Here is a 57,253-nt window from a genome sequence, read left to right as displayed (position 1 = left end):
GACCCGATCCCGAGGACATCGCCATGAAGCCCGGAATCCACCCCGCCTACGGCCCCGTCGTCTTCCGCGACAAGGCCGCCGACTTCGCGTTCCTGACCCGCTCGACCCTGACCAGCGCCCGCACGATCACCTGGGAGGACGGCAACACCTACCCCGTGGTCGACGTGGAGATCTCCTCCGCGAGCCACCCCTTCTACACGGGCACCGCCCGCGTCCTGGACACCGCCGGACGCGTCGAGCGCTTCGAGCGGCGCTACGGGCGCGGTGAGTCCCGGTGAGCCCGCACCGCGCGAAGCTGCCCGTCGTCATCGTCTGCGGCCTGCACGCCGAGGCGCGCCGCGAGGTGGTGGAGGGGCTGCTGCGGGACGTGCCGCACAGTGTGGCCCTGCACCACGATCTGTCGAGCGCCGGCGGCGGCACGGTCCGGCGTTCGCTGCGTGACGCCGGCGGCGAGCTGGCGTCCGATGAGGCACGGCTCGTGAACGACTGCGCCTGCTGCGCGTTGCGCGAGGACCTCGTCCCCGAGCTCGAACGGCTCGCGGGGGACGGGCGCACCCGGCTCGCCGTCCTGGAGCTCTGGGACTCCGTGGAGCCGAGGTCCATGGCCGAGGTGATCGCCGCGCACACCGAGGCCGCCGAGGTGACCAATGTCTTCGCGGCCGTCGACCCCGCACTCGTCCTGCCCTGCCTCTCCAACGGCGACGACCTCGCCGAGGCGGGGCTGGCCGCGGCGGCCACCGACCGGCGGACGGTCGGCGACACCTGGGCCCGGCAGGTGGAGTACGCGCCCGTGCTCGCCGTGACACCGAACCCGGCGGCCGACGAGGAGGACCGCGCGCTGCTCCGGCAGCTCAACCCGACGGCACGTCACTTCACCTCAGGCTCGCTCGACTTGGCACGATGCACGTTCGCCGGGTTCGACGTGGAGGCGGCTGCCGCCGCACAGCATCCCGCGTGCGCGCTGCTCCCGCAGGAAGCGGACGAGGCCGGGGTCACCACGCTCGTCTGGCGACGGCACCGGCCCTTCCACCCGGGGCGCCTGTTCGACGCCCTGGAGGAGGTGAGCTGTGCCGCCGCCCGCAGCCGGGGACGGTTCTGGCTGGCCGACCGGCCCGACACGCTGCTCTCCTGGGACGCGGCGGGCGGGGCGCTCTGCGTGGAGAACACCGGGCCCTGGCTCGCCTCCCTGCCGGACGCCGCCTGGTCGATGGTGCCGCCCTACCGGCGGGCGGCCGCGGCGCTGGACTGGCATCCCGAGCACGGCGACCGCTGCCAGCACCTGGTCTTCGTCTCCCCCGGCCTCGACCGCGAGGGGCTGACCGGACTGCTGGACTCCTGCCTGCTCACGGACGAGGAGTTCGGATCGGGCCGAGAGGGGTGGAAGAGGCTGCCGGCCGCGTTCGACGTCTTCCTCGACCCGGTGCGCTGACCGCCCGCCGGGTCCCGCGCCCGGCACATGACCCTCGTGGCGGCCCGGCCCCTCGCGACACCCGCGACGCGCGTACGAACGGGGTCGTGGCGATGCGGGGCCCTGTCGGCTCGGGGTGCGACACGGTGGCGGCGCGGTGACGATGGAGGTATGGGCAGAGACACTCCCGGAGAGGGCGCCTCCGGTCCGGCGTCGTCGGGCACGGGAACGGCGGGCCGGCGGGGAGGCCCGCCGCATCAGGGCCTCGCTCTCGCCGCCATGCTGTTCGCCGTGTCGATGACGTTCATCGATCAGACCATCGTGGCGATCGCCGCTCCGGACATCATCGACGAACTCGGGCTCACCTCCTCGCAGATGCAGTGGGTCGTCAACGCCTATCTGCTGACGCTGGCCGCCTTCTTCGCGCTGGGCGGGCGATTGTCCGACATCTTCGGGCACCGCCGCGTGATGCTGATCGGCACCCTGGTCTTCGTCATCGCCTCCGCGCTCTGCGGCGCCGTGCCGTCCGGGGACGTCGCCCAGGCGTGGCTGATCGGCTTCCGGGCCGTCCAGGGCGTCGGCGCGGCGCTGATGTTCCCCGCCGCGCTCGCCGTGGTCATCGCCGTGTTCCCGGTGGAGCGGCGCGGGCGGGCGCTGGCCCTGTTCTTCGGGGTGTCCGGCGCGCTGACCGCGATCGGCCCCCTGCTGGGCGGCTGGCTCACCGCGTGGACCTGGCGGGCGATCTTCTGGGTCAACGTGCCGGTCGCCGTCATCGCGATCGTCCTGGCGCTGCTGGCCCGCATTCCGGACCGGGCCCGGCGCGAACCGCTGGATCTGCCCGGGGCCGTGCTGGTCGCCGTCGGCATGGGGCTGACGGTGCTGGGGCTGCAGCAGGCGTCGACCTGGGGCTGGGGCTCCGTCGCCACGTGGGTCTGCATCGCGGGCGGGCTGCTGGTGCTGGCGGTCTTCTGCCGGTTCGAGCTGCGGGCCCGCTTCCCGCTGATCAAGCTGCGGGTCTTCCGCGACCTGGCGTTCCGCGTCGACAACGCCGTGCTGTTCTTCGCGATGATGGCGTTCGTCCCGGTGTTCTTCTTCGCCTCGGTGTACGCGCAGGTCTCGCTCAGCGCTTCGCCCAACCAGGCCGCGCTCTACCTCCTGTACTTCTTCATCGGCTTCGGGCTCGCCTCCCAGTGGGGCGGCCGGATCCTCGACAAGCGCGGGGCCCGTCCCGCGATGAAGCTCGGCACGGCGCTCGGCGCGGTCGGGTTCGCCCTGTGGGCGGGGAAGCTGACGACGCTGTCCATGCACGACCAGTGGCTGTACGCGGCCATGGCCGGCGCGGGCATCGGCCTGCTGCTGGCCCCGGCCTCGACGGACGCGGTGAACCGGGCGATCGACGCCAGCTACGGCGAGGTCACCGGTATCACCCAGACCGTGCGGAACTTCGCGGCCAGTATCGGGCTGGCCGTGTACGGCACCATGCTCACCCATACGACGATCACCAAGGTGGACGGGACCCTGCGGGACAAGGGCGTGCCGGACGGCGAGTCGCACGGCATCGCGGAGTCCGTCGCACAGTCGGTGACCGGGCAGGCGGATTCCCGGGGACCGACGGGTTCGGGGTCCGTGGCCGACACCGTACGGGAGTCGATGCCGGCGATCCGGATGGATTTCGCCGAGGCGAACCAGTGGGTGTTCTACGGGATGGCCATCGCCCTGGGCATCGCCTTCCTGGTCTCGCTGCGCCATCCGGGGACCCGGGTGACCGAGGAGGCGGCTACGCGGCCCCCGGTGAAGCCGGGAGGCTGACGGTCCGGGCCGGACGGGCGGACCGAGCGCGCGTCGGCCGGGAGGCCGGGAGATGTGCGGCAACCGACCGGGACGGATCGCTGCCGGCCGCGGCGGAACGGCTCGGGCGATCGCGGGGCTCCCGGTCGTCGTGGACGGGGGCGTGTGCGGGGCACGCCGGGTGGGGCGGGCGGGTCCGACGCGGGCACGGGGACGGTCTCGTACGCCGTCACCCCGGTGCCGCCGGGGCCGGACCCGGGTGGAGCGGGAGGGTGGGTCAGAAGGCGAAGACCGTGTGGCCGTTCGTGCTGCCCGCCATCTCGCAGGCGTTGCCGTACGTGGTGCTGAACCGGACCGGCTTGCCCTGCCAGACGCCGTCGGCGGTCACGACGATCGGATCCCACTGACGGGTACAGGTGCGGTTCGACGGGCCGGCGGCCAGCTCGGAGAACTGCCCCCGGACCTCGGCCAGTTCCTTGCACGCGGCGACGGGATCCGGGTGCGTCCCCGTGGCGGTGGGGGCGCAGCTGAGCGTCACGGCCCGCTCGACGGTCGCGGTCAGCGGGTCCTCGCCGCGTGCGACGCCGAGCACGAGAGCGGAGGGCGCGTAGAGGCTCTTCGCCCGCGCCGGTGCGGCCTGCGCGGTGGCGGCGGCGAGACCGCCCAGCAGAAGCGCGCCGGCCGCGAGGGTGGCGAAGGTGGCGTGCGGAATGCGTCGCATGAGAGGGGCTCCTTGATCGGGTGCGTGATTGCGGTCAGGAGTCTTACGCATGCGGACAGTAGGCGCACATCGACGGCCGCCTTCCGGCCGCAGACGCGCGTTCGAGCCGACCGAATGGTCATTCGGGCAGCTCAGAAGGGCGGGGCAAGCTGTCCAGCATATGGACGTCTCCCGGCAGTTCAATCCAAAACAACCGCCTGACCTGCATAGATCCCGCGTCGTCACCCTACGTCCCGTCGGCGCTTCGGCCGGAAAGTGCCGCCGTCCGGGCTCCGCGCGGGAGGCGATGCCCGGGAATCCGCGAACGCGGCTGTGCCGCGCGGTCATCGACCGCGCGGCACAGCCGCGTTCCGGTGTTCCGGCGAGCCCCCGCCCCCTGTGCCCGGTGAGGCCCCCGGTTCAAGCGCGGGTCACACCGTCTCCCGCACCCGCTCCTCGCTCTCCTCGGCCCGCTTCAGCATGTCCTGCCAGTAGGCGGCGGACCCGGCAGCGGAGGCGCCCTCCTGCGTCCAGGACTGCTGGTTGGCCCCGGCGGGTCCGGCGATGTTCTTCCAGATCCCGTCCGCGCCCTCCGCGGCGGCCGCCGCGACCGCCGCCCAGTGCTCGGCCTGCGCCGCGGCCGCGGTCTGCTCGTCCGCCCAGGTCCGGTACGCGGCGCCGGCCTGGTCCGCCACCGAGCGCCACGCCGCCTCGGCCTCGGCCCGCGCCTTCGCCGCGTCGGCCGCGCCCTTGAGCGCCTCCTCCGCCGCGAGCGCCTTCCGGAGCAGCAGCGTCAGGGCATGGTGGCGGCGCGTCTCCCCGTCCGCGATCCGCAGCCGGTGGCCCTCCAGGTCGAGGGTGGCGCCGGTGGCCCACCCGTAGCCGAAGAACTCCGCCACGTCGGCGTCGGTGGCGCCCGGCCGCAACGCCCACTGCGCGGCGGTGCGGACCTCGCCGCCGGGGTCGGTCGCGGCGAGCGCCGCGACGAAGTCCCGCTCCCTGGCGGCCACTTCCTGCTGGTGCTCGGTATCGGCGGCCCTGACCTCGCGGTCGCGCTGCTGGGCCCGCTCGTATCCGGTGCTGACGAACGCGGCCCGGTCGGGGTCCGTGCCCTTCAGCGCCGTCCTGGCGGCCGCGTTCACCTGCGGCGAGAACTCCGGTGTGTGGGTGGCCGCCACCCGCTCGCAGAACAGCCGGCTGCGGGTCCGGGTGTCGCGCAGACGCTGCTTGGCGAGGTCGTAGCCCCCGCCGGGGGCCAGCCACGCCTCGATCGCGGCGTCGCCGAGCGTGCTGCGCAGCGCGTTCCACGCCGAGGTGCGCAGCTCGGCGGGGAGCCCGGACTTGGCGATGCGCAGGACTTCGTTGCGCGCCGCCTCGGCCGCCAGGGCGGACAGGGCGGGCGTCTCGTCGGCGGCGACGGCCCGGGCGGTGCCCGGAGCGTCGGCCCAGGCCGGGGCGGACCCGGCGAGCGGAGTGCCGAGGGTCAGCAGGGCCACGGTCAGGGCCGTCGCGGCCCGGCGTCCGGCGCTCATGCGGGCCACGCGATCGGCTTGACGCGCCACAGCTGCGCGTCGGTCTGGTTGCAGGTCCACTGGCGCACCGGCTTGCCCTGGACCACCTCGCTGTTGGGTATGTCCAGGCAGCGGCCCTCGACGTGGGTGGGCCGGAGCTGGTAGAGCTTGCGGACGGGGTCGACGAGCTCCACCTGCCAGCGCGTGTGCTTGCCCCCGGAGCAGGTGCCCAGGCGCACGCCCGCCCCCGCGGCGGTGCCGGCGTCCGCCACTTCGAGGCAGTCGCCGTTGCTCTCCCAGCGCAGTTCGAAGGTGGAGTCGCCGATGCGTACGGACTCGAACACGGCGGGGAAGATCCAGTCGGTGTGGCAGAGGTCCAGGTAGGTCTGGTTGTTGGGGGCCGCCCCCACGCAGAACCCGCCGTTCGCCGTCTGGAGCTGTACGTACGTCTTGTCGGCCGCGTGGGCGGTGGTGGTCGTGCCGACGAGGGCGGTCAGGCCGGCCGCGAGGGCCAGCGCGGCTCGGACGATCCGTGCCATCGTGAAGTTTCCTTTCTGTTCGCCTGTTCCGGGGATACGGATGGCGGTGTCGTCACGAGACGGATGCCGTCGCGGTCCAGCGCTGGGGCGACACGTTCTGGCATTGGCCGATGCCGGGCTGTACGCCGTCGGCGGTGCTGTAGTCGGGAACGGTCAGACAGTAGGCGGGCTGGTCGACAGGACGCAGTTGGTGGAGGCCCGTGGTCATGTCGACGAGCACCATGCGCCATCGCTGAGTGGACAGGTCGGAGGTGCACCACTTCTGCTGGACCTTCCAGTTCAGGTCGGCCCCCGTGGTCAGGCATCTCCCGCTGTGCTTGGCCTGGATCATGAAGTAGCCCTGTCCGGCGGGCTTCAGGGCGAACAACTGGTTGTCGCCGGTCGCGCAGGTCGACTGCACGGCCGCGGCGCCGTTGGCGAGGCTTCCGCCGGCGACGGTGAGGCATTTGCCGCTGTGCTCGGCCGCGAAGCGGAAGTAGGTCGTGTTCGGTTCGGCGTGGGCGGTGGTGGCGCCGCCGAGCAGGGCGGCGAGGCCGGCGGCTGCGGTGAGTGCGGTACGGGCGATCCGTGCCATGGTGATGTCCGATCTCTTTCGTGCGGTGGTCCGGGCAGGCGGGGTTCAGGGGGCGAGGGGCGGCGCGACCTTCCAGACCCCGCTCCTCTCGACCCAGCCCGAGGCGCTCGACGTGATCGCGTACATGTCCCCGAGATTGTGGGCGAGCCACCGCTCCTGCGGTCCGACACCCCAGACGAACCCGATCGCCGAACCGTTCTTGCGCTTGCACCAGGTGGCGCCGGTGCGGAAGGCCGAGGTCCGGTCGTCGGCGGCGATCTTGAGTCGCAGGGAGGACGCGGTGGTCATGAGGTAGTAGCCCGGCTTTCGGACCGACTCGAACGACCAGCAGCCAGGCTGACCGGCGAGGGAGGGCACGACCGTCCAGGTGGCGTCCTCACGGTCGGCCAGCGGGCTCCTGCTGTCGACGGGGGTGATGAACGCCGCCCCCTTGTCCGCGGTGGACTGGCGGATGTTCCAGCCGGTGGCGTCCACGTCGAGCGACTGGATGGACTGCCGCTTGAGGCGGTACTGGGTGTCCTCCTTGAGGAACGCCGCCACCTGGGCGTCCGTCCCGGCGAGCGCCTTCTTCGCGGCGGCGACCAGGTTCGGGTGCATCCCGCCGTTCTCGGCGGCGGCCTGGATCTGGAGGGCGAGGCGGCGGTCCGCCTCGGCGGCCTTCTTGCGCCGGTTCTCGTCGTCGAGCTTGTACGCCGCGTCGGCCCCGGTGTGGATGAACGCCTTCCACGCGTCCGGGCTCGGGTTCAGCACGGCGCGCTGGGCCGCCGCGTACAGTTCGGAGCCGTGCAGGTCCGCCGGGGCCAGGCGGAGCAGTTCGCGGATGAAGTTGTCGCTGCTGAGGACGAGCATGCCCTCGGTGGGCGTGATGCGGAACAGGGCGGCGGCGGTCTTCCGCGCGGCCAGCTCCCGCTGCCGCTCGGCCTCTTCGCGGTCGCGCTCCTCCAACTCCTTGAGCTCGTTGGCGACATCGGTCCGGTGGGCTTCGCGCACTCCGTTGACGATGTACTCGCGCCACTCGGCCGGCTCTCCGGCGAGGGCGCGGATGCCGGCGGCGCGGACCTCGGGGCCCGAGGCCGCGTGTTTGATCACGGCACGGATGAAGTTGTCGTCGTTGAGGGCCAGCAGCTCGGGGGTGCTGGGGATGCCCACCACCTGCAACGCCTGGGTCTTGGCGAGCCGGGCCGCTCGTTCGGCCTCCGCCTTGTCCCGTTCCCGCTGCTGGTCGAGCCGGTACGCGTCATGGATGCCGGTGACGATGAAGGCCACGTGATCGGCCGGGGCGGAGCTGAACATCGCCTGCTCGGCCGCGACCCGTACGGAGTCGAGCAACTCCCCCGCGTCCCTGGCCTTCTGCCACAGGGCGTGGATGAAGTCGTAGTCGCTGAGCAGGAGTACGTCGGCGGTCGGGTCGAGACGGACCACGGCGGCGGCGTTCACCCGCTGGGTGTCGGTGGTGCCGATGCCCGCGGCCCGGGTCGACGCCTCGGCCGTGGGGCCGGCGGCGAGGACCCCCGGGGCGGTGGCGCCGAGCGTCGCGGCGAGCGCGGTGGTGATGACGATGCCGCGCGTGACGGTCCGTCGCACTCTCGCGGGCGGGACAGAGCTCTTCTTCATACTGTTTCCGTGATCCCTACTACCGTCGCCTGAGGGCGACTTGACGAATGCAGGGTGAAATCTGAGCAGGAAGGACCGCCCGCTCCTGGCGGAAGCGAGCGGAAACCGGAGCGCGCGCCGTCATCACCGACGTAATCGCGCCGACAGCTCCGGTGAATCCCCCTGAAAGTGAACTAATTTCCCCCCGAATCCGGCGTTCCAACCGGATGTGAGGGTGACCTTACTCGGAATACGCCGGGCGCGGCAACGCCCATTCCGCGACATGCCGCCGACGAACCCGCGGTCCGTTCCGCGAGGCACCCGGGCCCGGCGCTTCTCACCGGCCGGGCACACGCCCCGGAGGCTCGGCGAACTCACGCCAGCCAACAGAGGTGACGTGTCGTCAGGAGCAGTTCTGTACAGCGACTTTTGAGCCATCGCCGAATCGGTCTCTTTCCGCCCGGGTTGCACAGGCGCCCGTTGCGACGATCTTCCGCAGGGGTTACGGTGACGCAGCCGACCTGCTCGGTCGGCATGCTGGGAGGGGAACCACCGGGGTCATCGCACTCCGGCGTGTTGTGCATGCGCTGGGGAGCGGCGAGCCGCAGGGGGAAAAGCATGACCGACAGCTGCGCCCAGGCCCCGTAGTGCCCATTTCACCTTCGCTGCCGGGTGCCGCGCCATTGTTCGGTCTCGGGTGGTCCCGCCCCGCGAAATCGACTCGATCGCCTGATCCGCAGGCGCGAATTCCCTCTCCTTCACTGATGCCATAAAGCCGTCGGGACACAGTCAGGACTGATACCCCGACATCCACCGGGCCCGAAGCGGGGCTTCGCGCCGGCGCGGCTCCCGGGCCAGGAACGCACGGAGACGGGCATCGCCATGCCCGTGTGACCACAGCCTGCCCGGACGCTCCTCCATTCCTTTCGGGCCGGTCGGAATTCTCATTCTCTGGAGGCTCTCCTTGCTGGGCAGACTTCGACCGCCGGGCCGTCGCAGACGTATGCGCGAAACCGTTCCCAAGGCATTGTCCGGGCTCGTCGCCCTGACGCTGCTGGGCGGACTGGCCGCCCCCGCGTCGGCCGCCGCCCCCACGGCCGCACCGGCCGATCTCGCGGCTCTGCGCCACGTGGTGAGCGCGCTGGCCGACGGCCCCACGCCGGCACCCACGGCACTGGAGGCGCTGAGCGCCGACCGTGACCGTCAACTCGTCGAGGACTTCGCCGAGTTCGATGAGGAGGAAGAGGTCCGCGAGGCCGCCCGGGCGGCACTGGAGAGCAGCGACCCCAACGCCATCCGTGACTTCCTGGAGCGCGGCGAGGCCGAGGCCCGGCAACGGGCGAAGGACAAGCGGGAAGCAGTCGACCGGGACAATCGGACGAAGATCGAGGCGCTGCGCGGCACGGGTGGCCCCTTCTTCAACGCCGAGGTGGAACGGGTCCTGAAGGGCGATGCCCGGGACCGGGCCGACTTCCTCGCGTTCGGCGCGGACATCGCCCGGCAACGGGACAAGGAGACCGAGCAGAACCAGCGGGAGCGCGCCGCCGAGAACCGCAAGCGCGTGGAGATGCTGGTCGCGGTCGGCGGTCCCGAGGTGAAGCGGACCGCGCAGGCCGTGCTGGCCACGAACGACGACAAGGCGATAGCGGAGTATCTGGAGAAGGGCTATCTCGCCGCCGCCGCCAAGGACGCCGACGACCGGGCGGCCCATGAGAAGGCGCAGCAGGAAGCCCTGGAGGCCGCGGAGCGGCTGCGCGACCTGGCGGAGAAGACCGCGCGTGCCGCCGACGCCCGCGGAAAACTGATCACGGCTCACGGGGCGGCGGTCAAGGCCCTCAAGGAAGCCTCGAACGCGATGAGCGCGGCCGCGGCGCAGTCACGCGCGGCGGACCGGCTGCTCGACGCGGACCGCGCCGGCAGGAAGGTGTCCGACTACGGCCCGGTCAAGGCGGAGGTCGCCCGCCAGGTCGGCATCGCGTCGGCCTCGGCGAAGGCGGCGCAGGTCGCGGCCGGCCAGGCCAAGGTCCAGGCGGACGTGCTGGTGGAGACCGGGCTGACGCACGGTGTGCAGTGGTCGGAGGTGGCCACGGACATCGCCGCGGCGGCCGACGCCGCCTCCACCGCGTCCGCCACGGCCCAGCACGCGGTGGACGCCACCGCCGCCGACGCTGCGGGCCTCGGCTCCGCCCGCGAGGCGGAGCTGCACGCCCAGCAGGCCGTCAAGTGGCGGGCCAACGCCGAGCAGCACGCGAAGGCGGCGGCTCAGCTGGCCGCGGCCGCGGCACGGCAGGCGCAGATCGCGGCCACGGCAGCGGCCAAGGCCCGGCAGGCCAGGATCGACGCCGAGGCGGCGGAGAAGGCCGCCTGGGCGCACGCGCAGAAGACGCGGGACGCCCGTGTCGAGGCACAGCGCCAGGCGAAGGTGGCCGCTGAACAACGGGTGGTCGCCCAGCGGGAGCAGGAACTGGCCGCCGTCGCACGGGCGCGCGCCGAGCAGGAGAGCAAGGTCGCCGCCGAGGCGCGGCTGCGCGCCGAGGCGGAGCAGCGGACCGCGTCGGCCAAGCGGGCGGAGGCCCAGGCGGCCGCGGCCACGGCGGCGCAGAAGCGGGCCGAGGCACAGACCCAGGAGGGTGTGGCCGCCAAGGCGGACCAGAAGGCGCGGGGCGACGAGAGGACAGCCCGGACCGCCCGCGACAAGGCCGTCGAGGCCGAGCGGCTGCGCGACGCGGAGGAGGCGCGGGCCAGAGCGGCGGAGGCTCTCGCCGCGGCCGCGCAGGGCACCGAGCACGCGCAGGAGGCCAGCAACGCCGCCACCGAGGCCCGAGCGGCGGCCAACGCGGCGAAGACCGCCGCAGGCCAGGCCCGCGCCGCCGCCGACGCCGCCTCGGGTGCGGCGGTCAGGGCGCGGCAGGCGGCCATCGAGGCGGACGGCGCGGCCGGCAGGGCACGGGCCGCCGCCGCTGAGGCGTCGGCGCACGCCTCGCGCGCCAACGCGGCCGCCAACAAGGCGGAGGCCGCAGCAGCGGCCGCCGGCGCGGCGGCGGGCCGGGCGGAGTCGGAGGCGGCCCTCACCCGGGCCGCCTCGCAGCGGGCCGGCGCCAAGGCGGCCGAGGCCACGGCGCAGGAGGCCCGGGCCGGTATCGCCGCGCACGAGGCGTCACGGCTGGCCGGGCTGGCCGCCGTCCAGGCCAACCACGCGCTCCAGGCCGCCCATCGCACCCGGGAGGAGGCCGACGGGGCCACCCGCGAGGCGGCCATGGCCCGGGTGCAGTCAGCGGTGGCCGTCCAGGCCGCCGCGTCGGCCCGCTCCACGGCGGCGGGCATCGCCGACCCCGCGAACACGGCGATCGCCCTGACCGCGCCGTTCAGTGGCACGGACGTCACGGCGGACTTCGCCGCCGATGTGGCCAGGGCGGCGCTGGAGCTGGGGCAGGCCGAGGTCGTCAAGGCGGAGTCCCGCGCGGCGGAGGCCGTCAGGGCGGCCGAGGCGGCGGAGGCCGCGGCGAAACTGGCCAACGCGCAGGTGGCTCCCGCTTTCAAGGCCGCGGCCGCGGCGGCGCGTTCGTCCTCGGACACGGCCCGTTCGTCCGTCGCGGCGATGCGGTCCGCGGCCGACGCCGCCGAGGACGGGGCGAAGGCCCGAGCGGCGGCGGCGAGCGCCGACAAGGCGGACGTGCAGGCACGAGCGGACGCGAAGGCCGCCAGGGAAGCGGCCGACCAGGCGTTCGCGGACGCGGCGGCCGCCCGTACGGCAGCCACCCGGGCCGAGGCCGAGGCCGTCCGGGCCCGGACGGCCGCCACCGAGGCCGAGAACCACGCCACCGCAGCGGCGAGCGCCGCGTCACTGGCCGAGCGGGAGGCGACCGCCGCGCAGACGGCCGCCGCGCAGGCGGAGAAGGACGCGGCCGACGCCGCACAGCTCGCCACCTCCGCCGAGGAGTACGCCACGTCCGCGGAGGCGGCGGCGAAGAAGGCCGACAGCTACGCGAAGGAAGCGGACGCCGCCGCCGAACGGGCCGAGGCGTACCAGCGTGAACAGGAGCGCAAGGCCCGGGAGGAGGCGGCCTCGAAACCGGCTCCGACCACACCGGAGTCCGACCCCGACCTGGTGAAGCAGGCGCTCGAGGAAGCCGGGATCTCCGCCGAGGAGTACGAGGCGGCGCTGGCGATCGCCGGCAAGGACCTCCTCGACTACCTCCTGGAGAACGGGGCCGAGATCCTCGTCGAACTCGTCGCCGGCGACATCATGGAGTGCATCGACGACCCGGACATCGCGACCTGCATCTGGGCCATCATCTCCAACCTGCCGGTCCTCAAGGCGGCGAAGCTCCTCGGGAAGATCCCCAAGATCACCAAGGCCATCCTGGGCATCAGCGCGTTCCTGGACAAGACCGCGGCGGCCCGCAAGAAGGTCAAGAAGGTCGAGGAGGCCCTGGAGAAGGTCAAGAAGGGCGCCAAGTGCCTCACGGACGACAAGCCGGGCAAGGGCGGCAAGAGCGTCTCGGCCGCGGGGCGGCCGGAAGCGGCGGCGAACCATGCCGGCGGTACGTGGGCCCGGAGCACCGCCGCCGACGACGACCCCTCAGTCGAGTGCGGCCCCTACATCTGGTGGCCCTACCGCCCCGGGGTCGACCACACCGACCAGGGCCCCGTGCCGGCTGACGCCGGAATCCCGGCCGGCGCGTTCCTGCGCCCGGGTGACTACATCTTCGTCGTCCGTCTCGACGGCACACTGCGCGCGATGAGCAACGACGACCTGGACGAGATCGAGGACTACCCCGGGCACACGTCGCTGGCCGAGGACAAGCCCGTGCTGATGGCGGGCGAATTCGAGGTCGGCGCGGCCGGTCTGATCACCATGGTCAGGAACTTCTCCGGCCACTACATGCCGCAGCAGAAGGAAGGGTTCACCTCGCTCAAGGACATCACCAAGGCGTCCTTCCTCGGGCACGGATGGGTGTTCCCGGACAAGGCGTGGAAGCTGTACGTCAAGAAGAACCCCTGATCCGCATCGGCTCCGCAGGGGGCGGCCCGCTCGGGCCGCCCCCTGCGGGACCGCCCCCACGACGACTCCTCCCGATACGGTGGCACCGATGACCTCCCCGACCTGTCCGAGCCCCGATGTCCTCCTGGCGCGGCTGGCGCGCGGACTGGGCCTCGCCCCTCCTCCCGCGCACCCCCCGGGCGAGGAGTATCTGCATGAGCTCTCCCGCCGGTCCGGCCTCCGCGACCACGACCTCCTCCTCATCGCCGGACTGCCCTTGCCGCAAGGGGCGTTGGACCTGGAGGGCACAGCGGGCATCTGGGTCCCGTCGCTGGTTCAACACGCCCTCTCCCTCTCCCCCGCCGACCGGCGGCGCCTGCGGGAGCGCGTCCGTGCGACGGCCGGCCAGCCCCGCCCCGCACGGTCCCTTGAACGGCCGCCCGCGGCCCCGGGGCCCGCGGGCTTCGGCTCGCTGCTGGTGTACATGCTCGCCCTGCGCAACCTCGGCCCGTCGGCCGTCGCCTCGACCATGTACCTGGTGTCGGACGTCTGCAGAGCCGCTTCCACCATCCGCAGAATCCGCGACGGTGTGACGGAACTCGACGCCGAGCTTCTACGGGGCTTCGCGGCGGTGCTGGGCGTTCCGGTCTCCGTACTGGCGGCTCTGACCGGGGTGAGCGCCCCGGCGCCGGACGACGGGCTGTCGCCGGACGTGGCGGAGGCGGCGGAGCTGGTCTGGGAGGTACGGCACTTCACCGAACCGGAGGTACGGGAACTGGCGGATTGGGCCGAGGAGTTGGGCCGAGGCTGAGCCGCCCGAACGGACCCGGTGGTCACAGGTGGGCGAGGAGTCCGTCCAGCGGCCGGGGCGGGCGGGTGGGGTCCAGGGCTTCGGTCAGGGCGCGGGCGTAGTGCTCCTTGCGTCCGCCGATGGTTCCCATGAAACGGCGTAGCTGCGCCTCGACCGGCCGTTCCCGCTGGGCCGGCTGCTTCTGGAAGATGTGGAGGGCGCGCAGATCGCCCTGGGCGTCGATGACCCGCTGGACGCCGTCGGTGCCGAGCGCCCGGATCAACTCGTCCTCCAGGTCGGCGTGGCAGGTGAAGAAGCCGAGGCCCTCCAGGTCGTCCCCGGTGAGCGCGGCGCCGAATCCGGTGCGTTCCAGGCCCTGGAGGAAGAAGCGCTGCTCCGCCGCGTCGCAGAGGCCGGCGGGCCGGACGCCGAGGCCGTCCGGGCCGAGGAGCCGCAGGAAGCGGGTGATGCCGGTGGCTCCGCCGAGCGGCACGACCACGACGCCTTCAGCGGTCAGGTCGCGCCCCCGGCGCACGGCGAGGGCCTCGACCGCGGCCCGGTCGCTGACGCCCTCCACGAGGACCACCGTACGCAGGCCCAGCTCGGCCGCAAGCTCGCGGGCGGCGGAAGCCTTCGCGGGGTGCGGTGCGTCCGTGTCGCCCGCCGCCCAGGAGATGAGCGTCTGCCTCAAGCGCGTCGCTGTGTCCACCCCGTCAGTCTCGCACCGTGCCCGGCCGGTCCGACAAGGGTTTTCGCCATCCCGGCGCCCGGCTCTCCGGGGTACGTCAACGGGGCGCGGGCGGCCTGCGCGCCAAGTACAGTCCGACGGCCAGGGCGAGGGCGAGGACGCATCCGGCGAAGGTCAGTCCGGCGTTCCTGAGTCCGATGCCGAGGGTGAGCGCGCCGACGCCGACGACGGGCAGGGAGATGCCGAGGTAGGCGATGACGAAGAAGGCGGACACGGTCGCGGCCCGGTGCTCGGGCGGCGCCGCCGCGCTGATCGCCGCCACCGCGCCGCGGAACGCGAGCCCCTGGCCGAGGCCGCCGCACAGCGCTCCGGCGACCAGCAGGGGCAGCGAGGCGGCCAGCAGTGACGCCCCGACCAGGACGAGCCCGCCGACGAGGACGAAGCAGCCGCCCGGCAGCGCCCGGCGTTCCCCGACCCGGCCCATGAGCGCCTGCCCCGCCGTCGAGGCGAGGAAGACGGAGAAGACGACGAGTCCGGTCAGGGCCAGGTTGTGGACGTCGAGGGTTTCGGCCACGAAGGCGGGGGCGACCGCCGTGAAGAGTCCCAGGAGGGAGAATCCGGCGAAGGCGGCCAGCGCCGAGGTGACGAACACGCCGCGCATCGCGGCCGGGACGGCGATCCCCCGGGGCCGCGGACGCAGCCCCCGGAGCCGGGCGCCGGCGACGGTCTCGGGGAGGAACCAGGTCAGCGCCGCGGCCAGGGCGATCAGCGTCAGATGCGCGATGAAGGGGAGCCGCAGGGGCCAGGGGGCGTACTCCGCGAGCACGCCCGCCAGAAGCGGACCGCACCCCAGGCCGCCCATGTTCGCCGCGGTCGCCGCCAGCCCGGCCCGGGCCGCGCGGCCCGGTGGGGCCAGTTCCATCACCGTCACGGTCGCCGCGCCGCTCAGCAGCCCCGCCGCGAAGCCGGAGAGGAGCCGGCCGGCGAACAGGGCGGCGAGCCCGCCCTCGAAGAGGAAGCAGAACGCGCTGGCGGCCGAGAAGCCCAGGGCGGCCAGGAGCACGGGCCTGCGTCCCGCCTCGTCGGAGACGTTCCCGGCGAGCAGCAGGGTGGCGATCACGCCGAGGGCGTAGACGGCGAAGACGACCGTCACCATCAGTTCGGAGAAACCGAGTTGGGCACGGTAGAGGCCGTAGAGCGGGGTGGGGAGCGTGGTGCCCGCCATGCCGATGGCGAAGACGGCCGCGGCGGCCGGGTAGCCGAGGCGTCCCCTCCGGCGGGCGGGGCCGGCCGTCCGGCCCGTGCGTCCGGCCGCGGGTCCGCCCGGGTGACGGTGGGTGTGCTCGGCGCCGGGCGTTCCCCCGCCGCTGTCACGGCCCGCCCGGCCCCGGGGCGGCCCGGCGGTCTCGTCCTCTCCGCGCTCTCCCATGGCGCGAGCGTAGCCGTGGGAGGTGCGGGCCGCGCGTCCTGCGGGCGGGCGGAGCCCCTTCACGGCCCGAGGGGCGGGGCCGTACGCGGCCCGCGGACACCGTACGGACCCGCCCCCGCTCACACGGTCAGCGCCCGCCGCCGTACCGGCGCTCGAACCCGGCGAACGCCGCCTCCTGCCGCCACTCGGCGGCGGCCTTCGCGTTGTCCGCGAGGTAGCGGGCGCAGGCCGGAGCGGGCTTCGCGACGCCCGGCCGGGAACCGGCGCAGGCCCGCACCGGGTGGTGGCCGGAGCGGTCGGCGCCGCCGGCCCAGAGGCTGCCGCCGTCGAGGAAGGCGTACGTCAGCGAGGCGCGCGCCAGGTCCTTGAGCTCGGGGTAGCTCAGGCCGTAGGTGGCGCGCGCGTACTGGTACTCGTGGCTGATGTCGATGCGGGAGACGCCGGGGTCGTCGGTGGCCAGGACGACCGGAACGCCGTGACGGCGGTACGCCTCGAACGGGTGGTCGTCGCCCGCGACGCCCAGGATCTGCTTGTTGCTGCTGAACGGCACCTCGACGGCGACACCGCGCCGGGCCATGGTGCGCGCGAGCCGCTGCCAGTCGTCCTCGTGGACGAGGTCGACGCCGTGGCCGATGCGTTCGGCCCCGGCGACGAGGACGGCCTCGCGGATGTGGAACGTCAGGTCCTCGGGCTTGACGAGCCCGGGGGTCAGCTCACCGGCGTGCAGGGTGAGGCGGGCGTCCGGGTACTGGGTGCGCAGGTACTGGAGCATCCGCATCTGGAGGCGGTAGTTGCGCAGGGCGCTCTCCCCGTCCTCCGGCTGGACGAGGTTGACGGCGACGAATCGCGGGTCGCGTTCGGCGAGGCGCATACCGACTGCCATCTGGGTGAACACGCGCTCGTTCGAACTGCCCCGGGAGACCTGGGAGATCCACCGCACGGGGAGGCGGCATCCGGGGGCGGGGCGGTCGGAGTCGCAGCGCGCCGTCTCACGGAACTGGGCGTCGGCCGCGTCCGCTTCGCGTACGGCCTCGGCGACGACCTTGTCGAGCTTTCCTCCGGCGGTCAACTTCCGGTGGAGGGCGGCGGGATCGGCGTCGTAGCCGACCGCGTCCGCGAGCTTCTTCGCGGCGTCGGACGCCGGGGTGACCAGGGTCTCCAGGTAGAACTGGTTCTGCTCCACCACGGTGTCGGCGACGTTCGCGAGCATCTTGCCCCGGTCGCGCGTCGCTTCGCCGAACTTGCCGAAGGTGTCGAAGAAGTGGTCGTGGCCCGACTGCCCGGCGGGGAAGTCCTGCATGGACCAGGCACGGACGACGCGCTGCCGGAACGCCGTGTCCGTACGGGCGTCGGCGGCTGGCCGGGCGCCCGGTCCGCAGGGCGGGCGGACGGCGGTGTCGGTGGCGTCGATGCAGAGGCCGTTCTCGCCCGCGAGCTGGATCAGGTATTCGGTGGTAACCGCACCCGAGAGGTGGTTGTGGAGGTCGCCGCCCTTGGGCAGATCCGCGAAGAACTCCTTGAGCCGGGCCGGATCGCTCCGCAGTCCGTCGAGGCGCTCGTCGGTCCTGCGTTCGGCCGGGGTGGTGAAACGGGCCGGTGCCTGCGCCCCGGCCCGGGGGGAGGGCTCCCGCACGGGCGTCGCGGACGCCGGAGCCGCGGGGAGCAGCGCGACGAGGGCGAGGAGACCGAGCCCGGCCGGGAGCAGGGATGAGGGACGGTGAGCCGTCCGAATCGATGAGATCACCGCCGCATGATCGCGTCGGCGGGCCTGCCCGTTCCCCCGAATCGACGCCGGGACACCAAGATCCACTCGTTCGGGTGGGAGGCCCGTCACCGCCTGGAGAACGGCGCACCGGTCTCCGCCCCGCAGTTCGACGGGCGGTCGGCCCGGCCCGATGCGGTTTGAGGTACGCCACCGAGTGGAAGGCCGGCCAGCGCGACCTCAGCCCCAGCTCCAGGCGGCACCTTGACTCGCTGACGAGACCGCTCCTCGATCACGCGTGCAATCGGTGAGGTACGGTCCCTGCTCGGCGAACGTGGCTGCACCATCACCGCCGGCCTGCGACTGCGTACTCTCGCCGAGGTCATCGACTTCCTCGGCGCGAGTGGGCAGACCGGCACCATCGACGGCACCGAGACCCGAGTGCGCCGCCCGGCCGCCGGGCGCAAGGACCGGGAGAAGTGCATCTCCGGGAAGAACAAGCAGAACGCGCCTCGCCGTCCGCCGGGAACGCCGCACTGAACTCCACGACGCTTTCGTCTCTCTGGCCTGCCGCCTGATCTGCTGCCGACGCCTCAAGAAGACCCGCACGTGATCGTGTCACGAGCTCTCAGTGGTTCAGCCGCGCCTCAGCCAGGCGGACAGACTGAATAGGCGCCACAGTGTGCGCCAGTCGCGATGCTCCAGATTGTCCAGGGCGCCGTCCTGCAGGATGCCCGTCCCCTTGAGTGGCCCGTCGGTGATGGCGGCGGAGAACTGGAGCCAGTTCTCCGCCATCCAGTCGGCGTAGGAGAAATGATCGTCGAAGCCTACCTTCGGTTCGGTGAATGCTCCTGCCAGCGGGGTGTTTCGGAACGAACGCCGCAACAGCGGCTTCGAGCCCCCTGGTCCGAGGCGCTCAGTCACCGGGAGGCTGTAGACGGCAGCCAGCAGGTCGAGGTCGAAGAAGGGAGACCTGACCTCCACCTGTCGTGCCATGCCGTTCTCGTCTGTAGCTCGGAAGTTGTCGTAGGTCATCAGCCGGAACATATCGAGAGCCTGGCCGAAGAGCACGGGGTCGCTCGATTCCGCCCATGCGTAGGGGAAGGGCTTTTCCAGCGGATCGGGAAAGGACGCCGATACGCGATCCGCCAGGTGCGGCGCGGCGTTTTCCTCGACGAACCGGTGCCAGGCGCCCGAGCGGTTCCACCGCTCCCAGGCGGACGACGCGAGCCAGTGCTTCGTCGGCGCGGGCTCCTGGGCTCGTAGCGCCGCATACCGGGCGTATCCTCCGAAGACTTCATCGGCTCCGTGCCCTCCGACCACGACGGCGGAGTGCTCCCGTGCGGCGGCGTGCAGGGCGTCGTTGTGCAGCACCAGAGGTTCAGCGGCTGGGCCGTCGAGTGTCGAATTCAGAATATCCACGGCGCCCTGGACCGTGGGCATCCGGAACGGGACCTCGGTCAGTCGGACGCCCAGAAGGGGCGCAAGACTCCGCGCCCGCCGGAGGTTCACATCGGTGACTGGAGACAGTTCGGAGTAGACCGTGATGACCGCGGCGGCGCCCGCTCCGTCCAGGGCCGCTGACAGGACTGCCGCAGAATCCATGCCGCCGGAGAATCCCACCGCTACGGGGTGGTCCGCCACCAGCGCCCGGCGTTGGGCCTGGGCGAGAACGGCGTCGACCTCCTCCTGCGAGGCCGGCGCACTGCGCAGTGCCGAGACAGGAGCCAGCGACGCCGTGTGCCGGGGCCCGAACGACTGAGTCCCCAGGCGGAGCACTGAGCCCGCCGGGACCGCGAAGATCTCCCGGTAAAGGGTTCGGCCCGTCGGCACTCGCCCCAGCCCCAGGAAGGCCAGCGCCGCTTCTTCGTCCAGGTTCAGCAGGCCTGGCGGCAGAGCTGCGGCGAGGCACCGTACCTCCGATGCGAAGGCGAAGAAGTCGGGGCAGTCGAAGAAGTAGAGGGGGCGCTCTCCCAGCCGGTCACGTGCGAGCGTCAGCTCGCCCGACTGGCTGTCCCACAACGCGACCGCGAACGGACCGCGCAGTTTCTCCAGGGCGCCGATCCCGTGCTCGGCGTACATTTCCAGCGCGACCTGGAGGTCTCCTGGCAACAGAGGGCGTGTTCGTGCGGCGGGAAGCTGCTGTTCCAGTTCCTTGTAGTTCAGGATCTCGCCATTGCCGACCATCACCAGTTCGTTCCGGGAGTCCCGTAGCGGCTGTTGTGCGGCTTCGACAGCGATGACAGCGTGCCGTGCGCAGTGCAGGGCTGCGCGGGTGTCGGCGAAGTCTCCCTGCGAACTTCGCCCGCGGTGGGCGAGACCGGCGCGTAGGCGTTCCATCATGTGGTTTCTGTCGACCCGGGAACGCTGCTTCAGGACGATGCCTCCGATGCCGCACATGGCGTCTTCCTTCCGGTTGGGTGTTGTCTTCCCTCGTTCCGACGGCAGTTCGACCGGCCGGATTGCTCAGTGGGTAAACGTCTCCAGCGCGGTCGTCCTCCCGACCCGTTGTGCGGCAGAGATCAATCCGGGCCACAGACGTGAGAGGGCGGCGAATTCGTGGATGGCGCCGGCCACGTATGCGTTGACAGCACCGGTCTCCTCTTCCAGTCCGGCCAGCCGCACCAGAAGACGCCGGCGGACCTCGCCCGTGGCCGCGTTCGCGGCGTCGCGGTATACGGCCACGAAGTCGTCGGGAATGCTTTCCGCCCCCCGGGCGCCCTCGTGGAGCGCTTCGACGAACAGCTCTCCGTAAGCCCGGGAGTCGAAGTGCCCATCGGACAGCACACGCGCCCGTTCGGCCACGAGCAGGTGGTTGAAGCTGTTCCAGTGGCGGCGCAGTACGGCGTAGCGCACCTCCGCCCGCACGTACCAGGCCAGATGGGAATCGTCGCGCTGCTCCGTGCGCCAGGATTCGTAGGTGTGCCGGGCTGGGAGGCTGTGGTGGAAGACCGGGAGGTCGAGCTGATAGAGCAGTCCCTTCTGGAAGTAGTCGCTGCCGAGGATCCCCACGGCGGGCATCTCTGGAATCCACTCGTACACGCTTCGCATGGCCGCGATCCCCATCTCGACCACACCTGTCAGGTCGCGCTCGGCGTGCTGCCCTCCCAGGAGCGCCGCCCGTTCCCGGACAGGCGGGAGAGGTGGGTGTCGGGCCGGGGCGGAGGGGAGTTGGCTCAGCGCGTCGATACGGGCGGCGTACTCCGTCGAGTCGCGTTCCAGGTCCCTTCGGTCTCGGGTTGGGCGACCCGTGAGGAAGGAGCCTGCGCAGTAGGCCGCAGCGCCGCCCTCGGGGCGGGCGCGACTGAGGAGGTCGGCTTCCAGACGGAGCGGAGAGGCTCCGGTGTCGGGGTCTACCGTCGTGATCTGGTCGCTGTCCCGGCGATGCAGGGAGACCGCACCTTCCAGGGCGGCGACCAGGGCGGCCTTGTTGGGACCTGCCCCGTAGGAACCGGTGGGTTTGACCAGGGCGGTCTGCGCCGTGGCTCGGTCGGCCCCGGTCAGCCCGGAAGCCGCGATCAGTGTGGTGGCCAGACGACGCCAGCCCTGTTGGTCCAGTGTGTGTACGCGCAGGCCCGATTCACGGGCTACCCGCTCGGTCACCTGGCGGTTGGCCCGTGACACCGGCGGCGCGCAGTCGTCGACGACGAGGAGGGTGACGTTGTCTCGCTGGCTCTTCTCCAACGATGCCACTTCGGCGGCCACGGAGTGGAATGCCGCCTCGAAGGGGCGGTTGACCGGCAGATAGACGACCCGGCGGACGGTCGGGGCGAGATGGTCGGGGACGTTTCCCGCAGGGGTGGGCATGGCGGTGAATCGCCTCCTCTCAGTGTGGTCCAGGGGGGGGTTCCGCTGCTGCGGCACATGAGCGGGTGCTGCCACAGCAGCGGAACCGGTCATGGCGGCTACCGATGCTGGCCGGGGTCAGCGCCGAGCCGGCGAGCCGTGTGCTCGAACTCGGCGGCGATGTCGTCCCACGTTCCCGGTGCGGACCGGTCGGGATCGATGGCGGGAGCGAATATCTCCTGGAGCCGCACCTCCGGTGCGGGATGTCGGCGCACGAAGTGGGCCAGGTTGCGGCACCACTCCCGGTACATGTCGGCTGTTACCGGTGTGCGGTGCTCGTGGCGGACCACCGCCGACGGGGCGAAGTGCGTGGTTGCACCGCCCTGCACCAGCCGATAGGCGAGTTCAGCGTCCTCCAGCCCCCAGCCGGTGAACGTCTCGTCGAAGCCCCCGACCGCCTCAAGACTGTCCCGGGGGAAGGAGGCGTTGCAGGTCCAGACGTGGTGCCAGCCGGTCACCATGTCCTCCAGGGAGCTGTCGAGGAGACGGAACAGCTGCTCCCGCTCGTCGCCCCGGACCACCGGTGGGAGGGCCTGCGGGTCGAACCCGTGCTCCAGGCGCACCTCGTCCATTGGCCCGTCGGCGAGTTGGAGACGCCGGCCCGCGACAACGCGGCCGGGGCCGCCTGCGTGCAGCCGGGCGTGTTCGGCAAGGAAGTGCGGCTCCACCACTTGGTCGGCGTCGAGCGTCACCACAAGGCCTCCCGTGGCGAGAGCCAGACCGGCATTCCGTGCCCGGGCCCGACCCGATCTGTCCGTTCGAGGCAGAAAGGTGTACCGCAGGTCGAGTCGGGAGGGGAACTGGGCGATCATTTCGCTTGTGCCGTCGGAGGAACCGTCGTCCACGACGATGACCTCGTACGTGAACGGAGGCCCCGCGTCCGATCCGTGAGCGCCGATCCTCTGGTGGAGGAGCGAGAGAAGACAGCATCGCAGAGTGGTGCGGGCGTTGAACGTTGGAATGATCACGCTGATGCGGACCTGTGCGGCGCCAGGCGGCCTTGTGTCTGCCTGGCTGTGAGGCCGGTCGTCCTCGGTGGCAGTCACTTTCCGGTCGCCCCGTGACGTGTTCCGGGCGACGGAGAACCGCTCGTTCCGCAGGCAGTCGCACGCGGCCCCTCGGCGGCTGCCAGGGCCTCTTCCACCGACTCGGCCACAACCAGCCGCTTGATCACGGAGGAGCTGGCCAGTCCCGTGCTGACCAAGTGCTTCTCCATGAACTCCAGCCAGGCCGACCAGAGACTCTCACCGGCCGGCTGCATCAGGACGACCGGGAACCAGGCAAGTCGGTTGGTGTCCTGGTGGACCAGCACCTCGTACAGCTCGTCGAAGGTGCCGACACCACCGGGGAAGACGAACAGAGCGTCGATGTCGTGGGTCAGGAGTAACTTGCGCAGTGCGAAGGTCGCGACGGTGATGGACCTGGACGGGTCCAGCACGGTGTCGGGTTCCTCACCGGGGATCTCCACCCGCACCGCTCGGGACAAGCCCTCCCCACTGCCGTCCCGCGCGGCCTGCATGATGCCGGGGCCACCGCCGGTGATCGTGGTCCACTTCGCCGCGGCCAGTGCCGTGGCGAGTTCATACGCCAGGGTGTACGCCGGTTCGCCGCGGCGCGTACGGGCCGAGCCGAAGACAGTGGCCACCCGCTCCTGTGCCAGCGTCTGCGATGCCTGGCTCCACTCGCGCGCGGTTTCCACCTCGTGCGCGAGCGACTGAAGCACGGCCACGAGGCCGCTGTCGATGTGCTGCGTCATCGGAATCCCTTTTCTTCAGAGTTCACCGGTCGGTGTGCCGTGGTCCTTCAACTCCGTACGCGAGCCCCGTCCGCAACGCGATGTGCCCTTGATGAGATCGTCTGCGATGGAGGCGGCCACGACGTGCGCCCCGTCGAACGGTGCCCCCACGTCGGGTACTCGAGCTTCGGCCAGTGCCGTCCGGGCCAGGTCCACATAGGCCGTCGTGTAGCCGGTGTCCCCCGCCAGCGACTGGTTGATCTCCCCCACCTGGGCCGCCTTCTGAGCCTCGGGGGCACGGGCGTCCACCGTGGCGTACGGACCGATCAGAAAGTCCCAGATCCCCAGGCGTGAATGTCGCGCCATATGGCGCGATATTAATACTTGGCTCCAGTTTTGAGGCGGTAAGGGAACATAGGGGCACTTGGCGCGGGACACCTCGATGAGGGTGGTCATGCCGGGTGAGCTGAGGACACCGGCGCAGGTGGCCAGTTCACGGTGGAAGTCGCGGCCGGACAACTGGCGGGCCTGGCCGAGCGACCCCAGGGAGAACGTGCCGCCCGCGCGGTTCATGGCAATGCTCAGTTCGTACGGGTCCTGCCGCAGAGCCGTGAGCAGTCCCGCGGCGAGTGCGAGGTAGACCTCTCCGGAAGAGCGCCCGGCCGGGTTGCTCAGGCCGCCGAGCTGGACGAGCAGCCGCCTCACGGAGCGTGGGCCCGGCGAGATGTCGGTCGGCGCTGTTTCGGCGACGATTCCCGAGACGGGAGTCACTCCGGTGATCCCGAGCGCGGTGAGATGGTCAACGCTGCCGAAGACGTCCTGGGCGAAGTACCGATGCACCCTTGTGAGCAGACTGCCGTCCGGAATGTCCGAGGGCTGCCACATGAAGCCGAGGCTGTCGACGTAGTACGTCCGGGCTGCCTCCTCGGAACTTCGGATCAGATCCGGAGCCAGCACGTTCAGCACGGCGTCGATCGCTCCGGTGCCACCGACCGCCTCCGGCGCCAGGGGCCTCACATCGGGCTGCGCGGAGAAGAAGTCGCGGGCGGAGTCCGTTCCGTAGTACTGGACGTCCACACCCCAATGGGTGCGCAGGACTTCGCCGATGCTGTACGCCTTCGAGGCAGGACCGAAGCCGAAGGGGGTGGCCACCACGGCGACCCGTGGCCGTCGTCGTGGATCCGAGGCGGTCGTGGTCGCGTCCTTTGCGTCGGTCATCGCGTGATGTCTTCCGGTGACCGGTTGAGGTAGTCCAGTGCGACCTGGTTGGGCGTGACCTTGAACCGCGAGAAGTGACCCGTGTCCCAGCGCATGCGGCGCACGCCTCGCATCTCGGCGCCAAGCGCCCGCTCCACCAGCCATGCGTGCGGTCCGCCGTGGCCGACGACCAGGACCCGCCGGCCGGCGTGCCGCTCGGCCACCTCGTCGAAGAAGCCGAGCACCCGGGCTCGCGCCGCCTCGTAGGATTCCTCCTCCTCCCGCTCGCACAGATCGCTGTTGCCCCCGAGGACCGCATCCGCCTCAGCGCCAAGCTGTGAGCGGACCTCGTCGAGCTCTACGCCGGCGAGCTGATGGAAGACCCGCTCCCGCAGCCGGTGTTCGGGCTGGGGCGTGACATCGATCGTCGCGGTCACCAGCGAGGCAGTCTGCTCCGCACGACGGAAGTCGGACGTGTAGACGATCTCGGGTGCGAACCGCTCCACAGCGGCGCGCGCCACGCGGGCCTCGTCAATGCCTTGCTCGGACAGACCCATCGCATAGGGATCGGGGTAGATGTCACTGGGGTACTCGGGAGCACCGTGGCGCAGGAAGAGAATGTCGGCCGCTCCCTGGTCAGCTGCCTCGCCCTGGTACGGGGGCTGCAAGTCCAGGAGGTCCAATACGTCGTCCGCCACCTCTTCGGGCTGCTTCCCGTCAAGGGACAGGACGATTCCGCTCGGTCGGAACTGGGCGTGGAGCTCACGCATCCGGTCCTCCTCCATCCGGGCCAGCGGATCGCGGGAGGCGTTTCGGTCGAGCAGATCGGAAAGACTTCCCTCCAGGGTGATGACGATCAGCCGCATACCCTTCCTGTGGAAGCGCAGCTTCTGCGCGGACAGGAAGTCGACGTCCTCGAACACGCCGTCGATCACGGGTACGAAGCCGCTCTCCAGGTATGAGGAGGCGAGATCCAGGCAGCCGAGCTCGGAGGCGACGAGAGTGAAGTCGCTGAAATCCCGGGGCTGTGCCATGTAGCGCACCGAGTCGTTGGAGATCCGGACGGACGGCTTCAAGGCGTTGCGAAGCAGCGCGGCAGTGGTCGTCTTGCCGGAGTTCGGCAGGCCGCGGAGCAGAAGTGCGAAGGATGACATGGGGGGTCTCACCTGTCCTGTGTGAGGTGTTGGCGGCCCGCCGCGATGGCCTCGGCCACTTGGTCGACGGCGGAGTCCGTCACATATTTCGAAGTGGGAATACTCAGAATCCGCGAGGCGAGGCCGACAGCCTTCCCGGGCCACGGGCCGGCAGGGGCGCCGCTCGCGAACTCCCGTCGGTACAAACCGTATTCCACCCAGCTCTTCTTCCAGACCGGCCGGGCCAGCACCCCGCGGCGTGCGAGCTCAACGCGGAACTCCTCCGCCGCCGCGGTATCCCGGGCCAGGACAAGCGTGTGCGATCCGGCGTCATCGGCCGGGTTCTCGCTCTCGATGACGGGGATATCACTGAGCCCGGCCCGCAGCCGTGACCGCCGCTCCCGCTGCCGGGCCAGCGTGTCCTCCAGCCGCACGGCCTGATCCATGACAAGGGCCGCCTGAAGCTCGGTCATCCGCAGGTTGTCACCGATCAGGGCATCCTCGTGGTCCCAGTCCGGCAGACCGTTCTCCTGGCGCACCGCTCCCAGATCCGACAGGCGGTAGACCCGTTCGATCACCTCATCGGGCCCGGCAACGAGTCCGCCTTCACCCGAGGAGATCTGCTTGGCCTGCTGGAAGCTCGTCACAGCGACGTCACCCACGCGGCCGGCGCCCGCCTCTGACGAACCAGCTCCCAGCGCCTGGCACACGTCCTCGATCATCGGTATACCGAGCCGGTCGCAGACGGCACGTATCGGACCGGCCGCAAGGGCGTGGCCCTGGACGTGCACCAGGAGGACCGCATCGAGGTGGCCCACGCTCTTCTCCAGAGCGTCGGCGTCCATGCTCAGGACGGATCCGCCCATGTCGACCGGCACCGGCTCGGCGCCGGTCGCTGATATCGCCATGGCACACGCGATGAAGGCGTAGGCATTGACCGCCACTCGGTGACCGGGGCCGATGCCCAGCGCACGCAGGGCCAGGCGCAGGCCTACGGTGCCATTGGCCACGGCCACTGCCCTCTCCTTGCGGAAGTGCTCGGCGAAGTGCCGTTCGACCAAGGTGTTCGCCGATTCCCGGTCGCTCTCGACGTAGCGGAAGAGCTGTCCGTCGGCGAGCACGCTCTTCAGGTGGCTGAAGGAGTCGGTGTCCTCCTGGGAAAGGTCGAAGAGCTGGTGAGGGTTGATGACGCCCGCTCGGGTCGTCAGGTTCCTTGCAGTCATCGTGGTGATCCCATCTTCACGAGTAGGGGTTCGGTGAGCCGACGGCCTCCGCCTGTCACACGCGTCGTGCTTCCGCGGAACATCGGCAGCGCCGACGGCGGCGTCGCGTGCATGCGCTGAACCGGTCCGTGACACGCCTCCAGCCGCTCCACCTGTTCGGCCGTGACCGAGGTCGCGGGGGCGATCGGATACAGAGGGGTGCGGGTCCATCCGGAGGAGGAGCCGGATGGCGTCGGAGGCAGACGCAACTCCTGGGCCAGCGGCCCACGGAGAAAGGCTTCCACCGCTGCCCGACGCGAGGCCAGCAACCGGTCGGCCCTTGCCAAGGCTTCGGGAAGACGGGCCAGCAGAGGGGCGGGGAACCGAGCGGCACTGGGAGGGCGAAGCAGCTGCCGGTCCGCTCCATCGCCGCGGGAGACCGCTCCGCGGATCAGTGAAGCCGGCCCGAAGAGCGCTCCGCCCGCGCCGAGCGCCACCGGCTTGGTCGAACCGAAAGAGATGACGGCGATGGTCCCAAGCGAACCGGCCGGGGCACCGCCCACCGCCGATCCCCAGGTCTGGGCGACATCCTCGATCACCGGGATGTCCGGCCCCACCGTCTTCATGATGCCGGGCACATCACAGGGCAGTCCGTACTGGTGCACGGCGACGACAGCGCGGGTGCGTGGGCCGCAGGCCAGGGAAACTCCCAGGGGATCGAGCGTCAGGGCTTCCCCCACTCCCGTGAACACCGGGATCGCTCCCCGTCGCACGACGGCGGCGGCCACCGAGTGACATCCCACGTCAGGCACCACCACTTCATCGCCCCGTCCGATGCCCAGCACCTCCAGGGCCGCTTCGAGAGCGGCGGTACCGGAGGCGGTGAACTCGACGGCGGGCTGGGCCATACGACGGGTCAGTTCCGTGACGGCTGCACCGACCGTGACGTGGTCGGCCGCACCAGCGAAGCCCTTGGCGCCTTCGTCGGGCCGTTCCACTTCTGGCGCACCGGACTCACTCGAAGGCATGGCGCAACCCCTTCCCGCCGTCACGGACCGCCCTCATCCGCCTGTCGAAGCCGGTCCGCTCGGCCGCACGCCGCGCGCCGGCCAGCGGGTCGCCGTACCAGAGGTCCACGCGGCTCATCCGGTCGGTGCACAACAGGTCCTTCAGCGAGTCGGGACTTCCGTGCAGATCGACCACCTCTATGCCGCGCCCGCACCACTCCTGGCGCAGCCCCTGCGTGAGCAGATGGACACCGGGTGAGTACCGCCGGTAGGACTCGTCATACGACCATTTCAAGCAGGTCAGGCGGCCTTTGACCCGGGAGTCCAGCCGGAAGGCGACAGAGTGGTCGCCGTCCCGCAGGAAGGTAGCGGTGAGCACCCCTGCCCCGATCAGACCGGCGTACAACCTGTCCTGGCCCTCTCGCGCACGCATGTTCTGCCCGCGGGCGGACTTCCACGAGCGGTCATCGATCCGCAGGACCTCCTCGGCGGCCGCCTCGCCCGACCGGCCGAAAGACAGATTCAGGCCGTCCCGCTCGACGAGCCGCTGTTTCCTGCTCCACTGTGAACCACCGCGCTCGGTCACGCGATCCCACAGGTCGGCGCCGTCGAGCGACCAGTCGATCAGCGAATTGGGTGGCCGCTCCCACACGCTGAACGCGTCCACGACTCCTGCCTCGGCCAGCGAAGCGTCCACCAGAGGGAGGTAGACAGGGAGCCCGGTGGCATCTGCGGCCGCGGCCACCAGAGCAACCAGGGGCAGGGGGACGGTGCAGTCCGCGAGGAGCGGCCGGTCGCCGCCAAGCGCTGTGCACACGTCCGAGCCCAGCTGCAACGGGAACACCCCCCGGTGGCCCATCACCACAAGGACGTCCCGCCCCGACTCGCCGACCGCACGGGCGTACGCGGGCGACTGCTGCACCCGGGATCCGCAGAGATCGTAGAGTGCCTGCCAGTACGCCTCCTGCTCGGGCCTGAGTTCGCCGAGTGGGGTGACCTGGAGCGGGCCGCCAGGGCTTCCGGCCTTTCGCACGTCCCCCCGAAGGAAAGGCGGAAGCGCAGCACCCTCTTCCGGAGACATGGATGCCCGATCCTCGTTCCGATTCACCCGAACCTCCCGGCAGGCTCTTCCCGCCCATCCTGCTGCCAGCGGAACTGCCCGTAACCGACGGCCTGCGCGCCGAAGCCGGCCATGAAGCGATCGATGCCCGGAATGACACTTCCTTCAAAATCAAAAGAGATCACGCCGGGTGACTCCAGTGTCTGTACGACCGCACTGTCGACCAGCAGAGTCGGTGTCCCGCGCGGCCCGGTGCGATCGAACCACTGGTGCATGAGTATCGCGGTGTGACGGTCCCGCAGGACGAACGCCTGTCCGCGCAGGACGCCTTCGGCGTCGACCGCCGCGAGACAGCGGACCGCCCCCTCGACGTGGCGGAGCCGCAGTCCGGCGGCCCTCCGTTCCGCAACAGCCGCCTCGGACTGGCCGACGACGGCGCGAGCGAAGTCGAACTCACACGGATCTGCGGCCTCCACACACAGAACGCGCCCCGCAGCCCGCAGATGGTTGCGCACGGTGGGGCTGTAACCCCCTCGGGGGTCACAGCCCTCACGCATGTCCAGCATGCGAGTGTGCCGACACGCCACGTCTCCACCCACCTCGGCGAGTGCAGCTACTTCGCTGAAGCACGGATCCATGGGCAACTCGACCAGGTGCACATGCTGCAGGACCACCTCGATCAACGAGAGAGCGACACGGTGCCGCTCCAGGGGATGGAGGTTCGGATCGATCCAGGGGGAGGCGTATGGCAACAGCCGGTGTTCTCGCCGTGCCACGTCACCTTTGCCCTCGATGCCCGTGTCCAGCGGGCAGACCCAGACCCCTGCCACGGCGCCCCCGCGTCGCCTGCGACAGACCACAGTGAGCGTCCGCGTGTACAGCTCCGTTGCGACGGAGGAGTTCCACACCGGGACGGGAAGCTCGGCGACGGTCTCCGCATACGACTCGCGTGTAACTGGTTCGCTGTGCATATCGGCCTTCCGGGCATGAACGGCAGGGAGCCGGGGCCCGCGCTGCGGACCGGTACGGGCAGGCAGTGATCGGCTGGCTTCCGCAGGCTGCTACATCACGTCCAGAAGAGCGAAGGTCTCCTGAAGGCTGGTGGGCACCACACCATCCCGTGCCGCCATCTGCTTCGCCATACCGAGCTCCGAAGCCGTCCTGTCCCGGATGACCGCTGGTGCGCCCCGCCCGGTGACGATGGCTTCGTCCAGGTCGGAGTAGTGAGACAGGGCCCAGCTGGATCCGGTGGAGGAGGCGAGCGCGTCCGTGAGCACAGCCGGGTCCACGCCGAGCTGACGGCCCGTTCGGATGGCCTGGAGTGCGGAGTGCCGATTCGCGTAGAGCAGCCAGTTGTTGCAGAGCTTGACCGTCATGCCGGCACCGACGTCTCCGGCGTGGACGACGTTGTCGGCGTAGCGGTCGAAGACCGGCCGGGCTACGGCGAAGGCCTCGTCTCCTGCCCCGACGAACAGGGACAACGAACCCTCGCGCACAGCACCGCCGCGGCGGCTGAGCGCGGCATCCACCAGCATGTGTCCGTGGGTGTCCCCCATCCGGGTGTGCAGGTCCCGCACAACCTCCGGGGTGAGTGTGGTGTGCAGCGCGATCAGGGACTTTTGAGAAGCATTCGGGCCTATCCCGTCGGCGGAGAAGAGAAGTGACTCCACGTCGGAAAGGTGCTTCGCGATGACCAGGTGCACGGAGGCCTTCTCTGCGGCATGCCGGACGCTGCCCCACCGAACGAGGTTCTGCTCCTCCACTTCCACCGATTCGGATGGATCGTACGTGTGGACCCGCGCACCGCCCCGTGCCAGGCAGCGCGCTATCTCCGAGCCCATCTCTCCCAGACCGTAAAGGGCTATTTCCATCGCGAGTCTCCCTTCTTCTGGCATTCCACGCGGATCCGAGGATCGGATCCGTCCACATCTGCGACGCACCGCACAGACCCACCAAACTTTCAGTGAAACCTACGGGATGACTTCTTCCACAGGATTTATCGACTTCGCTCTCGCCACGACCAGAAGGAGCGCCGAACCGAATCCCAGAATCATGATTGTTCCGACATAGACGGCGGTGATCGAGAAGTGCAGGAGCAGAAAAGCAATGACCAAGGAGCCGACCAGTTGGGAAGGTCCGGACACAGCGCCGAAAACGGCGAACGCCTGGGAGGACCCGACACTCCGCCAGCGATCCTGCACCTCACTCTGCAGCACGGTGTCCCCGCCGCTGAGCACACCGACCAGCGTGTAGAGGGCAACGGCCAGGACGGTCTGACTCGCGCTGAGTCCGAACACCGTCTGCACAGCGAAACCGGCGATGAGGACTCCTGGTGTGTGGCTGCGCACCCAGTTGCCGAGTGATCCTCCGGAGACGAGCACTCCGCTGCCGATCGCCGCCAGGGCGAAACATGCGTTGGCCAGGCCCGCCACCCAGGATCGGTCGGCGGAAGCCTGAGTGACAAGTGGGACAAACATACTGAAAGCCAGCACATGGCTGAGCTCCATCGCGAGCAACGAGCCAGTGAACAGACCGAGCCTGCGCGGCGAGAAGACCGTGCGCCACGCACCGCCCTCCTGCCGCATGGCCGTCTCCGGCACCTCCTTCGCCGAAGAACGCCGCCGCTCTCCCGGGCCGGCCACCGGTGCAGCGTCCCGACGTAGCGGCGTCCGGTTGACCACAACAAATACGACGAACTGCAGCACGATGCCGCATGCGTAGGCGATGGCGCACAGCCCCAGAGCGAAGCTGATCCCGACCGTGCTTGCCAGAACACCCCCAAGCGCCCACCCGACGACGACGGACGCCTGCGTAGCCACCGCCAGCATCGAGTTGAGCCACGTGAGTTGGGTGATGTCGCCCGACTGGTCGGCCACCCAGCCACGCATTGCGGGCAGGTAGAAGGCGCCGAAGCCGGAGAACAAGGCGACGCCGCAGTAGATCTGCCAGGCTTGGACGTCGGCCTGCGACAGCAGGAAGAGAGCCAGCGCGACTGCGAAAGCTCCTGTGTCCGAGAGGATCATCACCCAGCGATGGTCCAGGAGACGGTTGACGCTCCGCACCCAGCGCACCAGAAGCAGCGCAGGCAGTGCGCCGGCAGCGATGACCAAAGGAGCACTGGCCGCCGAACCCGTCACCTCGATCACCAGAACGGACAGCAGCAGAAGCATGAGAGCGGAAGTGCTCTGACTCTGGAACGTTGATGTCCCGACCGTGCCAATCTCGCGACGAGCGATGGACGGGAACCCCTTCCAGATCTCCGACCTCGTCCGCACGGTATGGGACGCCACCATCTCGAACACCTCCCCTCAGCACCGTTGTTCAGGATGGCACATGACCAAGCTCTTCCTTTCCCCATCATCCCCGCGCACACGCTCATCGTTCGGGTTGGCCGAAAATCGGTGCCAGCGCGCCACGAATCAATGACGGATTCCGACGTGGCCGGATACGGCACTCACGCGGAACACTTCTCGCCATCTCCGCCACTCTGTGGCATACAGTCGATCCGTCGACCACGGCCACCCCGACCTTCGAAATCAGCGACTTTCCGGGGAGAATGGCAAAACTCAGGGATACCCGAGGAGACGCGGAGAGATGCGCGAACAATACGTGGAAGCCTTGCTGTACGACTGGCACAACCAGCACAAGTTGCGCAACCAGAGGCTTGACCTGGAGTACTGGCTCACCTTGGTACCCCCGCAGCAAAATACCGTCGTGCTGGGGGCGGGAACCGGGCGAGTGGCCAGCCCTCTGGCCACTCGCCCGGGCTCCCGAGTGGTCGCCATAGACCTGAGTCGACGCCGCTTGGCACGTATACCAGCCGCGCCTGGACTGCACCCTGTGTGTGCCGACATGCGCCGACTTCCCCTGTCCCGGACCGCCGATCAGGTCGTGATCCCCTACTCCACGTTCCAGTTACTCCGGACCGCCGAGGACCGGGAACGAGCACTGGCGGAAGCCGTACGCATCATGAGGCCGGGTGCCACACTGCACATCGATGTCAGCAGCAACTTCGACCTGCGGCAGAGCAGCGACTGGCAGCTGGTGCTGTCCGCCTCCTGCGAAGAGGTGAGCAGGCAGCCCGTCGAGGAATGGGAACGAACAAGGTCCCACCCAGACCACATCCTCATCGACAAAACCTTCCGGACAGACGAATGCGTTCTCCTCCGGTTCACGGAGCATTGGACCCACCTGCGGGCACTCAATCTCGAAGCCGCCCTCGTGCGTGCCGGGTTGACTCTGGAACGGGTCGACCACGGCTACGGCGGGGGCGCATCACCCCACCGCCGGATCTACCACGCCCGCCGACCTCTCTGACCAACTGCCGAGACACCCGGGTCCTCGCTCCCGACCCGACAAGACGACCCGGTCGAAGGCATTCTCCGTACGAGCGAACCGGGCTTCCCTGGAAGTACCCCGTATCCCCAACTCGGGAGCCGGGGTGGCAGATCCGCCAAGCCGCGCACTGGACCGTCTACCTGGCCACACCGGCTGACCTACGCCTCGCTGCAAGACACTGAGCGAGATCGATGCGGGAGCCGGCACACGGGCCGACCTGCTCGGCTGCCTCGCACGCGGCCGCGACAGCCCCCGGGAAGCCGACTCCCCCATAAGCACCGCCCGGACCTGGTACTCGACGGGACCCTGCCCGTGAGGAACCGATCGACCACGGAGTCGTAACACGATCTCGCTGAATCGTCCCGGCAGGCCGCTACCGGTGTGACGATTCGGCCGTTCGTGAGGGTGTGGGCACTCGACCGTGGATCGTGGACGATGAGTTGCGGGCTCTGGTCGAGCCGTTGCTGCTGCCGTGGCCGGAGCGATCTCCCGGGCCCCGGGCCTGTGCCGGACCGGCTCTGCCTCCAAGGCATTCTGTTCGCCCTCTACAACGACAGAGCCTGGCGACCCCCGCCCCTGGAGTCGGGGGTCGGTTCCGGCCAGACCTGCTGGCGTCGCCTGGACCGGTGGCAGAGGAAGTCCCAAGCGGACAACAACCGGCAGGCCATCTGTGGCGCCACCAAGTTCACGAAAGACCCGACGATCACCGACGACAGCTGTGATGAGTTTCCCTTCGCCGGCACCTACGAGAGCGGTGCGCTCAACGGGGTCGACCACGGCAAGGACTGTGCCCAGGTGACCGCCGTGAAGAAGGGCAGTGGCACTGGCCTTCCGACCGTCTGGCCCACGGTGGGTGGCCGTGATCGGCACCCCGAGCGGGAACGAGAAGTGCGTCCGAGGCCACATCCCGGGCCCTCTCAACTCGGACCTCGGCGGCGCCTACGGCAACTTCGTCATCTCCGCTCGCCTAACCGACGACGCCCTCCGGCTCCAGATCGCCTTTAGCCGATCGCCCCGGGGGCTGCTGCCCTGGTCAGCCCGCCGTCGCGGGCACCACCACCGTCGGCAGCGGCCCCCGCACTGCTTCCGCATCCACGGCCAGGCCGAAACCCTGCTCCAACGCCTCCAGCGCCAACGCAGCCGACGAAGGACGCTCCTCCTCTTCGTCCCTCTCACCCGGAAAGAAGCCCACCTGCTCAAGCACGGGATTCAGGCGCTGCGGAGCGATACCGGACGCCGGCTCATAGGACCACGCATCGCACCTGGCGACGACCCGCCCGTCGCGGACGTGCGCAAGGCGCGTGGTCGAGTTCACCAGCGTCCATGCGGCGACCACCTCGCACCCCGAGGACAACCTCACCAACACCGACTCACGGGACACCACGCCCTCCTGAGGCGACGCGTCGACCAGATACATCCAGTCCGCGCTCGGCACCGAACCGGCCCGCCGACCCGCCCCACACGGCTCGCAACAGCGAACCAGTCTCCTTGACCGTCCCGGAGATCCGCCAACTGTGCACCCTCCTCATCGGCCCGCCGACCGTGACAGCTGCCGGGCTGCTGCACTGGTCGATCTGGCGCAGACACCACCAGGCAGACAGCCCGACGCAGCCACGACGGACGGCAATCCACCGACGAAGCTGCCGGATCGATCACAACATCGCACGGGAGTGCCAGCCCCCGAACCCCGAGCACAAGACGGGTGCGAACAGGGCAGTCGGCGCAGCGGCCGCCCGTGGAAGCGCGGCCAGTCTGAACTTGGCTTTCCGCAGGTCAGCGCACCCGCCCACGCGGCTTCAGCGGGGTGGCGGGCAGTTCCGGGGCGGACAGGCGGGCGCCGTCATAGCCACGCACCTCGCCGAACCGCGAGCCCTCCTCCCAGTCCTTTCGCGCCTGGGCGATCTCCTCACCGGATCGGGCGATGAAGTTCCAGAACATCACCAGCTCCTCCTCGAACGGCTCGCCGCCCAGCAGCATCAGACCGGCGTCGGAGACGCCGCGCAGGGGGAGTTCGGTGCGGCCGCAGCCGAGGTAGAGCATCGAGCCGGGCAGGACCGGTACGCCGTCGACCTCCGCCTCGCCCGACATGGACAGGACCGCGTACTCGAAGTCGGGGTCCAGGGGCAGCCGGGTCTCGGCGCCCGCGCTCAGCGTGATGTCGGCGCCGACGATCGGGGTGTACGCGGTGCCGGGCGAGACCGCGCCGTCCAGTTCGCCGAGGATGACGGTGGCGGCCAGGCCGGGCGCGGTGACGACGGGCAGGTCCGCGTGGTGCTGGAAGTGCGGTTCGACGTTGCGATGCGCTTCCGGCAGGGCCACCCAGAGCTGCGCCCCGTGCAGCAGACGGGCGTGCTCCCTCGGGCTCTCCTCGGAGTGGCTGATGGCCCGGCCGGACGTCATCAGGCCCAGTTCGCGGGGGCGCACCGTCTGGAGGCTGCCGAGGCTGTCCCGGTGCAGGACCTCGCCCTCGTGGAGCCAGCTGACGGTCTGGAGGCCCATGTGGGGGTGAGGCGGGACCTGCATGCCGGGCTCGTCCGCGATGTCGTCGGGTCCGTAGTGGTCCACGAACGCCCACGCGCCCACCATGCGCCGGCCGAGGTTGGGCAGCAGGCGTCGGACCTCGGTGCTCTCGCCGAGCCGGACGTGCCGGGGGGCGAGCAGTTCGCGGACGGGTTCGGCGACGACGAAACCACGCCCTCCGCAGACGGAGGGGGTGGCCTGGCGATCGAGATTGCTCATGGGGATCAACCTATTCCCGGGGGGACGGGGAGCGTCGGGCTCCACGCCGGAAGTTTAGTGGAACATTCAACCATCATGGAGTGTTGTGGCGATCGAACGTACGGCGGGGCGGTCCGGGAGCGGTCCGTCCCACACGAAGGAGGACCCGTGAGCGAAACCGAGACCTACTACGAGTTCGGCACCGCCGCCGACCGGTGGGACCGGGCGCAGATGTTCTTCGAGGCCAAGGAGTACATGACAGCCGCGCGGATTCTGGGCGGGCTCGTCGAGGAGGTGCCGGAGCAGGTCGCCCCGCGGCTGCTGCTGGCCCGCTCCTACTACCACTCCGCCCGGCTGGGCAAGGCGGAGAAGGAGCTGCGGGTCGTGCTGGAGCTCGACCCGGTGGAGAGCTACGCGCGCCTCATGCTGGGCCGCACGCTGGAGCGCCAGGGCCGGGCCGACGACGCCGCGCCGCACCTGCGGATGGCCGCCGCCCTCAACGGCGAGTTCGGCACCGGAACCGCCGGCGGCTGAACCGCCGGCGGCTGAACCGCCGCCCGGCTCTTCGCGGTAACGGCGGCCGAGGGCCGAGCCCCGGCCGCCGACCCGGGCCTCCTTTACCCGCCGGTACAGGGGCCGGACAATGGGATCTCCGCAGAGCGAAGAGGTGGGGAGATGGACGGATCCAGGGGCGCCGCGTTACGCCGGGCGCGGTCGGCCGCGCTCGTCGGGCTGGCGGTGGCGGTCTCGGCGGCCTGCTCCGGTGCCGGTGACGGCGGGAACGGGGAGGACGCCGACCGAGCCGCCCGCCCGCCGGGGTCCCACAGCTGGAGCGGCCGACCGTGCGCGCTCCTGCGGGGGGCGTCGCCCGCGGACGGGTTCGCCCTCGGTACCGCCACGGACTCCGCCTCCCCCGGCGCACGGGAGGACATCGGCGAGGACGGCGCGCGGGCACGCTACCGGCGCACCGGCTGCCTCGCCGACCTGAGGGGCCCGGACGGCTCCTCCTGGAAGCTCACCACCACGGCCTCGGTGTACGAGGGCGCCCGCGCGGCCCGGCAGGCGTACCGCGCCCGGGAGGATCTCGACCGGGCACACGGCCGCGGGCCCGAGAAGGTCCACGCGGACGCCTACGCGATACCGGCCGACGACCGGGGCCGCCCCGGCCGCACCCTCCTCCTGCGGAACGGCGATCTCGTCCTCACGGTGTCCGCGTACGCCCCGTACGGAAGCACGGCACGCGACGTACGCAGGGGCCTGGAACAGATCGTCGAGGGCGCGGCGCACCGCACCGAGCGCGGGCTGCGCGCCTCCAGCTCTCCCGCACCCTGACGAATCCCGCCGTCAACGCCCGATGGCCCGGGCACGGGAGGTGTGCGCGGGCCATCGGGCGTGCCGGGGTCTTCGTACCGCGGGCGGTGCGGGAGCGGACGTCTCAGTGGACGGAGTTCGCGACACGGGAGGGCGCGGTCCGGGCCGCCGGCGCCAGGACCCGTTCGGTGAGGTAGCCGAAGACGAGGCCGAAGACGGTCCACAGGGTGGTCTGGACGGCGAGCGTCGAGAGCCTGAACTCCCACAGGAGGGAGGCGGGGAAGTCCTTGCCCACCTCGTCGAAGGAGGGCAGGAAGGCGTAGGCGAGACCGATCACGACGACGTAGCCCGCGCCGGCCGCGGTGGTGGCGTTCCAGTTGCCCAGGCGGGGGGCGAGCCGCTTGCCGATGATGACGGCGGCGACGGCCAGCAGCACGCTGAGGGCGACCATCAGGAAGAACAGGGTGGTGCGCTTGCCGATGGTGTCGGGGTTGCCGACGGCCGGCGGGTTCGCCGGGTACTTGAGGAACGGCACGACATAGACGGTGAGCAGCGCCGCGCCGGCGATGAGCGCCGCCGTGGCACGGGGGCCGAAGCGGCCGATGCGGCCCAGCGCGTAGCAGACCACCAGGGCGGCGATCCCGCCCGCGGCGACGCCGAAGACCAGCACGCCGGTGGCGAGTCCGCCGGTCGCCTGCATGGTGCGGGTGACCAGTTCCTCACCGCCCCCGTGGTCGTGGCTGTGGGTCTCCTCCAGCGCGATGGCGGCGTCCACCCGGGACTCGCCGAGGAAGTAGGCGACGGCGAGCGCGAACGCCCCCGCGATCAGGCCCGCGAGCATGCCGCGCACGAGCAAGGCTCTGACAGATATGGAGTTCACGATGGTTTTCCCGGTCTCTCTTGCTTTCCGTGTCCGCTGATGTCCCTGGTTCTTCGGGGGCGTCAGTGGCAGGGGAAGCCGAGGAGGTGGCGGCCGTCGTGGACCCACTCGTGGACGCCTTCGCCCGAGATGAGCGCGGTGGCGCCCTGTTCGGCGCCGACGAAGTACAGCAGGACGAGCATGAGAACGCCGAAGAAGACCGCCCACGGGGCGATGGCCTTCGCCGAGATCGGAGTGATCGCGGACGATCCGGCTGCGGGAACGGCTGGCTGTGCCATGGCAGAACCTCCTGTGGGAACACGCGTCCCTGTCGTGGTGCCGTGGACGAGGGCGGCGGGTCTGACTTCCCCGCGTGGATGCGGGTTCACAGTGGCGCGACCGTGCCGGATTCCCACCGGACTTCCGTCTCGCCCTCGTCAAGGTCGACGTGACCATACCGCCTGTACGCAGGCCCCGCCATGGTCCAATCTGCGGAGCCCCGGAGCCCGAATCCCTTGGGGCGACCGGGCGGTGGGGCCTCTGAGGAGAGAGTGAGAGCAGGGACATGACAGTACGGGTGATGTTGGTCTCACCGGCGATGAACGCGGCGCTGCGGGAGGCCCGTTTCGAGGGGGACGCACCGTTGGACCGCTCGGGCCGTGAGCGGGCGCGGGCGGCGGCCGGGCTGGTGCCGGAGACCGGACTCGCCCTCAGCGGCCCGTCCGAGCGGTGCCGTGAGACCGCCGCGGCGCTCGGCCTCCCGGCCCGGACGGAACCGGCTCTGAGCGGCTGGGACATGGCGCGCTGGGCCGGGCGCGGGCTGGACGAGGTCGCCGCCGCCGAGCCCGCGGCGGTGGCCGCCTGGCTGGGCGATCCGTCGGCGGCCCCGCACGGCGGCGAATCGCTGCACGCGCTGATCGGGCGGATCGGAGGATGGCTGGACGCTCTCGACGGGCCGGATGGGACCGTGCTGGCGGTGGCCGAGGCGGCCGTCGTCCGGGCGGCGGTCGTACACGGGCTAGGGCTGCCGGCACAGGCGTTCTGGCGGCTGGACGTCGGCCCGCTGACGCTGACCGAACTCAGCGGCCGGTCCGGCCGGTGGAACGTGGCCCTCGGACGCCCACCGGCCGGCCCGCCTGCCGGCGATACCTGGTGAGACGTCAGGCACCGCCTTCTTCACGCCAGTTGGGGCGCACCAGTACGGCGGTGGCGATGACGCCGTCCTCGATCCGCCAGTGCCCGCGCAGCGTGGTGGGGAGTGCCGGGTCGGTGAGGAGCAGCCTGGCCGTGAAGGTTCCACAGGCCGCGCCAGGGTTCCCCCCACCCCCAGGGTCGCTCTCCTGGTGCATCGTCAGATCGGCTTCGACGAAGTCCAGTTCGACGCCGGTGACCGGATACCAGGTCTTGAAGACGCTCTCCTTCGCGGAGAACAGGACCCGGTCCCAGTGGAGGGCTCCCGAGCCCTCCTCGGCCTGGGGGCCGATCCGCTCCCGCTCGGCGGGCAGCGTCACCAACTCCCTTACGCCCTCGGGCAGCGGGGCGTGCGGTTCGGCGTCGATGCCCAGCGACAGCACGTCCTGCTCGCGGGCCAGCGCGGCCGCCCGGTAGCCGTGGCAGTGAGTGAGGCTGCCGACGATCCCCTCGGGCCACAGCGGTTTCCCCCGGTGGCCGTGGAGGACGGCCACCGGGGGCAGACCGAGTCCGGCCATGGCGCGCCGGGCGCAGGCGCGGGCCGTGGCGAAATCGTTCCTGCGCTTGGCCACGCTTCTGGCCATCAGCGCTTCCTCCTCCGGGAAGAGCGTCCCGTCCGGGACGGTCTCCTCGCGGGTGGCGGCGCAGGAGACGTCGTCGGGAAACAGCCGCTCGATCATGAGGTGCCTCCGGAAGCGCGGCGGTCGGCCGACGGTTCGGCTCCGGCGGGTGACGACGGGGCGGGCCCGCCCTCGTAGGGGAGGATCTGCCGCAGCAGGCCGCGCGGGTGTCCGCGCTCCCGCCACTCCCTGGGGTAGCCGATGGAGACCTCCTCGAAGCGGACCCCGTCGTACCAGGTCGTCCGGGGGATGTGGAGGTGGCCGTAGACGACGGCGGTGACGTTGAAGCGGCGGTGCCAGTCGGCGGTCAGCTCGGTGCCGCACCACTGCGCGAACTCCGGGTGCCACATCACGGCGGTGGGTTCCCGCACGAGGGGCCAGTGCCCGGCGAGGACGAGGGGGATCGCGGGGTCGTGCTCAGCGAGTCTGCGCTCGGTGGCGGCGACGCGGGCGCGGCACCAGTCGTCCCGGGTCGGGTAGGGGTCCGAGTGCAGGAGGTACTCGTCGTTGCAGACGATGCCCGCCTCGTGCGCGACGGCGAGCGACTGCTCCTTCGTGTGCGTTCCGGGAGCGCGGAACGTGTAGTCGTACAGGAGGAAGAGGGGGGCGATCGCCACCGGTCCGTCCGGGCCCGGCCAGAGCGGGAAGGGGTCCTCCGGGGTGGTGACGCCCAACTCCCGGCACAGCTGGACGAGATGGTCGTAGCGGGCCTGGCCGCGCAGTTGCACCGGGTCCTTCGGCAGGGTCCACAGTTCGTGGTTGCCGGGCGTCCAGATCACGTGGGCGAAGCGCTTCGCGAAGAGTTCGAGCACCCACCGGATGTCCTCGGGCCGCTCGGCGACATCGCCCGCGACGATCAGCCAGTCCGCGTCGGAGGTGGGGCGCAGGGACTCCACGATCCCCCGGTTGTCGGCCATGGCCGCGTGCACGTCGCTCACTGCCAGCAGCCGGCCGGCGCCCTCCCGGCGGCCCGCGTTGCCGGGGGCGGGAACAGGCGCCCGGCCGGTGGCCGGGGCGCGTTCGGGCGCGGGTGTGCCGTGCGGGGCGGGCTCGCTCGGAGGCATCATGAGTGCTTCATCCCGATCTGTCGGCGGTGGTCCGGCTCCGTCCGCACGGTGGGAGCCGCTCGCACGTAGCCTCTCACGCCCTCCTCGCGCGCTCCCCGGGGTTTCCACGCGCGGGCGGGTCGGGCCCCGGGGCCGGCTCCGCGCCGTCAGTCCTCCTCAGCACGGCGGGAGTTGAGTTCGTCGACCGCGCCGGCGGCGTCGCCGATCGTCGTGTAGTCGACGGCGATGAAGTTGACCGGACTGCCGCGTTGCGCCTCGCAGGCCCGGGCCCGCTCCAGGACCCAGTCCCGGGCGTTGACGCGGCCGGCGTCCAGTCGGCTGCCGCCCGCGTTCGTGATGAAGTGGTTGAGCAGGAAGAGCCGCTTGCCGGTGCCGCCCCGGTGGGGCGCGCAGGTCATCTCGGACGGGCTGCGGAAGGCGAACGGGGTCTCCATGCCGTACCGGTAGAAGTTGCGGTACCAGGGGGCGGGGCCGTCGGCCTTCTCCGCGAACACCACCAGTCGGCGTCCGCTGTCGATCATCTCCCCCAGCGTCGGCCACGGCTCGTCCGGGTCCGGGTCCGGGGTGTGCAGCAGGTCGTCGAGTCCGGCGGCGTGGAACGCCTCCTCGGTCTCCTCGGGGCCGATGTCGTCCTGGACGATGAGCGTCACGATCTCGGTGGGGTGGTCGCGCAGCCAGTCCCCGATGCCCTTCAGGGCCGGCACCAGCTCGACGGCCCCGGCCCGGCACACCCCGTGGCAGAGCCACAGCCCTGGGCGCGGCGGGTTGGCCTTGTCCACGGCGCCGGAGATCAACCGGCGCTGCTCGGGGGTGAACTCGGGTGAGTCGAGGCGGGCGGCGATGTCCTGCGGCCTCTCCCAGCGGTAGGTGTCGAGCTGGAGGGCCCGGACGCCCGTGTTGAGCTGGGTGGTGATGTCGGGGTCCTGGAGGGGGCCGATGAACCGGTCGGCGGTGGTGGACATGGCGTTGTGCGACGTGAGGTAGGCGGCCTCGTCGTAGCGCAGGTCGCACAGGCGGCTGCCGCCCAGGCACGGGCGGGGCGCCGACGGGCCGAAGACGGGGGGCACGACCAAAACGCCGGCCAGCGCGGCGCAGGCCACGCCCGCCGCCGTCGTCCGCAGCGCGGTCGGGGTCGGGACGCGCAGGCGGTCCGGCCGTACGAGCAGGGCCCAGCCCGCCGCGGTCAGGAGCGCCCCGCCGGCGAGCGCGGTGAGGGCCGCGCCGAGGCCGGTGGCCGCGGCCTGGTCCAGGGCGTTGCGCTGGAGGTCGTCCACGAGGGCGGTGACGCTCGGGGCCCAGGTGGAGGGGGTGGTGAAGAGCCGGCCGCCGGTGATCAGCCGGGCCAGGAGAACGGCCGCCGCGGTCAGGCCGCCCGCGCAGGCGAGCGCCTGGCCCAGGCGCATCAGCCGGCGGGCCGGGGCGGCGGGGCCGGTGAACCAGAGCGTCGCGAGTCCGGCCAGTGCGAGGGCGAGGGCCGAGATCTGGAGCAGGGTCAGGAACCGGAGGGCGTCGCGGGCGCGTTCCAGGGCGTCGAGGTCGTCGCCCGTCATGCCCAGGGTGTCAGTGAGGTCCCACGTACCGTCCTGGAGGGTGGTGCGCAGGTCGGCGGCGGCGCTCCGCGAGCCGTCGGAGAGCACGGCCGCGGCGGTGGCGGCCAGTCCCGTGGCCACGTCGCCTTCCCTCAGCGCCGCCTCGATCTCCGGGCGCAGCGCCGTCCGCTGCCGCTCCGGGACCGCCCCGAGGAGGACGTCGGCGGCGCGGTCGGCCTGGTCCTCGGTGAGCGGCAGCCTGGGCAGCGCGGGGGCGCGGCCGTTCCTGAGGTCGTCGAGCGCCGCCGCGAGGTCGGCGGTGAAGCGTTCGAAGTCCGGCTGGTCGCGGCCCTGGATTCCGGCCACCAGGTCGCCGAAGTAGACGCGTGCGAGCTCCGCGAGGTTCTTGAGGACCGGGTCAAGGTCCACGGTCAGCCGGAGTTCGTCGCGGTCACCGCGCAGATAGCCGGTCACCGCTTCGATCTGCTGCTCGGTCAGGGCCCGGACCGTGGGCGGCGGCAGGACGACCTTGATGTTCGACGTCACCAGGGCCTCGGGCACGGGCAGGTGAGCGAGCAGGTCGCGGGTGACGGGCGCGATCTCGGGGTCGACGAGCACCTCGCCGTAGAGGCGGTCGTAGGCCGACTCCTCGTCCAGCACCGCCTGGTAGAAGCCGGGCGAGGCGGCCGTGGACCGGACGGTCGAGGTGAGGGCGACCGTCGTGACGCACAGGACGGTGAGAACGAAGGCGAGCACCGGCAGGAGTCGGCCGGACCCGGGCCGGGGTTCGGGACTCGGCAGGGGCCCGAGCGGGTAGGCGGTCGGTTCGGCGCTCACCCACCCAGCCTATGCGGAATATCAGATTCTATGCATGAATGAGGAGACATGAGCAGCTGAGGAGCCCGCCGTGCACCCCGTCCACCTCGCCGTGCTGATGACGAGTCACGACCGGCGTGCGCGGACGCTGTCCGCGCTGCGGGCCCTGGAGGAGCAGCGCGGGCTCCCGGCCGGGACGACGCTGGGCGTGCATCTCGTGGACACCGGCAGCACCGACGGTACGCCGGAGGCGGTCCGGCTGCGGCATCCGGCGGTGGAGGTCATGTCGGTGGGCGCGGACGTCGCCCGCGCCCAGGCGCTGCGCATCGCGAGCCGCAACAGCCGCAGCGGAGGCGGGGGCGGCGGCGCGGCCGGAGCGGCGCCGGGCGGCCCGAGCCACGCGTGGACGCATCAGCTGTGGCTCGACGACCGGGTCGTACTGTTCCCTCGAGCCCTGGCGAACCTGCTGTGCACGGCGCGGGCGGGCGGGCCGCACACGGTCGTCGTGGGCGCGGTGCGCAACGCGTACGGGGGCACGGTGTACTCCGGTCGCCGGGGCCGGGCCCTGACCCTGGTCGAACCCGCCGGGCACCGCGCGGAGCCCTGCGACACGTACGACGGGCGGGTGGTGCTGGTGTCCCGGGCGGTGTACGACCTGGTCGGGGACCCCGACAAGGTCTTCCGCCACCGGATGGGCGACTACGACCACGGCAGACGCGCGCACCGGGCCGGGGTGAGCGCGCTGGTCGCCCCGGGCCATGTCGGCGCGTGCGTGGACGCCCCAAGCGCTCCCGACTCCCAGGAGCCGGGGATCGGCGTCCGGGAGGCGCTGCGCCGGGTGACCTCCGTAGGGGAACTGCCGCCCCGCCAGTGGTGGGCGTACTGCCTGCGGCACACCTGGCCCTGGGCGCCGTACCTGATGGTCTCGCCGTACGCGCGCGTCCTCGCCCGCGCGGGCCTCGGCCGGCTGCGGGGCTGAGGACGGGCCGGAGGGTTTCAGCTCCGGTCGGCCGCCACCGCGGCGGTCTCGGAGGGGCTGCCGGTGGGCGGGGGCGGGACGGTGGGGCGGCCGGAAGCGGTCCTGGCGGTGCCGACGGAGGCGCCCTTCGCGGGGGCTTCGGCGGGCCTGACCGCCGGGGCCGGGGCCGCGGGGGCCGAGGCGCCCGGCCGCCGGACGTGGGTGCGGGAGGCGGTCGTACGGGGCGGCGCCGGGCGGGGCGGCGGGTACCCGGGGACCCGCAGCAGGGCGAGGACGGCCGCGACCGTCCCGGCCAGCGGGACCAGGAGGAAGGCGGGGTGCAGCAGCCCGGCGTGCACCAGCGTCCCGGCGGCCACGGGCACCCCGGCCCACAGTGCCAGGAGGACCGCGGTGCCCGGGACCGTGACCCGGAGCCGCCGCAGCCGGTGCCCGACGTGGTCGTTGCCGCCGCGCAGCGGGGAGCGTCCGGCGCGGCGGCGGGAGACCACGACGAGGGCGGTGTCGGCGAGGGCCACCGTCGCCAGGGCGGGGAGCGCGGCCCACGCGGCGCGGCCGGACGGGGCGGCGGCCTGGATCAGCGCCCCGGAGGCGGCCAGCACGAATCCGGTGAACTGCGCCCCGCACGCGCCGAGCCGGAGGCGGGCGGGGTGCCAGGTGTGGAGCAGGAAGCCGCCGAGGCCCGCCACCAGGGCCGCCGGCAGCAGCGCGAGGGCCGAGCCGCCGTCGACCGCGGCGCACGCGAGGAGCCCGGCGGCGGTGACGACGCCGACGACGGTGAGCAGCCCGTCGGCGTGGTCGAGCAGGGCGAAGGCGTTGGTGACGAGGACGGTCCAGAGCACGGTCAGGACGGCCGCGACGGGCGGCAGTCCGGCGAAGCAGACGACGAGGACGGCGGCGGCCGTCTGGACGGCGAGGCGCAGGACGGCGCGCAGCGGCTTCAGGTCGTGGACGAGGCCGAGGGCGGCCACGGTCCCGGATCCGGCGAGCAGCCCCGCGGCGGAAGAGGGCGCGTCGTCCGCCGCGCCGAGCCACAGGGCGCCGCCGGCCGCCGCGGTGACACCGAGCACGGCGGCCGTGCCACCGGTTCTGCGCAGCAGCCCGGCGCGTGCGGCGCGCCCGGCGGAGGCCGCCGGAGTGTGGGGGCGGAGCGCCGCGCGGCGGGCGATCCTGGCGAGTGCGACCGTGATCAACAGTGCGGCCACACCGGAGGCGATGATCCCCAGCACGTTCACCTGCCCTGCCTTTCCTCGTTCATGACCTGCGGCGCGGAGGCGGGGCGGCCGGTGAACGGCGCGTTCGCCCGTTCCCCTGCCGGTGGTGGGTGGGGGCACAGGACGCCACTCGGGTGGCGGCCCTAACCAACCTACGGGCCGATGTCGGCATTCACCCCAAATAACACGAAAACGGACAGGTATTGTTCTGCCGTCCACCCGCGCGGCCAACGACTCACTCACGATGAAGGTCCGTCAACACACTCCGGTTCGAGCTGTGTTGGAGGCGCGGCAGCCCGGTCAGCCCCAAGGTCCGCGCCCGGCGTCGCGCTCGGCAGCGGCATGCCACCAGCGCGGCGGAGAGGGACCGGTGACCCGGGCGGTCGGCTGGTCCGGGTGCAGGCCGAGGGCGCACAGGGACCCGGCCGCGACCCGGACGGTGTACCAGCCGCGCCGGCGCCCTTCCGTATCGACACCGCAGGCGAGGTCGATACGGACGCGGTCCGCGCCGAAGGGCCTCCAGTCGATCCCCCGGTCCCGCAGTCAGGCGCGGAGGGCTTCCGGGGGCCTCGGGCAGCCCGGCGCGTTCTCGTACGACACGACGGCCACCCAGGGCGCGTCCGGCTCGTCGCCCCGCCCGCTCTCCGTACTCGTTCCGCACATGGCGCCGAGCGTAGCGGTCACCTACCGGCGCGTGCGTCCCGGCCGTCCACGTACGTCGCGAGGACCTGGATGTCCCCGATGCGCGACGGGTCCACGCGGTGCGGGTCGTCGCCCAGCACGACCAGGTCGGCGCGCTTTCCCGCCGCGAGGGCGCCGGCGGCGTCCTCCCAGCGGCAGGCGCGTGCGCCGGCGACCGTGTAGGCCCGCAGCGCCTCGTCGACGGTGACGGCCTCGTCGGGGCCGATGGACCGGCCCGAGAGGGAGAGGCGTTCGACCATGAACTGGATCGCCCGCAGCGGTGAGCCGTCCGTGACCGGGCGGTCCGAGCTGCCGACGAGTTCGACGCCGTGGTCCAGGAAGCCCCGGCCCCGGTACAGCCAGTCCGCCCGCCCCTCCCCCATCACCGTCGCGTAGTCGTCGCCGAAGCAGCGCAGGAAGTTGGGCTGCACCACCGCGCTGACGCCGAGCGCGGCGAACCGGGGCAGTTGGTCGGGGCGGACCAGCCCGGCGTGCTCGACGCGGTGACGGGCGTCCGGGCGGAGGCGCAGCCGCTGCGCCCGCTCCAGGGCGTCCAGGGCGAGATCGGCGGCGCGGTCGCCGATGGCGTGGACGGCGAGCTGCCAGCCGGCGAGATGGCCGTCCACGATGAGGGCGGCGATGCGTTCCGGCTCGTCCTGGAAGCGACCGGTGTCGCCGGCCGTGCCCTCGTACGGGGAGGTGAGCGCGGCCGTGCGCGCCATCATCCCGCCGTCGGTGTAGATCTTGAGCGCGCCGAGCGACAGCCAGTCGTCGCCGAAGCCGGTACGCAGGCCGAGGTCGAGGGCGCGGGGGAACCCGTCGTCGGGGTGGGCGGCGCGGGGGCGCAGGGTGTCGCCCGAGGCCATGAGCTGGACGCGCAGGGGCAGCCGGCCGCGGTCCCGGAGCAGTTGGTAGGCGCCCAGTTCGACGGGGCTGTGGCCGAGGAGTCCGCCGCCGATGCCCGCCTCCGCGCAGGCCGTGACGCCCTCGTCGAGGCAGGCGCGGGCGGCTTTCTCGATCGCGTCGGCCAGCTCCTCCTGGGAGTAGGGCAGCCGCAGCCGGCGGGCGGCGGTCATGGCGCTCTCGGCGAGGAATCCGTCCTCGTGCGGTGTGCCGTCCGGCAGCAGCTCCAGCACGGCGGTGTTGACGACGCAGGCGTGGCCGGAGTCGTGCATCAGGAAGACCTTGCGGCCGTGGCTGACCCGGTCGAGTTCGGCGGCGGTCAGATGGCGGCCCAGGGCCCGCTGGTCGTACCCGGCGACCTCCACCCACGCGCCCGCCGGGGCGGGGCGCCGGGCCGCCGCGTCCACGACCGCGAGAATGTCCTCGATCCGCTCGCACGGGGCGACGCTCGGCGTCCCGGCCTTCAACCCGGCCCACGCCAGGTGGACATGGCTGTCGATGAAGCCGGGCAGCACGGTGGCGCCGCCCAGGTCGACGACGCGGCGGGCGGGCAGGGAGGTCACGGCCTCGTCCACCCCGACGATCCGCCCGCGCCAGATGCCCAGGTCATGGGCGACGGGGTGGCGCGGATCCATCGTGAGGAAGCGCGCGTTGGTCAACCGCGTACAGAGCATGGGCTGTTCCGTCCCTCCGAAGGCCTTGGGCCGGCCCGGGGCGCGGAGCCGGGCGAGCGCCGGGCGCCAACACCTGACCGGTTTCGGGGTTCTGCGGATGGCCCACCCTGAGGAAGGCTCAACTCGCCCGACGATTATGCACCGTTGTCTAATTAGGTAAGCCTTGCTTTACTGGCCCTGCCGGTTGATCGTTCTTCCCAGGAGGCACCGTATGCGGGTCGTCATGTTCGGCTACCAGACCTGGGGGCACCGCACACTGCAAGCCCTTCTGGACTCCGAGCACGACGTGGTGACGGTGGTGACGCACCCGAGGAGCGAGCACGCCTACGAGAAGATCTGGAGCGATTCCGTCGCCGATCTCGCGGAGAAGCACGGGGTTCCCGTGATCATCCGCAACCGGCCGGACGACGCGCTTTACGACCTCCTCGCCGAGGCGGCTCCGGACATCATCGTGGCGAACAACTGGCGCACCTGGATCCCGCCGCGGATCTACGACCTGCCCCGCCACGGCACGCTCAACATCCACGACTCGCTGCTGCCCGCCTACGCCGGCTTCTCGCCGCTGATCTGGGCCCTCGTCAACGGCGAGAAGGAGGTGGGCGTGACGGCCCACCTGATGGACGAGGAGCTGGACGCCGGCGACATCGTCGTCCAGCGCGCGGTGGCCGTGGGACCGACAGACACCGCCACCGACCTCTTCCACCGGACGGTCGACCTGATCGCCCCGGTGACGGTCGAGGCCCTCGGCCTGATCGCCTCCGGGCAGACCGCGTTCACCCCGCAGGACCGGTCGAAGGCCAGCTTCTTCCACAAGCGGGCCGAAGAGGACATCCGTATCGACTGGAACTGGCCGGCCGAGGACCTGGAGCGCCTGGTGCGCGCCCAGTCCGCACCGTACCCGGCCGCGTTCACGTACCACCGGGGGCAGCGCGTCGAGATCGTCTCCGCCGTCGTGTCCCAGGGCCGCTACGGCGGCACTCCGGGCCGCGTCTTCTACCGCGAGGGCGACGGCGTCGTGATCGTCGCCGGAGCCGACGCCCGCCACGGCCGCAACCGCGGTCTGGCGATCACCCGGGTCCGCACCGCCGACGGCCGCGAACTGCCCGCGACCGAGTACTTCACCTCGATGGGCGGCTATCTCACCGGCCGCCCCTGACGATCGGGACCCCACCCATGCGTACCGCACGTGCCCGGCACTACCTCATGTGCCGGCCCACCTACTTCGACGTGGTCTACTCCATCAACCCCTGGATGGACCCGGCGAAGCCCGTCGACACTCCCCTGGCCATCGCCCAGTGGGAGCGGCTGCGCGAGGTCTACCTGAGCCTCGGGCACACCGTCGACACGATCGACCCCGTCCCCGGACTGCCCGACATGGTCTTCGCGGCCAACGGCGCCACGGTCGTCGACGGACGGGCCCTCGTGGCCCGGTTCCGCGACGCCGAGCGGATCGCCGAGGGCCCCGCGTACCACGACTGGCTGCGCGACCACGGCTTCCCCGGGCTGCGCACCGCCGCGTACGTCAACGAAGGGGAGGGCGACTACCTCCTCGCGGGCGACTGGCTGCTCGCGGGGACCGGGTTCCGCAGCGATCCTCGCTCCCACGACGAGGCGCAGGAGTACTTCGGCCGCCCGGTGATCGGGCTGACCCTCGTCGACCCCGACTACTACCACCTGGACACCGCTCTGACCGTCCTCGACGGGCGGACGATCGCCTACTACCCGGCGGCCTTCTCCCCCGGCAGCCGCTCCGTCCTGGAGCGGCTGTTCCCGGACGCCCTCCTCGCCACCCCCGCCGACGCCGAGGCCTTCGGGCTGAACGCGACGTCGGACGGATACAACGTGGTCCTGCCGCAGAACGCGACCGAGCTGGCCGGACAGCTGCGGGAGCGCGGGTTCAACCCGATCGGCGTGGACCTCTCCGAGCTCCTCAAGGCGGGCGGCAGCGTGAAGTGCTGCACCCTGGAGCTGCGCCCGGCGTCCTGAGCCGAGGACGCGCCCCCGTGGATCCGACCCCGGGGGAGCGTCGCGTCCTCGCGGGTGTCCGCAGGGGCGCGTCCTCGCGGATCTGTCCGCAGCGGCGCGTCCTCGCCGGAAACGGGGCTGACGCCGGGCGGGGAACTCGCGATCATGGCCGGATGAAGACACGTTTCCTCGGTACGGCCGAACTGGTCGGGACGCCCTCCGTGGCCGTCGTCGTCGATGTGATGCGGGCGTACACCGTGGCCGCCTGGGCCTTCGCCCGGGGCGCCGAGAGGATCGTCCTCGCCTGGTCGCTCGACGACGCGCTCGCCCTCAAGGCGCGCCACCCGGCGTGGATCGCGCTGAAGGACGGTGCGCCCGCCCCCGGTTTCGACGCCGTCAACTCGCCGGGGCTCCTGCGCGCCGCTGACCTCACCGGCCGGACCGTCGTGCAGAAGACCACGGCGGGGACGGTCGGTGCTCTCGCGGTAGAGGATGCGTCGCTGGTGCTGTGCGCCGGCTTCGTGGTGGCGGAGGCGACGGCCCGGGTCCTGCGGTGGCACGGGGCAGAGGAGGTCACCTACGTGGTCACCGGCGAGGAGGGACGCGCCGAGGAGGATCTCGCGTGCGCCCAGTACATCGCGCACAGGGCCGCCGGCGGGGACACGGACCCGGCGTCGTACCTGCGGCGCGCCGCCACCTCCCGCGCCGCCCACGAGCTGGCCACGGGCGTCCGCCGCGGGGCCCACCCCGAGGACGTGGCGCTCTGCCTGGAGCTGGACCGGTTCCCCTTCGCCATGGTCGCGGCCCCCGAGGACGGGCTGATGGTCCTGCGCCCGCACGACGGCCCCACGCCTCCGGAGGCTCCCGGGCCGGGGGCCGACCACGTTTCGCGCATCCGTGTGTCTGAAACGGATAAGGGTGGGTAGGCGGGAGGGGGTCGTTCCCGCTGGTTCGAAGGCGGGCGTGTGACGGGGGCAGATTGATGGAGCGGTTGCTGGTGCGCGGAACGCTTGAGCAGGGCCGTCGGGAGACCGGCGCCACGGTCGTGGCGCGGGACAGCGCCGGTTACGAGATGACGTCGGGCGAGATCGCCCGGTCCCGTGCGTTCGTGAGGGACTTCCTCGCCGACGCGCACTCCCGGCACGGCCTGGAGGTCTCGGACCGGGCGGCGGACGTCGCGCAGTTGGTGGTGAGCGAGCTGGCCACCAACGTCTGCAAGTACGCGCCGGGCCCGTGCCTGCTGGACCTGGAGGCCACCGAGGACAGCCTCGACATCGTCATGTGGGACTCGGGCGCGGTGCTTCCGGCCGCGTCCCCGGCGGACCCGGCCCGCGTCGGGCGGCACGGCCTGGAGCTGGTCCTCATGGTCTGCCAGAGCTTCTCGGTGCACCGCGAACCGGTGGGCAAGCGGGTGCGGGTGCGGATCTCCCTGCGCGACGACCCGAGCGGCGACCCGGCGGGCAGCACGGTCGGCTAGCGCGCGTCGCGCCGTATGAAGCATGAAGAGGGGGTGAAGGCCGGTCGGCCTTCACCCCCTCTCCCGTTCCGGGTGGTCAGTTCTGGGTGAGCATCTCCTTGCGGAGCTTGGCGAGCAGTCGGGAGAGCAGCCGGGAGACGTGCATCTGGGAGATGCCGAGCCTTTCCCCGATCTCCGCCTGGGTCAGCTCCTGGCCGAACCGCATGGCCACGATCTCGCGGTCCCGTTCGTCCAGTCGCTCCAGCAGAGGGGCCAGGGCGTGGAGGTCCTCGACCAGCTCCATGGCCGGGTCGAGGTCTCCCTTGATGTCTCCGTAGGTGACCGTCTCGGCGCTGCTCTGCTCGACGCCGATGGGCAGGTCGAGCGAGCCCGCGGTGTAGCCGTTGGCCGCTATGAGCCCCTCGATGACCTCTTCCTCGCTGAGGTTCAGGTGCTTGGCCAGTTCGGCGACCGTCGGGTCGCGGTCGAGCCGGCCGGCGAGGGCCTCGCGCGTCTTGGCCAGGGTCACCCGCAGTTCCTGCAGTCGGCGCGGGACGTGGACGGCCCACGTCGAATCGCGGAAGAACCGCTTGATCTCCCCCACGATGTAGGGGATGGCGAACGAGGTGAACTCGACCTCCCGGCTGAGCTCGAACCGGTCGATCGCCTTGATCAGGCCGATCGTGCCCACCTGGATGATGTCCTCCATCTCGCCGCTGCCGCGATTGCGGAATCGCTTGGCGGCGAAATGGACCAGGGAGAGGTTCATCTCGATCAGGGTGTTGCGTGCGTACTGGTACTCGTGTGTGCCCTCTTCGAGAACCTGCAACTGCTCGAAGAACAAGGCTCCCAGCGCCCGGGCGTCCTTCGGGGCGATCTTCGCGGGGTCCTCGACCCGTGGAAGCGCCGCAGGAGCGATGGTGGCGGTCGTGCCGTGTTCCGATACGGCGGAGCGCCGAGGGCGCTGCGATGTGGTGGACATGCGCGTCTCCCGATGACTGCGATTCGTGGACAAACACGGGAGGGCACCGAACAGAAACACCTCACGGCGGCAATGCCACTCCCGCGAAGGTGTGCCTGACTGCCCAAGCACGCCGAGGCATCGTCTGTCCCCGATCTCCGATCCCAAACACCACCACATCGGTTGCCCGAAGATATTTCGGCCGGGCGCGGCAGCCCGGGAACCGGATCGGACGACCACGGCCGCGACGCTTCCTGTACGGTCGTGCCGGACCGTCAGGCGCGCCGGGCACCACCGCTCCGCACGTCGGCCCGCGCCCGGTGCACCGTGCCGTCGACAGCTCGTCGACGCCCGCTGCTTCTCACGAAGTCACGTGCCCTCTGGGCCACTTCGTTCATCCGACCGGCCGGACCGCGTGGGGCCGGCCGGTCCGGGGCGGGCGGTGCCGTCCGGGGTCGTGCACGGCAGCGAACCAGACACGAGTGAGGAAACCGCATGGCACGAGAGCAGGATCCAGGCAGCCACATAGCGCCGGGTGCCGCCGGGGCGACCGGTTCGCAGGTGTCCGTCCGCCGGGCGGTACCGATGAGCGGAGCGGCGGGAGACCCCGGAGACGCTCTGGCGCCGGGTGGCCGACCCGGCCGTCCGGAGGAACCCTCCGGACCGGGCGGCTCGGAGGCGGGCGAGCGCGGCCCGGTGAACGCCTCCGGCGAGACGGAGAGTTCCGGGTCCGGGGCTCCCACGGCCCCGGAGGCCCGGACGCCCGCCCCGCAGACCGCGGGAGCCGATCCCGTACGGGGCGTCGGCGCTCCGGCCCCGGCGGCGTCATCGGCCCCGTCCGCTCCGGCGGCCTCCTCCGCCAAGGGCGTGGCCGAAGGTGATACGGCCACCGCGGCGGCGCGACCGTCCTCGGCTTCCTTGGAACCGGCCGCTGTCGCCTCTTCCTCCGCCCCGGCCCCCGGCTCCGGCGGTGCCGACGGGGCAACGGCGGTGGCGGCGGGCGCGGGCGGCGGACCGGGGGCGCGTACGGACGAGGACCCGCCCGGCAGCCGGCCGAAGAAGCCGATGCTGGCCGCGGCGGCCATCGCCGGTGCGGTCCTGATCTCCGTGCCGTTCCTCGTCGCGGGCCAGGACGACGACCGCAAAGCCGAGAAGGACCGGACCCAGAACGCCGCGGGCACGGTGCTGGACGCGGCGCGCCCGCCCGCCCCGGAGACGTACACCAGCGAGACGCCGAAACCCTCCCCGACGCCGAGCCGGAAGAAGGAGGAGAAGAAGAAGGAGCCGGTGAAGCCGTCCGCCCAGCAGCCGCTGAAGCCGGTGGTCGTGACACCGACGCCGACGCCGACGCCCACTCCGTCTCCGAGCAAGCAGCAGAAGAAGGCGGCGTCGACGAAGGCCCCGGCGGGAACGGCCGCCGCCGCGCTGGAGCACCTCGCCAAGAGCGACCCCCAGGGTCGGCACATCTGCTACCGGGCCTTCGTGGCCGGGCAGGGCTGGCAAGTGCCCGTGTGCGACGGGACGATGACCGGCACGACCGGCCAGGGCAAGAAGATCACGGCGCTCAACATCTCCGTGTGGAACGTCGAGGGCTCCTCCGCCAACGCGCTCCTGCACGACGCGGGCGCGAAGAGCGGCAACGCCAAGTGGGCGCCGAGCTGGACGCCCGTCATCGCGAACGGCAAGAACGTCTACATCGGCAGCTCCAAGGCGGGTGCCCCCTTCATGACCGGCTTCGCCATGAACGTCGGCAAGGGCAACGTCTGCCACACCGCGAAGATGCGCAACGGCGGCTGGGGCCCGCAGTACTGCAAGAGCAGCCGTCCCGACTACATGTTCGTCGGCACCACCGACAACGGGAACTGGTTCGAGGCGGTCAAGCTCACGGTCTGAGCCGCACCCGGCCGCGGTGGCGCGGTCCGCGAGAGCCCTCCGGTTTCGCTGGAACCGGAGGGCTCTGTACGTGGCGGTGCGGACGGGACCGGCGTTCGGCGCGGACAGCCGCGCGCGGCCCGTCGGGTACGGCTGCCCCCAGCCCTGTCCGCCCTCCCGCTGCGCGGCGGCCCGCACCGCCTCCCTACACGGCCTGGGCCCGCTCGGGCGGCGACACCGGTGCCGGGCCGTCATCCGCCGGAGCCCCGCCGGTCGGGACGTCACCCGTGGGGGCCGCGTCCGCCGGGTTCCAGGCCGCGGAGCACAGGGCTTCGGACACCGCGGCCGTGTAGCGGGCGGCGGCCAGCCAGTGGGCGGCGAAGCCGTCGGTGTCGGCGGGGAGCAGGCGGCCGAAGAGATCGCGTTCGCGCCGGCCCGCCGCGGCGCACAGGGCGGTGAGGAGGTCCGCCGCGGTGGGGAGACCGCCGCGGCGGATCCGCCGGGCCTCGGCGGTGACGTCGCCCAGCAGGCCGAGGGCTGCGCGGCCCGCCGGGACCGTCTGCTCGACCCGGCGTTCCAGCAGGTACAGGGGCGATGCCGCGCCGGGGCCTGCGGGCTGCGCCGGGGCCAGGTGCACGCGGGCCTTCGGGTCCGGGAGGTCGGCGCGGCGCAACCGGTCGAGGCCGAGGTCGACCGTGCCCTCGCCGGTGGGGTGCGAGCACGCCAGGAGCGTGAGCCGGGGGTGCGGGGCGGGGACCAGGCGGCCGATGATCCTCAGCCTGGCCCCCGGGGCCGCGGCCAGCAGCGCCAGGTTGTCGCGGTGGGGAAGCGCGGGGTCGTCGTCGGCGACGGTGAGCCGTACGAGAACGCCTCCCGCGCACCGGGCGAGCAGGCAGGCGCCGCCCGGTTCCCGTACCGCTCCGAGGAGTTCGACGTCGAGGAAGAGCAGGTCGCTGCCGCCGCCGTCCGGTTCCGCGTAGCGGGAGACGGCGCGCAGGGCGCGGGCGGCCTGTTCGGCGGGGGGCGCCTCCCACAGCGCGGCGAGCGGCGGCTCCGTCCACGCCGCGCCCCGGGCGGTGACGGCCTTGACGCCCTTGCCGGCGCCCAGGCGGCCGTCCGGCGAGACCGTCGCCCCGGAAACGGCCAGGCCGGCCCGGCCCAGCTCCCGGTGGGTGAGCGCGCTGTCGCCCAGGCGCACCGCCCGGTCGGCCACGCCGAGGGCCCGGCCCGCCCCTCCGGGCGCCACGTCGCCGACCGTGAAGAGCCGGCCGTCGCCTCCGGCGACCCAGGTGCGGACCCCGCCGTGTCCCGAGTCGGTGACCACGGGTTCGGTGAACAGCCCGTACAGGCGGAGCGAGCCGTCCGGACTGTACGGGCGGCGCGCCCGGCCGCTGACGGCGGCCAGCTCCGCCCCGGACGCGGTTCCCACGCGGCGGGCGGTGCCGAGGAGTTCGGCCAGGGCGGTGACGAGGTCGGCGGTGCGGTACGACGGATCGCCGGTGCGGGCCGCGCGCAGCAGGGTGACGACGGACAGCGCGGCGGCCGCCGCCCGGGGCAGCCGGCGGAGACGGGCGGTGTGGGCGGCGCGCAGGAGGGCGGACTGGGTGACGGCCCCGGCCCCGTCGACGCCGGCCTCCAGCACGGCGGCGCCCGCCGCCCACAGGGCGTCGGCGGCGGTGCGCTGGGTGTCACTCGCCGTCTCCTGCGGGGCGGCGGCGTCGGGTTCTGTGGCGCCCGTCGGCTCCGGGGTTTTTGGGGCCGGCTGTTCGGCGGGCTCCGTCGCCTGGTCGGCCGTGGGGGCGGCGCAGGCGACGGCCGCGCGGTGCACGCACGCCGGGGCGAGGAGACAACCGCAGGTGATGTCCTCCACGCGGGCCACCACCCCGCCCGGGGCATGCAGGCGCAGCTCGCTCTCGTCGTCGACCTGGATCGTCACGGTGTCCCCGTCACGGTGCGCCGGGCGGGCGCCGAGCTTGGTGACCGCCGCGTCCAGGCGCTTGCGCAGCCGGGGCGAGAGGGTCTCCACGAGCGTGGCGGTGACCTCCGGCGCCACGGGCGGCAGCTGGTCGGCGTTCATGCGGTCTTCTCCCCTATCCAGCGGGCCAGTTCGAGTGGGCTGAGGGCCGCCACGGGCATACCGGCGGCCACGAGCTGCCCGGCCATACCCGTCGAGTAGCGGGGGCGCCCGGCGTCGTCGAGACTCGCGCAGCCGAGTACGTGGCAGCCGGTGTTCACCAGCGCGCGCACCTCGGCCAGCAGCCCGGCCGGCGGCGCGCCCTCCTCGAAGTCGCTGATGACGACGACGAGGGTGCGGGAGGGCACCTCGATCAGCTCGCGGGCGTGCCGCAGCCCGGCGGCGATGTGGGTTCCGCCGCCGACGCTCACCTCCAGCAGGAGGGAGAGCGGGTCGTGCACATGGCCGGTGAGGTCGACGACCTCCGTGGAGAACGCCAGGAAGTGGGTGCTGAGGGTCGGCACCCCGGCCAGTACGGAGGCGGTCAGCGCGGACCAGATGGTGGACGCCTCCATGGATCCGGAGACGTCGGTGACCAGGATCAGCCGCCAGTCGGCCGATCTGCGGGCGCGACTGCGGAAGACCGGCCTCTCGGGGATCACCCGGACCGTGCCGTCGGCGGTCCGCCGGGCGGTGGCCAGATTGGCGCGCAGGGTACGCGGCAGATCCAGCCCGCCGCCGGGTCGGCGGGTGGGCCGGGCCGTCGTCGTACCGGTCAGCGCGGGCCGCAGCCGGGTGGCGAGCCGCCGGGTGAGTTCGTCGACCAGGCGGCGGACCAGGGGGCGGAGCGCCGCGATCCGGGCTTCGGGCAGGCCGCCGGCGTACCGCAGGATCGTCCGGAGCAGTTCCACGGAGGGGGTCACGGCCGCCGGGTCGAGCTCGGCGAGGACATCCTGCCGCCCCGTCCCGGCCGCGGCGGCCAGGACCTCTTCGCGGACGCCGGGGCCGAACAGGGCGGCCAGTTCCTCGGACCACTCGCGGACGCCGGGGTACGAGGGCTCCCGTCCGCCGCCCGCCGTGGAACCACCGCCGGGGAGGCCGCCGCGGGAGCCCTCGCCGTGCCCCGCCCCGTAGAGCTCGTCCAGCGCGGTCGCCATCCGTGCGGCGCCGGCCGGCAGCCGGTCGGTGCTCCGGCCGAGCACGAGCCGCCAGCGGTCGGCCGGGGCGAGGGTCCGGGGAGCGGGGGACGCGGGGGTGGGTGT

47 protein-coding genes and 1 riboswitch are annotated in these 57,253 nt (G+C 71.8%); of the genes, 15 read left to right on the top strand and 32 right to left on the bottom strand.

Features of this window, described 5'->3' with window-relative positions; translation table 11 throughout:
- The first annotated feature begins 23 nt into the window (after positions 1–23).
- The 3 genes from IF19_RS0124205 to IF19_RS0124195 all read left to right on the top strand — a co-directional run bounded on the left by IF19_RS0124205 (position 24) and on the right by IF19_RS0124195 (position 3,217).
- Positions 24–278: a type B 50S ribosomal protein L31 gene (locus IF19_RS0124205; RefSeq protein ID WP_030118431.1), complete on the top strand. Its 255-nt coding sequence runs from the start codon at positions 24–26 to the stop codon at positions 276–278.
- Positions 275–1,429 carry a CobW family GTP-binding protein gene (locus tag IF19_RS0124200; RefSeq protein WP_030118430.1) on the top strand — a complete coding sequence of 385 codons (1,155 nt, stop codon included), beginning with the start codon at positions 275–277 and terminating at the stop codon, positions 1,427–1,429. Before IF19_RS0124205 ends, IF19_RS0124200 begins: the two co-directional genes overlap by 4 nt.
- Before the next feature lie 150 nt (positions 1,430–1,579).
- Positions 1,580–3,217 carry an MFS transporter gene (locus IF19_RS0124195; RefSeq protein WP_030276909.1) on the top strand — a complete coding sequence of 546 codons (1,638 nt, stop codon included), beginning with the start codon at positions 1,580–1,582 and terminating at the stop codon, positions 3,215–3,217.
- A 256-nt stretch (positions 3,218–3,473) separates the two neighbouring features.
- Here IF19_RS0124195 and IF19_RS0124190 read toward each other — a convergent pair whose 3' ends face one another.
- From IF19_RS0124190 to IF19_RS0124170, 5 genes are all read right to left on the bottom strand, one after another.
- On the bottom strand, positions 3,474–3,917 hold the full coding sequence (locus IF19_RS0124190) for a subtilase-type protease inhibitor (protein WP_030118428.1): 444 nt from the start codon (positions 3,915–3,917) through the stop codon (positions 3,474–3,476).
- Positions 3,918–4,327: 410 nt separating this feature from the next.
- Entirely contained in the window at positions 4,328–5,428 is a 1,101-nt protein-coding gene (locus IF19_RS0124185) for a hypothetical protein (protein ID WP_030276907.1), read from the bottom strand.
- Positions 5,425–5,946 (bottom strand): RICIN domain-containing protein, encoded by a 522-nt coding sequence (locus tag IF19_RS0124180; RefSeq protein ID WP_030118424.1) that lies wholly within the window; start codon positions 5,944–5,946, stop codon positions 5,425–5,427. The genes IF19_RS0124185 and IF19_RS0124180 overlap by 4 nt, the downstream gene beginning before the upstream one ends.
- 52 nt (positions 5,947–5,998) lie before the next feature.
- Entirely contained in the window at positions 5,999–6,520 is a 522-nt protein-coding gene (locus IF19_RS0124175; protein ID WP_030118423.1) for an RICIN domain-containing protein, read from the bottom strand.
- Positions 6,521–6,565: 45 nt separating this feature from the next.
- Positions 6,566–8,134, bottom strand: a complete 1,569-nt coding sequence (locus IF19_RS0124170) for an AbfB domain-containing protein (RefSeq protein WP_030340455.1) — start codon at positions 8,132–8,134, stop codon at positions 6,566–6,568.
- A 982-nt stretch (positions 8,135–9,116) separates the two neighbouring features.
- Here IF19_RS0124170 and IF19_RS0124165 point away from each other — a divergent pair.
- Both IF19_RS0124165 and IF19_RS1000000135500 read left to right on the top strand, forming a co-directional pair.
- Positions 9,117–13,118, top strand: a complete 4,002-nt coding sequence (locus IF19_RS0124165) for an ALF repeat-containing protein (RefSeq protein WP_199807283.1) — start codon at positions 9,117–9,119, stop codon at positions 13,116–13,118.
- Positions 13,119–13,206: 88 nt separating this feature from the next.
- Positions 13,207–13,908: a hypothetical protein gene (locus tag IF19_RS1000000135500; RefSeq protein ID WP_050493915.1), complete on the top strand. Its 702-nt coding sequence runs from the start codon at positions 13,207–13,209 to the stop codon at positions 13,906–13,908.
- A 22-nt stretch (positions 13,909–13,930) separates the two neighbouring features.
- On the opposite strand, the gene IF19_RS0124155 is transcribed toward IF19_RS1000000135500, so the two are convergent.
- The 15 genes from IF19_RS0124155 to IF19_RS0124080 all read right to left on the bottom strand — a co-directional run bounded on the left by IF19_RS0124155 (position 13,931) and on the right by IF19_RS0124080 (position 32,179).
- Complete coding sequence (locus IF19_RS0124155) at positions 13,931–14,596, bottom strand: TOPRIM nucleotidyl transferase/hydrolase domain-containing protein (RefSeq protein WP_030121420.1); 666 nt, start codon at positions 14,594–14,596, stop codon at positions 13,931–13,933.
- A 76-nt stretch (positions 14,597–14,672) separates the two neighbouring features.
- Positions 14,673–16,004, bottom strand: a complete 1,332-nt coding sequence (locus tag IF19_RS0124150) for an MFS transporter (protein WP_436291990.1) — start codon at positions 16,002–16,004, stop codon at positions 14,673–14,675.
- 127 nt (positions 16,005–16,131) lie between these two features.
- Entirely contained in the window at positions 16,132–17,748 is a 1,617-nt protein-coding gene (locus IF19_RS0124145) for an adenosine deaminase family protein (protein WP_030118414.1), read from the bottom strand.
- 594 nt (positions 17,749–18,342) lie between these two features.
- On the bottom strand, positions 18,343–20,106 hold the full coding sequence (locus IF19_RS0124135) for an asparagine synthetase B family protein (protein WP_030118413.1): 1,764 nt from the start codon (positions 20,104–20,106) through the stop codon (positions 18,343–18,345).
- A gap of 66 nt (positions 20,107–20,172) precedes the next feature.
- Entirely contained in the window at positions 20,173–21,513 is a 1,341-nt protein-coding gene (locus tag IF19_RS0124130; protein WP_030118412.1) for a DUF6271 family protein, read from the bottom strand.
- 98 nt (positions 21,514–21,611) lie between these two features.
- Entirely contained in the window at positions 21,612–22,520 is a 909-nt protein-coding gene (locus IF19_RS0124125; RefSeq protein WP_158706238.1) for a glycosyltransferase family 2 protein, read from the bottom strand.
- Positions 22,521–22,594: 74 nt separating this feature from the next.
- The gene (locus tag IF19_RS0124120) at positions 22,595–23,308 is read right to left on the bottom strand and encodes an LOG family protein (RefSeq protein WP_050491080.1); all 714 of its coding nucleotides are present in this window, start codon (positions 23,306–23,308) and stop codon (positions 22,595–22,597) included.
- A 15-nt stretch (positions 23,309–23,323) separates the two neighbouring features.
- A complete protein-coding gene (locus tag IF19_RS0124115) occupies positions 23,324–24,505 on the bottom strand; it encodes a hypothetical protein (protein WP_128647705.1) in 1,182 nt (393 codons plus the stop codon).
- Entirely contained in the window at positions 24,502–25,638 is a 1,137-nt protein-coding gene (locus IF19_RS0124110; RefSeq protein ID WP_030118408.1) for a histidine phosphatase family protein, read from the bottom strand. Before IF19_RS0124110 ends, IF19_RS0124115 begins: the two co-directional genes overlap by 4 nt.
- An 8-nt stretch (positions 25,639–25,646) precedes the next feature.
- Positions 25,647–26,840 carry a DegT/DnrJ/EryC1/StrS family aminotransferase gene (locus IF19_RS0124105; RefSeq protein WP_030118407.1) on the bottom strand — a complete coding sequence of 398 codons (1,194 nt, stop codon included), beginning with the start codon at positions 26,838–26,840 and terminating at the stop codon, positions 25,647–25,649.
- Positions 26,837–27,847, bottom strand: coding sequence for a DegT/DnrJ/EryC1/StrS family aminotransferase (locus IF19_RS1000000135495; RefSeq protein ID WP_078580489.1), 1,011 nt, complete (start codon positions 27,845–27,847; stop codon positions 26,837–26,839). The genes IF19_RS0124105 and IF19_RS1000000135495 overlap by 4 nt, the downstream gene beginning before the upstream one ends.
- Positions 27,834–28,907, bottom strand: a complete 1,074-nt coding sequence (locus IF19_RS0124095; RefSeq protein WP_030118405.1) for a GNAT family N-acetyltransferase — start codon at positions 28,905–28,907, stop codon at positions 27,834–27,836. The genes IF19_RS1000000135495 and IF19_RS0124095 overlap by 14 nt, the downstream gene beginning before the upstream one ends.
- A 23-nt stretch (positions 28,908–28,930) precedes the next feature.
- Positions 28,931–29,716, bottom strand: coding sequence for a hypothetical protein (locus tag IF19_RS0124090; RefSeq protein WP_128647706.1), 786 nt, complete (start codon positions 29,714–29,716; stop codon positions 28,931–28,933).
- A gap of 231 nt (positions 29,717–29,947) precedes the next feature.
- Positions 29,948–30,757 (bottom strand): NAD(P)-dependent oxidoreductase, encoded by an 810-nt coding sequence (locus tag IF19_RS0124085; protein WP_030118403.1) that lies wholly within the window; start codon positions 30,755–30,757, stop codon positions 29,948–29,950.
- Positions 30,758–30,856: 99 nt separating this feature from the next.
- On the bottom strand, positions 30,857–32,179 hold the full coding sequence (locus IF19_RS0124080) for an MFS transporter (protein WP_234313234.1): 1,323 nt from the start codon (positions 32,177–32,179) through the stop codon (positions 30,857–30,859).
- Between the two features lie 301 nt (positions 32,180–32,480).
- On the opposite strand from IF19_RS0124080, the gene IF19_RS0124075 reads away from it, so the two are divergent.
- A complete protein-coding gene (locus IF19_RS0124075; RefSeq protein ID WP_030118400.1) occupies positions 32,481–33,203 on the top strand; it encodes a class I SAM-dependent methyltransferase in 723 nt (240 codons plus the stop codon).
- Between the two features lie 1,054 nt (positions 33,204–34,257).
- On the opposite strand, the gene IF19_RS1000000137795 is transcribed toward IF19_RS0124075, so the two are convergent.
- The gene (locus tag IF19_RS1000000137795; RefSeq protein WP_030118399.1) at positions 34,258–34,641 is read right to left on the bottom strand and encodes a DUF6461 domain-containing protein; all 384 of its coding nucleotides are present in this window, start codon (positions 34,639–34,641) and stop codon (positions 34,258–34,260) included.
- 356 nt (positions 34,642–34,997) lie between these two features.
- Positions 34,998–35,963, bottom strand: a complete 966-nt coding sequence (locus IF19_RS0124065) for a pirin family protein (protein WP_030118398.1) — start codon at positions 35,961–35,963, stop codon at positions 34,998–35,000.
- Between the two features lie 147 nt (positions 35,964–36,110).
- On the opposite strand from IF19_RS0124065, the gene IF19_RS0124060 reads away from it, so the two are divergent.
- On the top strand, positions 36,111–36,476 hold the full coding sequence (locus IF19_RS0124060; protein WP_030188323.1) for a tetratricopeptide repeat protein: 366 nt from the start codon (positions 36,111–36,113) through the stop codon (positions 36,474–36,476).
- A gap of 141 nt (positions 36,477–36,617) precedes the next feature.
- Positions 36,618–37,274 carry a hypothetical protein gene (locus tag IF19_RS0124055; protein WP_030118396.1) on the top strand — a complete coding sequence of 219 codons (657 nt, stop codon included), beginning with the start codon at positions 36,618–36,620 and terminating at the stop codon, positions 37,272–37,274.
- 103 nt (positions 37,275–37,377) lie between these two features.
- Here the strand turns inward: IF19_RS0124055 and IF19_RS0124050 are convergent, their stop codons facing one another.
- Both IF19_RS0124050 and IF19_RS0124045 read right to left on the bottom strand, forming a co-directional pair.
- Complete coding sequence (locus tag IF19_RS0124050) at positions 37,378–38,133, bottom strand: CbtA family protein (RefSeq protein ID WP_030118395.1); 756 nt, start codon at positions 38,131–38,133, stop codon at positions 37,378–37,380.
- A 62-nt stretch (positions 38,134–38,195) separates the two neighbouring features.
- The gene (locus IF19_RS0124045; RefSeq protein ID WP_030118394.1) at positions 38,196–38,411 is read right to left on the bottom strand and encodes a CbtB domain-containing protein; all 216 of its coding nucleotides are present in this window, start codon (positions 38,409–38,411) and stop codon (positions 38,196–38,198) included.
- Positions 38,412–38,456: 45 nt separating this feature from the next.
- Positions 38,457–38,551: riboswitch (adenosylcobalamin (AdoCbl) riboswitch) on the bottom strand.
- Between the two features lie 126 nt (positions 38,552–38,677).
- Between IF19_RS0124045 and IF19_RS0124040 the strand changes: the two genes are divergently transcribed.
- Positions 38,678–39,268: a histidine phosphatase family protein gene (locus IF19_RS0124040; RefSeq protein ID WP_030118393.1), complete on the top strand. Its 591-nt coding sequence runs from the start codon at positions 38,678–38,680 to the stop codon at positions 39,266–39,268.
- Positions 39,269–39,272: 4 nt separating this feature from the next.
- Here IF19_RS0124040 and IF19_RS0124035 read toward each other — a convergent pair whose 3' ends face one another.
- The 3 genes from IF19_RS0124035 to IF19_RS0124025 all read right to left on the bottom strand — a co-directional run bounded on the left by IF19_RS0124035 (position 39,273) and on the right by IF19_RS0124025 (position 43,356).
- Entirely contained in the window at positions 39,273–39,983 is a 711-nt protein-coding gene (locus IF19_RS0124035; protein WP_030118392.1) for a 4'-phosphopantetheinyl transferase family protein, read from the bottom strand.
- Complete coding sequence (locus IF19_RS0124030) at positions 39,980–40,990, bottom strand: metallophosphoesterase family protein (protein ID WP_030118391.1); 1,011 nt, start codon at positions 40,988–40,990, stop codon at positions 39,980–39,982. The genes IF19_RS0124035 and IF19_RS0124030 overlap by 4 nt, the downstream gene beginning before the upstream one ends.
- 146 nt (positions 40,991–41,136) lie before the next feature.
- Positions 41,137–43,356 (bottom strand): phosphoinositide-specific phospholipase C-related protein, encoded by a 2,220-nt coding sequence (locus IF19_RS0124025; protein ID WP_030276900.1) that lies wholly within the window; start codon positions 43,354–43,356, stop codon positions 41,137–41,139.
- 70 nt (positions 43,357–43,426) lie between these two features.
- Between IF19_RS0124025 and IF19_RS0124020 the strand changes: the two genes are divergently transcribed.
- On the top strand, positions 43,427–44,314 hold the full coding sequence (locus tag IF19_RS0124020) for a glycosyltransferase family 2 protein (RefSeq protein WP_030118388.1): 888 nt from the start codon (positions 43,427–43,429) through the stop codon (positions 44,312–44,314).
- 17 nt (positions 44,315–44,331) lie between these two features.
- On the opposite strand, the gene IF19_RS0124015 is transcribed toward IF19_RS0124020, so the two are convergent.
- A complete protein-coding gene (locus tag IF19_RS0124015; RefSeq protein ID WP_030290100.1) occupies positions 44,332–45,546 on the bottom strand; it encodes an MraY family glycosyltransferase in 1,215 nt (404 codons plus the stop codon).
- A 659-nt stretch (positions 45,547–46,205) separates the two neighbouring features.
- Positions 46,206–47,783 carry an amidohydrolase gene (locus IF19_RS0124010; protein ID WP_030118385.1) on the bottom strand — a complete coding sequence of 526 codons (1,578 nt, stop codon included), beginning with the start codon at positions 47,781–47,783 and terminating at the stop codon, positions 46,206–46,208.
- 211 nt (positions 47,784–47,994) lie between these two features.
- Here IF19_RS0124010 and IF19_RS0124005 point away from each other — a divergent pair, with 211 nt between their 5' ends.
- The 4 genes from IF19_RS0124005 (at position 47,995) to IF19_RS0123990 (ending at position 51,225) form a co-directional block, all read left to right on the top strand.
- On the top strand, positions 47,995–48,939 hold the full coding sequence (locus IF19_RS0124005) for a methionyl-tRNA formyltransferase (protein ID WP_030118384.1): 945 nt from the start codon (positions 47,995–47,997) through the stop codon (positions 48,937–48,939).
- 17 nt (positions 48,940–48,956) lie between these two features.
- On the top strand, positions 48,957–49,769 hold the full coding sequence (gene ddaH, locus IF19_RS0124000; RefSeq protein ID WP_030118383.1) for a dimethylargininase: 813 nt from the start codon (positions 48,957–48,959) through the stop codon (positions 49,767–49,769).
- Between the two features lie 152 nt (positions 49,770–49,921).
- A complete protein-coding gene (locus IF19_RS0123995; RefSeq protein WP_078580461.1) occupies positions 49,922–50,674 on the top strand; it encodes a 2-phosphosulfolactate phosphatase in 753 nt (250 codons plus the stop codon).
- Positions 50,675–50,730: 56 nt separating this feature from the next.
- Positions 50,731–51,225: an ATP-binding protein gene (locus IF19_RS0123990; protein ID WP_030118381.1), complete on the top strand. Its 495-nt coding sequence runs from the start codon at positions 50,731–50,733 to the stop codon at positions 51,223–51,225.
- A gap of 76 nt (positions 51,226–51,301) precedes the next feature.
- On the opposite strand, the gene IF19_RS0123985 is transcribed toward IF19_RS0123990, so the two are convergent.
- Entirely contained in the window at positions 51,302–52,186 is an 885-nt protein-coding gene (locus IF19_RS0123985) for an RNA polymerase sigma factor SigF (RefSeq protein WP_030118380.1), read from the bottom strand.
- A gap of 474 nt (positions 52,187–52,660) precedes the next feature.
- On the opposite strand from IF19_RS0123985, the gene IF19_RS1000000135490 reads away from it, so the two are divergent.
- Positions 52,661–54,058: a hydrogenase expression protein HypA gene (locus tag IF19_RS1000000135490; protein ID WP_030278101.1), complete on the top strand. Its 1,398-nt coding sequence runs from the start codon at positions 52,661–52,663 to the stop codon at positions 54,056–54,058.
- Between the two features lie 184 nt (positions 54,059–54,242).
- Here the strand turns inward: IF19_RS1000000135490 and IF19_RS0123975 are convergent, their stop codons facing one another.
- Positions 54,243–56,114: a hypothetical protein gene (locus IF19_RS0123975; RefSeq protein ID WP_078580460.1), complete on the bottom strand. Its 1,872-nt coding sequence runs from the start codon at positions 56,112–56,114 to the stop codon at positions 54,243–54,245.
- Positions 56,111–57,253 (bottom strand): vWA domain-containing protein (locus IF19_RS0123970; protein ID WP_030290096.1); only part of this gene is annotated, 1,143 nt, incomplete at its 5' end. The genes IF19_RS0123975 and IF19_RS0123970, both read right to left, overlap by 4 nt.

Source organism: Streptomyces californicus (genome assembly GCF_000717645.1).
GTDB lineage: Bacteria > Actinomycetota > Actinomycetes > Streptomycetales > Streptomycetaceae > Streptomyces > Streptomyces californicus.
This window is presented reverse-complemented; position numbering and strand designations above follow the sequence as displayed.

Excerpts from the sequence above, each read along its gene's own strand:
- IF19_RS0124205 (WP_030118431.1), top strand. The coding sequence starts at position 24 with ATGAAGCCCGGAATCCACCCCGCCTACGGCCCCGTCGTCTTCCGCGAC.
- IF19_RS0124195 (WP_030276909.1), top strand. The coding sequence starts at position 1,580 with ATGGGCAGAGACACTCCCGGAGAGGGCGCCTCCGGTCCGGCGTCGTCG.
- IF19_RS0124190 (WP_030118428.1), bottom strand. The coding sequence starts at position 3,917 with ATGCGACGCATTCCGCACGCCACCTTCGCCACCCTCGCGGCCGGCGCG.
- IF19_RS0124185 (WP_030276907.1), bottom strand. The coding sequence starts at position 5,428 with ATGAGCGCCGGACGCCGGGCCGCGACGGCCCTGACCGTGGCCCTGCTG.
- IF19_RS0124180 (WP_030118424.1), bottom strand. The coding sequence starts at position 5,946 with ATGGCACGGATCGTCCGAGCCGCGCTGGCCCTCGCGGCCGGCCTGACC.
- IF19_RS0124175 (WP_030118423.1), bottom strand. The coding sequence starts at position 6,520 with ATGGCACGGATCGCCCGTACCGCACTCACCGCAGCCGCCGGCCTCGCC.
- IF19_RS0124170 (WP_030340455.1), bottom strand. The coding sequence starts at position 8,134 with ATGAAGAAGAGCTCTGTCCCGCCCGCGAGAGTGCGACGGACCGTCACG.
- IF19_RS0124165 (WP_199807283.1), top strand. The coding sequence starts at position 9,117 with ATGCGCGAAACCGTTCCCAAGGCATTGTCCGGGCTCGTCGCCCTGACG.
- IF19_RS1000000135500 (WP_050493915.1), top strand. The coding sequence starts at position 13,207 with ATGACCTCCCCGACCTGTCCGAGCCCCGATGTCCTCCTGGCGCGGCTG.
- IF19_RS0124150 (WP_436291990.1), bottom strand. The coding sequence starts at position 16,004 with ATGGGAGAGCGCGGAGAGGACGAGACCGCCGGGCCGCCCCGGGGCCGG.
- IF19_RS0124135 (WP_030118413.1), bottom strand. The coding sequence starts at position 20,106 with ATGTGCGGCATCGGAGGCATCGTCCTGAAGCAGCGTTCCCGGGTCGAC.
- IF19_RS0124130 (WP_030118412.1), bottom strand. The coding sequence starts at position 21,513 with ATGCCCACCCCTGCGGGAAACGTCCCCGACCATCTCGCCCCGACCGTC.
- IF19_RS0124120 (WP_050491080.1), bottom strand. The coding sequence starts at position 23,308 with ATGACGCAGCACATCGACAGCGGCCTCGTGGCCGTGCTTCAGTCGCTC.
- IF19_RS0124115 (WP_128647705.1), bottom strand. The coding sequence starts at position 24,505 with ATGACCGACGCAAAGGACGCGACCACGACCGCCTCGGATCCACGACGA.
- IF19_RS0124110 (WP_030118408.1), bottom strand. The coding sequence starts at position 25,638 with ATGTCATCCTTCGCACTTCTGCTCCGCGGCCTGCCGAACTCCGGCAAG.
- IF19_RS0124105 (WP_030118407.1), bottom strand. The coding sequence starts at position 26,840 with ATGACTGCAAGGAACCTGACGACCCGAGCGGGCGTCATCAACCCTCAC.
- IF19_RS1000000135495 (WP_078580489.1), bottom strand. The coding sequence starts at position 27,847 with ATGCCTTCGAGTGAGTCCGGTGCGCCAGAAGTGGAACGGCCCGACGAA.
- IF19_RS0124095 (WP_030118405.1), bottom strand. The coding sequence starts at position 28,907 with ATGTCTCCGGAAGAGGGTGCTGCGCTTCCGCCTTTCCTTCGGGGGGAC.
- IF19_RS0124085 (WP_030118403.1), bottom strand. The coding sequence starts at position 30,757 with ATGGAAATAGCCCTTTACGGTCTGGGAGAGATGGGCTCGGAGATAGCG.
- IF19_RS0124080 (WP_234313234.1), bottom strand. The coding sequence starts at position 32,179 with ATGGTGGCGTCCCATACCGTGCGGACGAGGTCGGAGATCTGGAAGGGG.
- IF19_RS0124075 (WP_030118400.1), top strand. The coding sequence starts at position 32,481 with ATGCGCGAACAATACGTGGAAGCCTTGCTGTACGACTGGCACAACCAG.
- IF19_RS1000000137795 (WP_030118399.1), bottom strand. The coding sequence starts at position 34,641 with ATGTATCTGGTCGACGCGTCGCCTCAGGAGGGCGTGGTGTCCCGTGAG.
- IF19_RS0124065 (WP_030118398.1), bottom strand. The coding sequence starts at position 35,963 with ATGAGCAATCTCGATCGCCAGGCCACCCCCTCCGTCTGCGGAGGGCGT.
- IF19_RS0124055 (WP_030118396.1), top strand. The coding sequence starts at position 36,618 with ATGGACGGATCCAGGGGCGCCGCGTTACGCCGGGCGCGGTCGGCCGCG.
- IF19_RS0124045 (WP_030118394.1), bottom strand. The coding sequence starts at position 38,411 with ATGGCACAGCCAGCCGTTCCCGCAGCCGGATCGTCCGCGATCACTCCG.
- IF19_RS0124040 (WP_030118393.1), top strand. The coding sequence starts at position 38,678 with ATGACAGTACGGGTGATGTTGGTCTCACCGGCGATGAACGCGGCGCTG.
- IF19_RS0124035 (WP_030118392.1), bottom strand. The coding sequence starts at position 39,983 with ATGATCGAGCGGCTGTTTCCCGACGACGTCTCCTGCGCCGCCACCCGC.
- IF19_RS0124030 (WP_030118391.1), bottom strand. The coding sequence starts at position 40,990 with ATGATGCCTCCGAGCGAGCCCGCCCCGCACGGCACACCCGCGCCCGAA.
- IF19_RS0124010 (WP_030118385.1), bottom strand. The coding sequence starts at position 47,783 with ATGCTCTGTACGCGGTTGACCAACGCGCGCTTCCTCACGATGGATCCG.
- IF19_RS0124005 (WP_030118384.1), top strand. The coding sequence starts at position 47,995 with ATGCGGGTCGTCATGTTCGGCTACCAGACCTGGGGGCACCGCACACTG.
- ddaH (WP_030118383.1), top strand. The coding sequence starts at position 48,957 with ATGCGTACCGCACGTGCCCGGCACTACCTCATGTGCCGGCCCACCTAC.
- IF19_RS0123995 (WP_078580461.1), top strand. The coding sequence starts at position 49,922 with ATGAAGACACGTTTCCTCGGTACGGCCGAACTGGTCGGGACGCCCTCC.
- IF19_RS0123990 (WP_030118381.1), top strand. The coding sequence starts at position 50,731 with ATGGAGCGGTTGCTGGTGCGCGGAACGCTTGAGCAGGGCCGTCGGGAG.
- IF19_RS0123985 (WP_030118380.1), bottom strand. The coding sequence starts at position 52,186 with ATGTCCACCACATCGCAGCGCCCTCGGCGCTCCGCCGTATCGGAACAC.
- IF19_RS1000000135490 (WP_030278101.1), top strand. The coding sequence starts at position 52,661 with ATGGCACGAGAGCAGGATCCAGGCAGCCACATAGCGCCGGGTGCCGCC.
- IF19_RS0123975 (WP_078580460.1), bottom strand. The coding sequence starts at position 56,114 with ATGAACGCCGACCAGCTGCCGCCCGTGGCGCCGGAGGTCACCGCCACG.